The 48,097-nt window shown below is 70.0% G+C and carries 43 protein-coding genes and 2 pseudogenes (1 of these 45 only partly in view); 20 read left to right on the top strand and 25 right to left on the bottom strand.

The genetic code is table 11. The features are described 5' to 3' along the window. From Q0747_RS02660 to Q0747_RS02675, 4 genes are all read right to left on the bottom strand, one after another. Nucleotides 1-2,603 carry the 5' portion of a DUF4011 domain-containing protein gene (locus Q0747_RS02660; RefSeq protein WP_367277644.1) on the bottom strand. The gene continues 1,405 nt to the left of window position 1, outside the view, so only the first 2,603 of its 4,008 coding nucleotides appear in the window; the start codon lies at nucleotides 2,601-2,603; the stop codon falls past the left edge of the window. 144 nt (nucleotides 2,604-2,747) lie between these two features. After that, nucleotides 2,748-4,334, bottom strand: a complete 1,587-nt coding sequence (guaA, locus tag Q0747_RS02665) for a glutamine-hydrolyzing GMP synthase (protein WP_298251696.1) — start codon at nucleotides 4,332-4,334, stop codon at nucleotides 2,748-2,750. A 64-nt stretch (nucleotides 4,335-4,398) separates the two neighbouring features. Continuing rightward, the gene (locus tag Q0747_RS02670) at nucleotides 4,399-4,884 is read right to left on the bottom strand and encodes a DUF3817 domain-containing protein (protein ID WP_298251697.1); all 486 of its coding nucleotides are present in this window, start codon (nucleotides 4,882-4,884) and stop codon (nucleotides 4,399-4,401) included. Next, the gene (locus Q0747_RS02675) at nucleotides 4,881-5,879 is read right to left on the bottom strand and encodes an SURF1 family protein (RefSeq protein WP_298251698.1); all 999 of its coding nucleotides are present in this window, start codon (nucleotides 5,877-5,879) and stop codon (nucleotides 4,881-4,883) included. The genes Q0747_RS02670 and Q0747_RS02675 overlap by 4 nt, the downstream gene beginning before the upstream one ends. 142 nt (nucleotides 5,880-6,021) lie before the next feature. On the opposite strand from Q0747_RS02675, the gene Q0747_RS02680 reads away from it, so the two are divergent. Together Q0747_RS02680 and Q0747_RS02685 are read left to right on the top strand one after the other, a co-directional pair. Further along, a complete protein-coding gene (locus tag Q0747_RS02680; protein WP_298251699.1) occupies nucleotides 6,022-7,749 on the top strand; it encodes an ABC transporter ATP-binding protein in 1,728 nt (575 codons plus the stop codon). Next, entirely contained in the window at nucleotides 7,742-9,487 is a 1,746-nt protein-coding gene (locus Q0747_RS02685; protein WP_298251700.1) for an ABC transporter ATP-binding protein, read from the top strand. The genes Q0747_RS02680 and Q0747_RS02685 overlap by 8 nt, the downstream gene beginning before the upstream one ends. A 30-nt stretch (nucleotides 9,488-9,517) precedes the next feature. Here Q0747_RS02685 and Q0747_RS02690 read toward each other — a convergent pair whose 3' ends face one another. From Q0747_RS02690 to guaB, 4 genes are all read right to left on the bottom strand, one after another. Continuing rightward, nucleotides 9,518-10,009 (bottom strand): PTS sugar transporter subunit IIA, encoded by a 492-nt coding sequence (locus tag Q0747_RS02690; RefSeq protein WP_298251701.1) that lies wholly within the window; start codon nucleotides 10,007-10,009, stop codon nucleotides 9,518-9,520. Between the two features lie 73 nt (nucleotides 10,010-10,082). Then, nucleotides 10,083-11,222, bottom strand: coding sequence for a GuaB3 family IMP dehydrogenase-related protein (locus tag Q0747_RS02695; protein WP_298251702.1), 1,140 nt, complete (start codon nucleotides 11,220-11,222; stop codon nucleotides 10,083-10,085). 46 nt (nucleotides 11,223-11,268) lie between these two features. Continuing rightward, on the bottom strand, nucleotides 11,269-13,098 hold the full coding sequence (locus Q0747_RS02700; RefSeq protein ID WP_298251703.1) for an ABC transporter ATP-binding protein: 1,830 nt from the start codon (nucleotides 13,096-13,098) through the stop codon (nucleotides 11,269-11,271). Between the two features lie 45 nt (nucleotides 13,099-13,143). Beyond that, the gene (guaB, locus tag Q0747_RS02705; RefSeq protein WP_298251704.1) at nucleotides 13,144-14,670 is read right to left on the bottom strand and encodes an IMP dehydrogenase; all 1,527 of its coding nucleotides are present in this window, start codon (nucleotides 14,668-14,670) and stop codon (nucleotides 13,144-13,146) included. Nucleotides 14,671-15,075: 405 nt separating this feature from the next. Here guaB and Q0747_RS02710 point away from each other — a divergent pair, with 405 nt between their 5' ends. Next, nucleotides 15,076-16,710 (top strand): ribonuclease J, encoded by a 1,635-nt coding sequence (locus tag Q0747_RS02710; RefSeq protein ID WP_298251764.1) that lies wholly within the window; start codon nucleotides 15,076-15,078, stop codon nucleotides 16,708-16,710. A gap of 117 nt (nucleotides 16,711-16,827) precedes the next feature. Continuing rightward, nucleotides 16,828-17,682 (top strand): VanW family protein, encoded by an 855-nt coding sequence (locus Q0747_RS02715; RefSeq protein WP_298251705.1) that lies wholly within the window; start codon nucleotides 16,828-16,830, stop codon nucleotides 17,680-17,682. A gap of 956 nt (nucleotides 17,683-18,638) precedes the next feature. On the opposite strand, the gene groL is transcribed toward Q0747_RS02715, so the two are convergent. Continuing rightward, on the bottom strand, nucleotides 18,639-20,252 hold the full coding sequence (groL, locus tag Q0747_RS02720) for a chaperonin GroEL (RefSeq protein WP_298251706.1): 1,614 nt from the start codon (nucleotides 20,250-20,252) through the stop codon (nucleotides 18,639-18,641). Nucleotides 20,253-20,324: 72 nt separating this feature from the next. Further along, the gene (groES, locus tag Q0747_RS02725) at nucleotides 20,325-20,621 is read right to left on the bottom strand and encodes a co-chaperone GroES (protein WP_148599261.1); all 297 of its coding nucleotides are present in this window, start codon (nucleotides 20,619-20,621) and stop codon (nucleotides 20,325-20,327) included. Between the two features lie 274 nt (nucleotides 20,622-20,895). Between groES and Q0747_RS02730 the strand changes: the two genes are divergently transcribed. The 4 genes from Q0747_RS02730 to Q0747_RS02745 all read left to right on the top strand — a co-directional run bounded on the left by Q0747_RS02730 (nucleotide 20,896) and on the right by Q0747_RS02745 (nucleotide 23,965). Beyond that, a complete protein-coding gene (locus Q0747_RS02730) occupies nucleotides 20,896-22,110 on the top strand; it encodes a class I SAM-dependent methyltransferase (RefSeq protein ID WP_298251707.1) in 1,215 nt (404 codons plus the stop codon). Nucleotides 22,111-22,215: 105 nt separating this feature from the next. Further along, nucleotides 22,216-22,935, top strand: coding sequence for an HAD family hydrolase (locus Q0747_RS02735; protein WP_298251708.1), 720 nt, complete (start codon nucleotides 22,216-22,218; stop codon nucleotides 22,933-22,935). Between the two features lie 82 nt (nucleotides 22,936-23,017). After that, nucleotides 23,018-23,512 (top strand): Cys-tRNA(Pro) deacylase, encoded by a 495-nt coding sequence (gene ybaK, locus Q0747_RS02740; protein WP_298251709.1) that lies wholly within the window; start codon nucleotides 23,018-23,020, stop codon nucleotides 23,510-23,512. Nucleotides 23,513-23,542: 30 nt separating this feature from the next. Continuing rightward, on the top strand, nucleotides 23,543-23,965 hold the full coding sequence (locus Q0747_RS02745; RefSeq protein ID WP_298251710.1) for a GNAT family N-acetyltransferase: 423 nt from the start codon (nucleotides 23,543-23,545) through the stop codon (nucleotides 23,963-23,965). Nucleotides 23,966-24,093: 128 nt separating this feature from the next. Here the strand turns inward: Q0747_RS02745 and Q0747_RS02750 are convergent, their stop codons facing one another. Then, complete coding sequence (locus tag Q0747_RS02750) at nucleotides 24,094-24,930, bottom strand: PhzF family phenazine biosynthesis protein (RefSeq protein ID WP_298251711.1); 837 nt, start codon at nucleotides 24,928-24,930, stop codon at nucleotides 24,094-24,096. Between the two features lie 18 nt (nucleotides 24,931-24,948). Next, nucleotides 24,949-26,418, bottom strand: a complete 1,470-nt coding sequence (locus tag Q0747_RS02755; protein WP_298251712.1) for an APC family permease — start codon at nucleotides 26,416-26,418, stop codon at nucleotides 24,949-24,951. Between the two features lie 145 nt (nucleotides 26,419-26,563). Between Q0747_RS02755 and Q0747_RS02760 the strand changes: the two are divergent. Continuing rightward, nucleotides 26,564-28,472, top strand: a pseudogene (locus Q0747_RS02760) (alpha-amylase family protein). A gap of 24 nt (nucleotides 28,473-28,496) precedes the next feature. Here the strand turns inward: Q0747_RS02760 and Q0747_RS02765 are convergent. Then, entirely contained in the window at nucleotides 28,497-29,312 is an 816-nt protein-coding gene (locus Q0747_RS02765) for a shikimate 5-dehydrogenase (RefSeq protein ID WP_298251713.1), read from the bottom strand. 175 nt (nucleotides 29,313-29,487) lie between these two features. On the opposite strand from Q0747_RS02765, the gene Q0747_RS02770 reads away from it, so the two are divergent. Continuing rightward, complete coding sequence (locus tag Q0747_RS02770) at nucleotides 29,488-30,627, top strand: glutamate--cysteine ligase (RefSeq protein WP_298251714.1); 1,140 nt, start codon at nucleotides 29,488-29,490, stop codon at nucleotides 30,625-30,627. Between the two features lie 455 nt (nucleotides 30,628-31,082). Here the strand turns inward: Q0747_RS02770 and Q0747_RS02775 are convergent, their stop codons facing one another. From Q0747_RS02775 to Q0747_RS02795, 5 genes are all read right to left on the bottom strand, one after another. Next, a complete protein-coding gene (locus Q0747_RS02775; protein ID WP_298251715.1) occupies nucleotides 31,083-31,493 on the bottom strand; it encodes a VOC family protein in 411 nt (136 codons plus the stop codon). 68 nt (nucleotides 31,494-31,561) lie between these two features. Then, on the bottom strand, nucleotides 31,562-32,011 hold the full coding sequence (locus Q0747_RS02780; protein ID WP_298251716.1) for a BLUF domain-containing protein: 450 nt from the start codon (nucleotides 32,009-32,011) through the stop codon (nucleotides 31,562-31,564). An 85-nt stretch (nucleotides 32,012-32,096) separates the two neighbouring features. Continuing rightward, on the bottom strand, nucleotides 32,097-33,254 hold the full coding sequence (locus Q0747_RS02785) for a mannitol-1-phosphate 5-dehydrogenase (protein ID WP_298251717.1): 1,158 nt from the start codon (nucleotides 33,252-33,254) through the stop codon (nucleotides 32,097-32,099). Next, nucleotides 33,254-35,233, bottom strand: coding sequence for a PTS mannitol transporter subunit IICBA (locus tag Q0747_RS02790; protein ID WP_298251718.1), 1,980 nt, complete (start codon nucleotides 35,231-35,233; stop codon nucleotides 33,254-33,256). Before Q0747_RS02790 ends, Q0747_RS02785 begins: the two co-directional genes overlap by 1 nt. 59 nt (nucleotides 35,234-35,292) lie before the next feature. Beyond that, nucleotides 35,293-36,021 (bottom strand): TetR/AcrR family transcriptional regulator, encoded by a 729-nt coding sequence (locus Q0747_RS02795; protein WP_298251719.1) that lies wholly within the window; start codon nucleotides 36,019-36,021, stop codon nucleotides 35,293-35,295. A gap of 118 nt (nucleotides 36,022-36,139) precedes the next feature. On the opposite strand from Q0747_RS02795, the gene ptsP reads away from it, so the two are divergent. Further along, on the top strand, nucleotides 36,140-37,816 hold the full coding sequence (ptsP, locus tag Q0747_RS02800; RefSeq protein ID WP_298251720.1) for a phosphoenolpyruvate--protein phosphotransferase: 1,677 nt from the start codon (nucleotides 36,140-36,142) through the stop codon (nucleotides 37,814-37,816). A 16-nt stretch (nucleotides 37,817-37,832) separates the two neighbouring features. Here the strand turns inward: ptsP and Q0747_RS02805 are convergent, their stop codons facing one another. Further along, a complete protein-coding gene (locus Q0747_RS02805) occupies nucleotides 37,833-38,429 on the bottom strand; it encodes a maltokinase N-terminal cap-like domain-containing protein (RefSeq protein WP_298251721.1) in 597 nt (198 codons plus the stop codon). A gap of 105 nt (nucleotides 38,430-38,534) precedes the next feature. On the opposite strand from Q0747_RS02805, the gene Q0747_RS02810 reads away from it, so the two are divergent. The 6 genes from Q0747_RS02810 (at nucleotide 38,535) to Q0747_RS02835 (ending at nucleotide 42,171) form a co-directional block, all read left to right on the top strand. Then, the gene (locus Q0747_RS02810; RefSeq protein ID WP_298251722.1) at nucleotides 38,535-38,843 is read left to right on the top strand and encodes a hypothetical protein; all 309 of its coding nucleotides are present in this window, start codon (nucleotides 38,535-38,537) and stop codon (nucleotides 38,841-38,843) included. Nucleotides 38,844-38,932: 89 nt separating this feature from the next. Next, nucleotides 38,933-39,229: a hypothetical protein gene (locus Q0747_RS02815; RefSeq protein WP_298251723.1), complete on the top strand. Its 297-nt coding sequence runs from the start codon at nucleotides 38,933-38,935 to the stop codon at nucleotides 39,227-39,229. 45 nt (nucleotides 39,230-39,274) lie between these two features. Next, nucleotides 39,275-39,676: a nuclear transport factor 2 family protein gene (locus Q0747_RS02820; RefSeq protein ID WP_298251724.1), complete on the top strand. Its 402-nt coding sequence runs from the start codon at nucleotides 39,275-39,277 to the stop codon at nucleotides 39,674-39,676. A gap of 128 nt (nucleotides 39,677-39,804) precedes the next feature. After that, on the top strand, nucleotides 39,805-40,062 hold the full coding sequence (locus Q0747_RS02825; protein ID WP_298251725.1) for a BatC protein: 258 nt from the start codon (nucleotides 39,805-39,807) through the stop codon (nucleotides 40,060-40,062). Further along, nucleotides 40,059-41,264: a cupin domain-containing protein gene (locus Q0747_RS02830; protein WP_298251726.1), complete on the top strand. Its 1,206-nt coding sequence runs from the start codon at nucleotides 40,059-40,061 to the stop codon at nucleotides 41,262-41,264. Before Q0747_RS02825 ends, Q0747_RS02830 begins: the two co-directional genes overlap by 4 nt. Before the next feature lie 10 nt (nucleotides 41,265-41,274). Continuing rightward, nucleotides 41,275-42,171, top strand: coding sequence for a sucrase ferredoxin (locus tag Q0747_RS02835; protein WP_298251727.1), 897 nt, complete (start codon nucleotides 41,275-41,277; stop codon nucleotides 42,169-42,171). 4 nt (nucleotides 42,172-42,175) lie between these two features. Here the strand turns inward: Q0747_RS02835 and tsaD are convergent, their stop codons facing one another. The 5 genes from tsaD to alr are packed head-to-tail and all read right to left on the bottom strand — an operon-like array spanning nucleotide 42,176 to nucleotide 46,116. Continuing rightward, nucleotides 42,176-43,261: a tRNA (adenosine(37)-N6)-threonylcarbamoyltransferase complex transferase subunit TsaD gene (gene tsaD, locus Q0747_RS02840; RefSeq protein WP_298251728.1), complete on the bottom strand. Its 1,086-nt coding sequence runs from the start codon at nucleotides 43,259-43,261 to the stop codon at nucleotides 42,176-42,178. Further along, the gene (gene rimI / locus Q0747_RS02845; RefSeq protein ID WP_298251729.1) at nucleotides 43,258-43,722 is read right to left on the bottom strand and encodes a ribosomal protein S18-alanine N-acetyltransferase; all 465 of its coding nucleotides are present in this window, start codon (nucleotides 43,720-43,722) and stop codon (nucleotides 43,258-43,260) included. Before rimI ends, tsaD begins: the two co-directional genes overlap by 4 nt. Then, complete coding sequence (gene tsaB, locus Q0747_RS02850; protein WP_298251730.1) at nucleotides 43,719-44,399, bottom strand: tRNA (adenosine(37)-N6)-threonylcarbamoyltransferase complex dimerization subunit type 1 TsaB; 681 nt, start codon at nucleotides 44,397-44,399, stop codon at nucleotides 43,719-43,721. Before tsaB ends, rimI begins: the two co-directional genes overlap by 4 nt. A gap of 9 nt (nucleotides 44,400-44,408) precedes the next feature. Beyond that, the gene (gene tsaE, locus Q0747_RS02855) at nucleotides 44,409-44,960 is read right to left on the bottom strand and encodes a tRNA (adenosine(37)-N6)-threonylcarbamoyltransferase complex ATPase subunit type 1 TsaE (protein WP_298251731.1); all 552 of its coding nucleotides are present in this window, start codon (nucleotides 44,958-44,960) and stop codon (nucleotides 44,409-44,411) included. Continuing rightward, a complete protein-coding gene (alr, locus tag Q0747_RS02860) occupies nucleotides 44,944-46,116 on the bottom strand; it encodes an alanine racemase (RefSeq protein WP_298251732.1) in 1,173 nt (390 codons plus the stop codon). Before alr ends, tsaE begins: the two co-directional genes overlap by 17 nt. Nucleotides 46,117-46,182: 66 nt before the next feature. On the opposite strand from alr, the gene Q0747_RS02865 reads away from it, so the two are divergent. Together Q0747_RS02865 and Q0747_RS02870 are read left to right on the top strand one after the other, a co-directional pair. Then, on the top strand, nucleotides 46,183-46,761 hold the full coding sequence (locus tag Q0747_RS02865) for a GIY-YIG nuclease family protein (RefSeq protein WP_367277645.1): 579 nt from the start codon (nucleotides 46,183-46,185) through the stop codon (nucleotides 46,759-46,761). 61 nt (nucleotides 46,762-46,822) lie between these two features. Further along, entirely contained in the window at nucleotides 46,823-47,155 is a 333-nt protein-coding gene (locus Q0747_RS02870) for a cupin domain-containing protein (protein WP_298251733.1), read from the top strand. Between the two features lie 44 nt (nucleotides 47,156-47,199). On the opposite strand, the pseudogene Q0747_RS02875 reads toward Q0747_RS02870, so the two are convergent. Continuing rightward, nucleotides 47,200-47,934 (bottom strand): annotated as a pseudogene (locus Q0747_RS02875) (aldo/keto reductase); the annotation flags it as partial. 23 nt (nucleotides 47,935-47,957) lie between these two features. Between Q0747_RS02875 and Q0747_RS02880 the strand changes: the two are divergent. After that, a partial coding sequence (locus Q0747_RS02880; RefSeq protein WP_298251766.1) for a transposase occupies nucleotides 47,958-48,097 on the top strand: 140 nt, incomplete at its 3' end.

Raw genomic sequence — 48,097 nt, forward strand, 5'->3', positions numbered from 1 at the left:
ACCGCGCTCTGCACGGACATCGATTCACCGTCGAGGAGGACGGCGATGTCGAACGAGAAACCCTCCGGCGCCGCTCCCCTGATGCTCAGGGGACTCGTGGTCCACACCGGGAGCAGGGCCGTGACCAGGTCACGGTGCAGGGAGACCAGGATCTCGAGCGTCAGGGTTCCGTCCTTGAGCTCCTGGCGCAGCCGCCCGGCATCCTGAGCGTGATCCTGGACGGCGGTGCGCCAGCGCTCGGCGAGCACCCACCGGAGGCGGGCCGGGCCGGAGGCGATGTGGGCGTTGTCCGCCGCACGGTACTCCGCCTCGAGCCGGCGCAGGCTGTCGCCGTCGGACATGGCGAGGTAGTCGTCGCCGGTGATCATGGCCTCGAGGGCCGACTGCCACCAGGCGAGTTCCAGTTCCGCACCCACCTGCTCGGCCGGCACCTCGCGGGAGGCCAGATCGGCGATCAGCTCGCCGAGACCCTGCTCGCGCATCTCGTCGAGCAGCAGGGTCCGCTCGGGCAGCGTCTCCAGGGCCGGCCGGTCCGCCGCGAGGTCCCGGAGCAGTGCCTCCAGCTCGTCCAGGTCCAGCGCTGCCAGATCGGGGTGCTTCCCGGTGGGCCGGAGGATCGCGGTGAGCTCCTCCAGCCGCTCCTCGACCGCGCGGTACCGGGCGTGGAGCTCGGCGAGACCGCCGGGCACCGAGGGCTGGCGTTCCGACAGCGCGTGGCGCGTCCAGAGCGTGCGCTGCTGCTGCACCTCGAGCAGCGCGGCATGGAGGTCCGCGACGTGGACCCCGGGCCGGATGTACTCCTTGGCCACGCGACGCAGCCGCGACCTGGTCATGGAGCTCATCTCGATCTCGCGTTCCTTCCGCCACGAGGACGGGGCGGTGGCCGAGATGAGGTCGGTGACCGGACGATCGAAGAGATCGGGGGTGAATCTCTCCAGGCTCTCCTGCACGGCCAGGACGAGGTCCAGCTGATCCCCCCACTCACGGACGTTCCCGCCCAGGAGGAGCTGCGTGTGCTCGGCGACGCGGCGCACGGCGGCGCGGAGTTCGGGGACCTCCTCGCTGAGCTGCTCCGCGAGAGCGTGCGCGTGCTCCGTCTCCTTGCGGTTCAGCAGGGGCGCGCCGTACCAGGGGCTCTCGGTGGAGGCCCTGCTGAAGCTGCCCAGCTCCGCGGCACGCTCGAGGCGCTCGGTGAGCTCCCCGCGGTCGGCGATGGCGTCGAGCACGCTGCGCTTGAGGCGCACGGTGGTGGACGGCGCGGGGTCGAGGGCGGTCAGCCGGGCGAGGGACTGCATCGCCTGGTACGGGGAGCACGCCCACCGGCTCCGGACGTCGTGCAGGCTGCTCACATGCTCGATGAGCTGGTGGCGATGCCCGGTCAGCGTCGTGTGGAGTGCCTCCAGCTCGGGTTCCGCGGCCTTCTCGTTGCGCACGATCGCGCGGACGACGGCCTCGCGGAGCTGCTCCGGCCCGGTGCGAGCGCCCAGCTGGAGCACCAGGGATCCGAGCGCGAACCCCTCGAGGTCCTGGACGAACTCGTTGAGCGTGCCCCGGCGCTCGGCGGCCACGAGCAGCATCGACCCGGCCTCGACCGAGCGGGCTGCGATGTTGAGGGCCGTCTGGGTCTGGCCCGTGCCCGGAGGGGAGGCCACCGCCAGGCTGATCCCGGAGGCCACCAGATCCAGCACGTCCTGCTGCGCGGGGTCGGCGTCCAGGACCAGCATCTCGTCCTCCGGGTCCCGCGCGTCCGACGGCGGGAAGTGCAGACCGTCGGCGGCGCCGAGGAGGTCCGGGGCTGCCGGCGCATCGGCCCCGGCGGAGCGTGCGAGCGCCGAGAGGACCGGATGATCCGATCGCAGTGCAGGGTCTCCCTTGATCCCGGTGAGATCCGCGAACGTCGAGACCAGGAGCCGGTGCTCCACCGAGATCCCGCGGACGTCGGCGGTCAGGAGCCGCATGTGTTCGAGCACGGGGTGGGGATCGAAGCGCGCGGTGCCGTAGGCGAGGCGCGCCACCCGGGCAGGGTCCAGGCGCAGACCCTGCTTGGTCCTCAGATGGCGCACGAGCGCCGGGTTCATCCGCGCCTGCTCGGTGAGCTGCAGCTCGTAGTCGTCCTGCGAGGCATGCACGGTCAGCGATACCGCCGTCAGGAGGACCGGGGCGTTCAGGGTCTCGGAGCGTCCCGCGTCGTCGGTGGCCCGCCAGGACGCCGTGCCGGCGGCCAGATGGCCGACGTCGATGCCGCGCTCAGTCCCGAGCTCGAAGATCTTGGCCCGCAGGGCGTGCGCGGCACTCTTCGCCTCGCCGTACTGCGCCGGGTCCCGCAGGAGGGTGGACAGGCGCGTGCGGCGACCGGCGAGCAGCTGCGCAAGGCCCGACGGGTGGGCATGCGTGAGATCGATGCTCGTACCGGCCGAGGGCCTGAAGTGCAGCAGGGTGTCCCCTGCCGACTGCGCTCCGAGGCCGTCGAGCCAGGGCTGCAGCGTCCCCTGCTCCGCGGGCTCCTCGCTGCGCCGGCGCTCGTCGCCGGGAGCCTGCGTCCCGGTTCCCTGGACTGCGTCGGTGGGACGCGCTGCCGCGTCGCTCTGGTCCTGCTCCGGCACGACCGCCTTCTTTCCTGCATTGTCACGGGCTGATCTCGACCAGATGGGCATGGTCTCCAAACTATCCGAAAAGCGTCGTGGTCCCGCGGATAGCAACGCGACCGCGGGCCTCGGGGGCCCCTTCGTCCCCGAGACCGCCCACGCCTACTCCCACTCGATGGTGCCCGGCGGCTTGCTCGTCACATCGAGCACCACGCGGTTCACTCCGTCCACCTCGTTCGTGATGCGGTTCGAGATCCGGGCCAGCAGATCGTAGGGCAGGCGCGACCAGTCGGCGGTCATCGCATCCTCGCTCGACACCGGGCGGAGGACGATCGGGTGGCCGTAGGTGCGACCGTCGCCCTGCACCCCGACGCTGCGCACATCGGCCAGGAGCACCACCGGCATCTGCCACACGTCGTTGTCCAGACCGGCCGCGGTGAGTTCGGCGCGGGCGATCGCATCGGCCCTGCGCAGGAGCTCGAGGCGGTCCCGGGTGACCTCGCCGACGATCCTGATGCCGAGTCCCGGGCCGGGGAACGGCTGGCGGCCCACGATCTCCGCGGGGAGACCGAGCTGGGCGCCCACGGTACGGACCTCGTCCTTGAAGAGGGTCCGCAGGGGCTCCACGAGCTCGAACCGCAGGTCCTCGGGCAGGCCGCCCACATTGTGGTGGCTCTTGATGTTCGCCGCCCCCTCACCGCCGCCGGATTCGACGACGTCGGGGTAGAGGGTGCCCTGGACGAGGAAGCGGATGGGTTCGCCCTCGGCCTCCGCCTCCTTCATGATGGCGCGCTCGGCCTCCTCGAAGGCCCGGATGAACTCGCGGCCGATGATCTTGCGCTTGTCCTCCGGATCGGAGACCCCCGCGAGCGCGTCGAGGAAGCGCTCCTGCTCCTCTGCCACGTGGAGCCTGACCCCGGTGGCGGCGACGAAGTCCCGCTCCACCTGCTCCGCCTCGCCCTCGCGGAGCAGGCCGTGGTCCACGAAGACGCACGTCAGCTGGTCGCCGACCGCGCGCTGCACGAGGGCGGCGGCGACGGCGGAGTCGACGCCGCCGGAGAGCCCGCAGATCACCCGGGCGTCCCCGATCTGCTCGCGGATACGCTGCACCTGCTCCTCGAGGATGTTCCCCGTGGTCCAGTTCGGCGTCAGCCGGGCACCGCGGAGCAGGAAGTTCTCGAGCACCGTCTGACCGTGTTCGGAGTGCTTGACCTCGGGGTGCCACTGCACCCCGTAGAGGCCCTTCTCCTCGTCGGCGAAGGCGGCAACGGGCGCGCCGGCGCTGCGGGCGAGGACGTCGAAGCCCTCGGGCGCGGCCTGGACGCTGTCGCCGTGGCTCATCCAGCTGGCCTGGTGGTCCGGGGTGCCGCTGAGGATCGACCGCGACCCGCCCTCCGAACGGATCTCGGTGGAGCCGTACTCCCGCAGACCGGTGTGGGCCACCGTGCCCCCGAGCGCCTGGGCCATGGCCTGGAACCCGTAGCAGATGCCGAGGACCGGGACGCCGGCGTCGAAGAGCTCGGCGTCGACCGAGGGAGCTCCCTCGGCGTAGACGCTGGAGGGACCTCCGGACAGGATGATGGCCGCCGGGTTCCTCGCCAGGATCTCCTGCGTGCTCAGCGTGTGCGGGACGATCTCGGAGTAGATGTCCGCCTCACGGACGCGGCGGGCGATCAGCTGCGCATACTGTGCGCCGTAGTCCACGACGAGGACAGGGCGGTGTTCGGAGCCGTTCTCGGGGGTAGTCACGCGTCAATGATAGTCGCAGCCCGTCGCCCCGCCCCGCCCTGCGTCGCCGCGGACCCGGGGTCGCTCAGTAGCGCTGCAGCGCCTCCGGATGCGCCCGCAGATCCTCTTCCGCCTGCCGGTGGATGCGCCGCTCCACCACGAAGGACAGCAGGGGGACCACACCGCCGAGTGCGATGAGGACGAACCGGCTGAAGGGCCAGCGCATGAACTGCCAGAGGCGGAAGTCCGCGATGAGGTACAGCACGTAGAGCCAGCCGTGGACGATCAGCACGGCCGTCGAGAGGTTGAAACCGCCGGCGGTGTCCGCGACCACTTCCGGCAGGAACTGGATGACCGCCCCGCCCCCGGCCACGATCTCGGAGTCGAAGCCGTACTTGGCCACCATCTCGACGACCACCAGCAGCAGCATGACGCCGGTGAGATACGCCAGGACACGGTAGAAGGACAGGGCGGAGCGGATCTGTGCGTGCGTGCCGCCGAACCGCCGCTTGGGCGTGCCTGCGGGGGGTGTGCGGCGCCGACCGGCGGGATCGAGTGCTGGCTCTGTCACGGGAAGGTACCGCTTTCGGTGTCGGGGGGCCCTGGAGCGGGAGTGCCGCCGGGCCCCGGGGTGCGCGTGGTGGTGCCCGAGCTGGTGGTACTCGAGCTGGTGGTGCTCGAGCTGGTGGTGCTCGAGCTGGTGGTGCTCGAGGTGAGCCGGGGACCTGAGGGAGCGGCGACCTGCGCTGCGGTGCGTGGCTCGTCAGCGGTGCGCCGGGCCTCCTCGGCGTCGGCGGCGTCCTCGAGGGACCGGCGGTGGTCGTCGGCGACGAGGCGCCACCAGAGGAAGAACGCGAAGCCGGCGAACACCACCCACTCGATGGCATAGAAGATGTTCAGCCAGTTGACGGGCGTCTCCTGGGGCTGGGGTCCCACCACCACCTCCTCGAGGCCTGCCGCGAAGGACACGGGCGCACCGTCGCGGGTCACCTCCGAGGCCACCACGAAGGCGGCGTAGACCGGCTGGTCCCAGATGTTGGACAGCGCGGCCGTGGACAGGGTGGGGAGCTGCCCCTCGACCGGTCGCGCGAGCTCGGGGGCCTCGGGTGGCAGGAGGCGTCCGACCACGGTCGATGCGCCGGTCTGCTCGGGCACGGTCGCCGCGTCCTCCACCGAGGGGACCCAGCCCAGCACCACCGGGATGAGCGCCTGCGCAGCGTCGGCCGTCGTGCCGTCGTCGCCCGTCGGGTCCTCCACGGCGAAGCCCTCGACGACCCACAGTCCCTCGTCGCCGTCCAGCAGCCTGTCCTGGACCAGCATGCGCGCCCCGGGCACGAAGGCGCCGTCGAAGGAGACCATCTGGTCCGCGCCCGTCGCATACAGCGGTGAGAGCGGATCGAGCACGTCGGTGAGGGGGCGGACGGTCTCGGTGGTGGTCGGGGCGGGCGGGGCGGTCTCGCTCGACGAACTGAACTGCCACCGGCTCAGGAGGACGAAGACGGAAGCGATCGCCATCGCGAGGATCAGCATGAGGATCCATCGGGGCTTGATCGCGGTCTTCAGCACCCCTCCACGGTACTTCGTGCGGCTGTAGAACAGCGAATGCCGCAGGCACCCCGACCCGGTCCCGGAGGGGCCGATGGACGACCGGCACAGTGATTGGTTTGTCCCTATCACTTCGGTGCACCGCGGTCTAGGATTGTCCCTCGTGCGCTCCTTTCCCTATCCCCTGGCCGGCTCGCCGGACCTGCGCTCGCCGGCGCGTTATCTGCTCTGGCTCGCCGCCAGGCAGAAGGCCACCCTCGCCGCGGGAATAGCGCTCGGCTCCGTCTGGATGGCCTCGCAGGCCGTGATGCCCTTCGTGCTCGGCCGGGCCATCGACGACGGCGTGATCGGCCAGGACGGCCGGGCCCTCCTGGGCTGGACCCTCGCCCTGCTCGGGCTCATGGTGGTGCAGGCCGCCTCCGACACCGCCACGCACCGGGCCGGGGTCAGCAGCTGGATGCAGGCCGCGTTCCGTTCCGTCCGGCTCGTGGGGCACAAGATCAGCCGCACCGGCGACGCGCTGCCCACAGCGCTGTCCACGGGCGAGGTCGTCTCGACGGCGGCGTCCGATGCCTTCAGGCTCGGGGAGGTCTACGAGGTCCTGACGCGACTCGCCGGGGCGGCTGCCGCCTGGGTCGTGGTGACGGTCCTCATCTGGCGGACCTCGCCCGTCCTCGGCGTCGTGGTCCTGCTCGGCGTGCCCGTCTGCTGCGCGCTGCTGCTCTTCGTGGTGCGGCCCATGCAGGCGCGTCAGCGCGAGCAGCGCGAGGCCGCCGGGAGGATGACGGCGGTCGGCGCGGACACCGTGGCGGGCCTGCGCGTGCTCCGCGGCATCGGCGGGGAGCACATCTTCGTGGACCGCTACCGCGTGAAGTCGGCCGCCACGCGCGACTCCGGGATCCGCGTCGCCCGGTCCCTGGCGGATCTCGAGGCCTCCCAGGTGTTCATCGCGGGGACCTTCAGCGTGGTCTTCACCTGGGTGGGCGCCTCGCTGGTCCTCGACGGCGACATCGCCCCCGGAGAGCTCGTGGCCCTGTACGGGTTCTCCATCTTCCTCGTGACGCCCATCCGGGCGGCCGCTGATTCCGTGGCCCGCTTCATCCGCGCCCATGTCGGCGCCCGCAAGATCATCGCCGTCCTCTCCGTCGATGCGAACGTGTCCGAGAGCACCACCCCGGTCCCTGCGCCGCGCGCCGGTTCGGTCCTGGTCGACGAACGCTCCGGCATCGTCGTCGGCCCCGGGCTCCTCACCGCCGTCGTCTCCCGGGAGCCCGCTGAGTCCACGGAGGCCCTCACGCGCCTCGGCCGCTTCGACGACCGACCCGGCGGACCCGGAGCACCGATCGTGCGCTGGGGGTCCGCTGACCTGCGCCGGGTGCCGCTCGCGGACATCCGCAGACGCATCGTGGTCAGCGAGGCCGCTCCCCAGCTCTTCAGCGGTCCCCTGCGCCGCCAGCTCGATCCGCACGGCCGGCACGACGACGCCGCCGTCCTGGCCGCGCTCGAGGCGGCCAGCGCCCTGGACATCCTCGACGGACTCGACGGCGGCCTCGCCCACGAGGTCACCGAACGCGGCAGGGGTTTCTCCGGCGGGCAACGCCAGCGCCTGGTCCTGGCCCGCGCCTATCTGACGGAGGCGGAGACCCTGGTCCTGGTGGAGCCCACGAGCGCCGTGGACGCGCACACCGAGCAGCGCATCGCCTCCCGCCTGGCGGGCGTGCGGGCGCGGGACGGGCTGACCACGGTCATCGTCACGGCGAGCCCCCTCATGCTCCGGACCATGGACCGCGTGGTGTTCCTCGAGGACGGCCGGGTCAGCGCCCAGGGCAGCCACCGGGACCTCATGGCCGACAGCGCGGCGTACCGGGACGTGGTGATCCGCAGTGAGTAGCACCACCAGGCTCCCCGTCGCGGGAGCCACCGCGGTGCGCGGCGAGGCCTCCAGGCTGATCCGCCACCACCGGCGCGGGCTCGGACTGGTCATCGCGCTGTACATCGGCTCCGCCGTGGCCGGGCTCGCCGGCCCGCTGTTGCTCGGCGAGCTCGTCGACGCGCTGGCCGCGGGTACCACCCGGGGCTTCGTGGCCCTCGTCTCGCTGGGCATGCTCGGCTTCCTGATCGTGCAGTCAGTGCTGCGCCGGTACGCGGTCCGCTCGGGCATGGTCTTCGGTGAGCGGGTCTTCGCCGAGCTGCGCGAGGACTTCATGCAGGACATGACGGCGCTGCCGCTGTCCACGGTGGAGAAGGCCGGGACGGGTGATCTCGTGGCGCGCACCACGAACGACATCGAGGCCGTCTCCCACACCGTGCGCTTCGGCGTCCCGCAGGTCGTCGTGTCGCTCGTGACCATCGTCCTCACCCTCGGTGTCGCGGTCGTCACCTCCCCCGTCCTGTCCCTCGCACTGCTCGTGGGCCTTCCCCTGCTGTGGACCGTGACCCGCTGGTACCTCAGGCGCAGCGCCCGGGGCTACATGCGGGAGCGCGAGACCTACGCCGTCGTCAACGGGACCATCACCGAGACCATCGAGGGCGCGCGGACAGTCGACGCCCTCGGTCTCGGCGCGCTGCGGCGCGAGGAGCTCGACAGCGCCCTCACGGCGAGCTTCAGGGCGGAGCGCTACACCCTGTGGCTGCGCTCGGTCCTCTTCCCGGCCGCGGACATCGCCTTCTGGCTCCCGGCGGCCGCGGTGCTGCTCTGGGGAGGCTGGCTCGCCGGGCAGGGCGTCGTCACGCCGGGCGCGGTGGCCACGGTGGCCCTGTTCGCCGTCCGCCTGATCGACCCGGTGGACCTGCTCATCATGTGGACCGACGAGATCCAGGTGGGCGCGGCGTCGCTGGCGCGGATCGTCGGCATCAAGGACGTGGAGCCCGACCGCACGGCGACCACGGCGGAGCCCGCCAACGAGGACATCGTCGTCGCCGGCGCCAGCTACGCCTACCGTGAAGGGCACACCGTCCTCCACGACGTCGATCTCACCCTCGTGCGCGGCGAACGCCTCGCCGTCGTCGGGCCCTCCGGCGCCGGGAAGTCCACCCTGGGTCGCCTGATCGCCGGGATCCACCCTCCGACGGCGGGCTCCGTGACGGTGGGCGGCGTACCCCTCGTGGACCGCCCGCTCGACGACCTGCGCCGCGAGGTGGCACTCGTGACACAGGAGCACCACGTGTTCGTCGGGTCGGTCTCGGACAACGTGCGTCTGGGGCGTGCGGACGCGCCCGACGCCGAGATCGAGGACGCGCTGCGCAGCGTCGGCGCGCTGGACTGGGTCAGGCAGCTTCCCGAGGGCATGGGGACGGAGGTCGGCTCCGGGGCCCACGAGCTGACCCCGGCCCAGGCGCAGGAGCTCGCCCTGGCACGGCTGATCCTGGCCGACCCGCACACCCTGGTGCTCGACGAGGCAACGTCCCTGATCGATCCGCAGGCCGCCCGGGATCTCGAGCGCTCGCTGAACGCCGTGCTGGCGGGCCGGACCGTCATCGCCATCGCGCACCGCCTGCACACCGCGCACGACGCCGACCGCGTGGCCGTCGTCGAGGAGGGACGCATCATCGAACTCGGCTCGCACGAGGAGCTCATCACCCTGGACGGCGCCTACGCGTCGCTGTGGAACTCGTGGCAGAGCGAGTGAACCTCCCGGGACGCCTGGTGCACCGCAGGACTAGTGGTCGAAGAACACCAGCGAGGAGTTGACCAGTTCGGCGATCACCTCGGCGTCGTGAGCGCGGCGCAGCGACTCGCGGAAGTTCTCCTTGAACAGGCTCCGGGCGGTGGTGGCCAGCACCTCCAGATGCTCCGAGAAGGACTGCGCCGGTGTGGCCATGAGCAGCACGAGGGTGGCCGGTCCGTCCACGGCGCCGAAGTCGATGCTGTAGCCGAAGCGGGTCACGCCGACGGCGATCGACGTCTGCGTCACGTACTCGCTGCGGGCGTGCGGCAGGCCCACCCCGCCGGGCAGCCCCGTGGCCAGCTGGTGCTCGCGGGCGTTGACCTGGCGGAGGAACCCGTCGAGGTCGGAGATGCGCCCCGCACGGTGCAGGCGCCCCGCCAGCTGGGCGGCGGCGTCCTCCTTCGAGGTCGCCTCCATCTCCAGGATCACCAGCTCGGCGGTGGTGAGCTCGGCGTCGTACAGATCGGGGAACAGCTCGTTCACGGTGTGCCTTTCGATGATCACGACGGCTCCAGTGCCACCACCCTAGCGGGGGTGCGTGAACGTTCCCACGGGCTCAGTCGACGGAGGCGTAGGGCGAGAGGACCACTTCCACCCGCTGGAACTCCTTGAGGTCCGAGTACCCGGTGGTGGCCATGGCGCGCCGGAGGGCGCCGATCAGGTTCGAGGTGCCGTCGGTGTGGTGGGACGGACCCCACAGGACCTCCCGGAGCGGCCCCACGGTGCCGATATCCACGCGGTCGCCGCGCGGCAGTTCGCCGTGGTGGGCCTCCTGGCCCCAGTGCCAGCCCCTGCCGGGCGCCTCGTCGGCGCGTGCCAGCGCGGACCCGAGCATCACGGCGTCGGCGCCCATGGCGATGGCCTTGACGATGTCGCCGCTGACGCCCATCCCGCCGTCGGCGATGACGTGGACGTAGCGGCCGCCGGACTCGTCCATGTAGTCCCGGCGGGCACCGGCGACGTCGGCGATGGCCGAGGCCAGCGGCGAGTGGATGCCGAGCGCACGCCGGGTGGTCGTCGTCGCCCCTCCCCCGAATCCGACGAGCACACCGGCGGCACCGGTGCGCATCAGATGCAGAGCGGGCGTGTAGCCCGCCGCTCCCCCGACGATCACGGGGACGTCGAGTTCGTAGATGAACTTCTTCAGGTCCAGCGGCTCCTCGTTCTTGGAGACGTGCTCAGCGGACACCGTGGTGCCGCGGATCACGAAGATGTCCACGCCGGCGGCGAGGACCGTCCTGTAGAACTGCTGGGTGCGCTGCGGGGTGAGTGAGCCCGCCACCGTCACCCCGGCCTCGCGGATCTCGGCGAGCCTGCTCGTGATGAGATCGGCGCGGATGGGGGCCTCGTAGATCTCCTGCAGGCGTCGCGTGGCGGCGGGGCTGAAGTTCTCGGTGCTCAGCCCGGCGATCTCGTCGAGCACGGACTGCGGGTCATCGTAGCGGGTCCACAGACCCTCGAGATTCAGCACGCCCAGACCCCCGAGCCGGCCCATGGCGATCGCCGTGGCGGGGGACATCACCGAGTCCATGGGCGCCGCGATCACGGGCATCTCGAACTGGTAGGCATCGATCTGCCAGGACACGGACACGTCGAGCGGATCACGGGTCCGTCGGGAAGGGACCACCGCCACGTCGTCCAGCGAATATGCCCTGCGTCCACGCTTGGCCCGGCCGATCTCGATCTCGTAAGTCACTGCTCCAGATTAGCCCAGCGTGGGTCGCCGGTCGGGCGGGGCGGGTTCAGGCCTCCGGCAGCTGGCTCTCGAACATGCGGTAGTACCGGCCCCGCAGCGCCACGAGCTCGCGGTGGGTGCCGGACTCGACGATCCGGCCGTCCTCGAGCATGTACACGACGTCGGCCTTCTCGATGGTGGCGAGCCGGTGGCTGATGGCGATGATGGTCCGGGAACGGTCGGCGAAGAGCTGCGAGAAGATGCGGTGCTCGGCGAGCGCGTCGATCGCCGAGGTGGGTTCGTCCATGACGATGAAGGGCGCGTCCCGGTAGAAGTTGCGGGCCATCGCGAGCCGCTGCCACTGCCCGCCGGAGAGTCCGCTGCCCTTCCGCCCCCGGGGATCCTCCATCCAGTTGCTGACGTAGTTCTCGAACCCGTCGGGCAGCTTCGCGATGAAGTCGCCTGCCTCGGCGTCCTCGGCGGCACGGCGGACGCGCTCGTCGTCGCGCGGGCCGTGCACGTCACCGAAGTAGATGTTGTTCGCCGCGGTGGCGAACTCGTAGCGCAGGAAGTCCTGGGACATCACGGCGAGATGCTCGTGCCAGTCGTCGATGCGGATGCCGCGCAGATCGCGCCCGTCGAGCAGGACCGCCCCCTCGCTCGGCTGGTAGAGCCCGGCGAGGACCCTCACGAGCGTCGACTTGCCCGCACCGTTCTCGCCCACGATCGCCACGTGCGTGCCCCGCTCGAACGACATGGAGATGCCCCTGAGGACCTCCGCCTCCGAGCCGGTGTAGGTGAAGTGGATGTCGCGGAGTTCGACGGCGGACGGCGCACCGTCCAGCCGTCCGGTGGCCGTGGTGGACAGCGGGAACTCCATGAACTGCTCGTAGTCCTTCAGGTTCGCCAGATCCTCGTCGATGGAGCTCAGCGACGAGACGAGGCTGTTCGCCGTGGTCAGCGCGCGGCTGACGATCTGCTGGACGTAGAGGAACTGGCCCACGGGTTGGGCCCGCGCGATGATCTGGACCACCACCCACACGAGGGCCAGCAGCTGGGCGCCGTACTGCAGCGCGTCGGCCACGAGCTGTTTGGGGATGTAGCGCTTCTGGAAGTCGAGCCGCCGCTTCTCGTCCACGTCGCGCAGGGTGGAGCGCAGGCCCATCAGGTAGCGGACGATCCCGTAGAGGCGCATTTCCGCGATGTTCTGCGGCTTCATGAGATTCGTCTCGATCATGCGCCGCTGCCGCCGGGAGTCGATCTGCGTGTTCCAGTGCGCGATCTGCTCGCGCGAGAGTCTGAACTGCAGGTAGACGCTGGGGATGATCGCCACGAGGACGATGAGCGCGATCCACCAGCTGACCAGGAGCAGCGCGCCGATCGCGAGGACCACGGACACCAGCTGCGTGAAGATCGCGGCGATCCGGTCCAGGACGCGGGCGTAGGAGTCGGAGAAGCGCCGCGCACGGTCGTAGAGATCGACCGTCTCCTTGTCGTCGTAGCGCCAGAACTCCAGCGCCAGGAAACGCTCGTACATGCGGTCGCCCACGATCGCCCCGACACGGAAGCTCAGGACCTGCTGGATGTAGCGGTCCACGCTCGTGAACGCTCCCCACAGGAGCCCGAGGACCACCGTGATGACCACGTAGACGAGGGCCGACCGACCGGCGTCGGCCTCACCCGCGTAGGCGTCGGCGAGCGCCGTCGTCGTGAGGGCCGCGAAGTAGGTGGTCACGAGCGGCAGCACCGCGGAGATGAGGGAGCCGCCGATCTTCATGGCGACGGCACCCGGCGACGCCTTGGCGCTCACCGCGAGGACCTGCCCGACGGCGCGCGCGTACGGACGGACGCGGATCCTGCGGCGGGCGGTGGCCTCGGGCTGCGGGAGTCCGCTCACGGGGCACCTCCCGCGCCGGGAGGGGCGTACGGGGGCCGGGAGTGGCTAGTTGGAGCCGTAGTTGGGTGCCTCAACTGTCATCTGGATGTCGTGCGGGTGGGATTCCTTCAGCCCGGCCGAGGTGATGCGGACGAACTTGCCCTTGGCCTTGAGCTCGGCGATGGTGCGCGCGCCGGTGTAGAACATGGTCTGGCGTAGGCCCCCGACCAGCTGGTGGGCCACCGAGGCCAGCGGGCCCCGGTAGGCCACGCGGCCCTCGATCCCCTCGGGGATCAGCTTGTCGTCGCCGGCGACGTCGGCCTGGAAGTAGCGGTCCTTCGAGTACGAGGTGTTCTTGCCGCGGGTCTGCATGGCGCCCAGGGAGCCCATGCCCCGGTAGGTCTTGAACTGCTTCCCGTTGACGAAGACCAGCTCCCCGGGGGACTCGGCGGAACCGGCCAGGAGCGAACCGAGCATCACGGTGTCGGCGCCGGCGACGAGCGCCTTGCCGATGTCGCCGGAGTACTGCAGACCGCCGTCGGCGATCACCGGGACCCCGGCGGGGATGGCGGCCTTCGCGGACTCGTAGATCGCCGTCACCTGCGGTACGCCGACGCCCGCGACGACGCGCGTGGTGCAGATGGAGCCCGGCCCTACACCCACCTTGATGCCGTCGGCTCCGGCGTCGATCAGGGCCTGCGCTCCCTCGCGGGTGGCTGCCTGCCCGCCGACGATGTCGACGTGGGCCGCGGAGGTCTCGGCCTTGAGCCGCGCGATCATCTCGAGGACGCCGGCACTGTGGCCGTTGGCCGTGTCGACGAAGAGGGCGTCGACACCGGCGTCGACCAGCGCCATGGCCCGCTCCCAGCCGTCACCGAAGAAGCCGATGGCGGCCCCGACGCGGAGGCGTCCGTCGTCGTCCTTCGTGGAGAGCGGGTACTGCTCGGCCTTCGTGAAGTCCTTGACCGTGATGAGGCCGCGGAGCACGCCCTCGCCGTCGACCAGGGGAAGTTTCTCGATCTTGTTGGTCGCGAGGAGGTCGATCGCGTCGTCGCCGCTGATGCCCACGCGCCCGGTCACCAGCGGCATCTTGGTCATCACGGTGTGCACGAGCGTGCGGGGGAAGTCGCGTTCGAGCACGAAGCGCGTGTCGCGGTTGGTCACGATGCCGAGGAGGCGGCCGGCGTCGTCGACCACGGGCAGACCGGAGACGCGGTAGTGCCCGCACAGGGCATCGAGTTCCTGGAGCGTGGCGTCGGGCCCGATGGTCAGCGGATTCGAGATCATGCCCGACTCGCTGCGCTTCACCCGGTCCACCTGGTCGGCCTGGTCCTGGATGGAGAGATTGCGGTGGATGACGCCGAGGCCGCCCTGCCGTGCCATGGCGACGGCCATACGGGACTCGGTCACGGTGTCCATGGCGGAGGAGAGCAGGGGGGTCCTGACCGTGATGCGCCGGGAGATGCGCGACGACGTATCGGCCTCCGACGGAATGACGTCGGTGTGGCCGGGGAGCAGGAGCACGTCGTCGTACGTCAGGCCGATGAATCCGAAAGGGTCGTGGGTCTCGTTCTGGCCGGACTGCTGGCTCACTGATACGCCTCTTTCGGTGTTGCCCGATCTGGGTGGGTGGGGCCTGCGGCGGGCTACGCCTGCGGCCGTACCAGTCTAGAACGCTCGGCGGAGCCGCCCTATTTCCGGCCGGTCGCCGCCCCGCTTTCCGGCCGGTCCCCGCCCCGCGCGTCGCTCCTCCTGTCCGGTCCGTTCCCGCTGTCGGCCGCCGATCCGCCGGTTCACGGCGGGAGCACGTACTCTTGATAGGAGTATCTCCCGGCGGATACCCGGGACCATCTGAGTCCGATCGCCGGGTCTGCCGGCCTCGACGACACAACGTCGATGAGCCCCCTGACCCGCTTCGGCTCATCAACGAGAGAATGCTGATCTGTGAATAAACGACCTGCTGCACTGAAAGCACCACGGGAACTGGCCAAGGGAGCCATGCGCATCGTCGCACTCGGTGGGATCGGTGAGATCGGCAGAAACATGACCGTCTTCGAGTTCGACGGCAAACTGCTGATCGTCGACTGCGGCGTCCTGTTCCCCGAGGACCACCAGCCGGGGATCAACGTCATCCTCCCCGACTTCTCCTACATCCGCGAGCGTCTCGACGACGTCGTCGCGGTGGTCCTCACCCACGGGCACGAGGACCACATCGGCGGTATCCCCTACCTGCTGAAGGAACGCGCGGACATCCCCCTGATCGGTTCGCGGCTGACGCTCGCGTTCATCGAGGCCAAGCTCAAGGAACACCGCATCACCCCGAAGACCGTCCAGGTCAAGGAGGGCGACCGGCGCACCATCGAGGGCTTCGATCTCGAGTTCGTCGCCGTCAACCACTCCATCCCCGACAGCCTCGCCGTCGCCATCCGCACCGCGGCCGGCATGGTGCTGCACACGGGCGACTTCAAGATGGACCAGTTCCCCCTGGACCGGCGCATCACGGACCTCGGAGCCTTCGCCCGCCTGGGCGCGGAGGGCGTGGACCTGTTCCTCACGGACTCCACGAACGCCGATGTGCCGGGCTTCACCACGTCCGAGAAGGACCTGGCGCCGGCCATCGACGCGGTGTTCCGCACCGCGCCACGCCGCATCATCGTCTCCAGCTTCGCGAGCCACATCCACCGCATCCAGCAGATCATCGACACCGCGCACCGGCACAAGCGCAAGGTGGCCTTCGTGGGCCGCTCGATGGTGCGCAACATGACCATCGCGGCAGACCTCGGGTACCTGAACATTCCGCAGGGCCTGCTCGTCGACTTCAGGAAGCTCGAGCGCAGCGACGACCACAAGGTGGTGCTGATCTGCACCGGCTCGCAGGGTGAGCCGATGGCGGCCCTGTCCCGCATGGCGAACAAGGACCACGCCATCCGCATCAGCGAGGGCGACACGGTGCTGCTGGCCAGCTCGCTGATCCCCGGCAACGAGAACGCCATCTACGGCATCATCAACGCGCTCACCGAGATCGGCGCGAATGTGGTGCACAAGGGCAACGCGAAGGTGCACGTCTCCGGGCACGCCAGCGCGGGCGAGCTCGCCTACTGCTACAACATCGTCAAGCCGCGCAATGTCATGCCCGTGCACGGCGAGTGGCGTCACCTCCGCGCCAACTCGGAGATCGCCGTCTCCACCGGCGTCGATCCCCGCAACGTGGTCATCGCCCAGGACGGCGTCACCGTGGATCTCGCCCGCGGGCGTGCCACGCTCTCGGGCAAGGTGGACGCCGGCCTCGTGTTCGTGGACGGCGACAGCGTGGGCGGCATCACCGAGGAGGACCTGCGCGAGCGCCGCCGCCTGGCGGAGGAGGGCGTGGTCACCGTCCTGGCGATCATCGATCCGGACAACGGCGACATGGTCGAGGCCCCCGAGTTCTTCACCAAGGGCTTCTCCTGCTCCAACGAGGACCTGGACAAGGCCGGCGCCGCCGTCGAGAAGGCACTGCGCGACGCCGCGTCGAACCGTCAGGGTGGACGCAAGCAGGATCCGGAGGAGATCATCGAGCGGGCCACGTCCAACTGGATGCGCCGCTTCTACAACCGGCAGCCCGTGGTGACGGCGATCGTCGTCGACGCCTGATCCCCGGCGCGTCCGCAGGACCCCGGTACCCTTCGTCGAGGGGTACCGGGGTAGCCCGATGATCCATGCGCGTTCCGTCGCCGGCGCCGATCGATCAGCTTGTGAAGGTGGTATTCCATGGCTCGACGCCTCTTCGGTGAACTCTCGCCGCTGACCTACCGGATCGCGATGGAACGCATGATCCTGCTGCGGCACCTGAAGAATTTCGGGGGCCGGAAGCGGTTTGCCAGGCGCCGCACGACCGAGTCACTTCCTGTCACGGTATACCGGCACACGTCGCTGATCCGCCGTCGCCTCGGGAATGTGGACACCGAGCTGCAGGACAACAAGGCCGTCAGTCTGGGACTGACGGCACCGAAGATCGACGGAATAGTGATAGCTCCCGGAGAACGGTTCTCCTTCTGGCACCTCGCCGGTCGGTGCTCCGCCAAGGAGGGCTACCGCGAGGGCATGACGATCAGCAACGGCAAGCCCTCCCGCGGGATGGGCGGTGGCATGTGCCAGTTCACCAACCTGTTGCACTGGATGGTGCTCCACAGCCCGCTCACCGTGGTGGAGCATCACCACCACAACGGACTCGATCTCTTCCCGGACCACAATCGACAGATTCCCTGGGGTACCGGGACCTCCATAGCCTTCAACTATCTCGATTACCAGGTGGAGAACCGGACGCCGTACACCTTCCAGTTCCGGACCTGGACCACGGAGGAGCACCTCCGCGGGGAGCTGCGAGCGGACACCGAGCTGCCGATGAAGTTCCATATCCGCGAGCGTGACGCCTACTTCTATGAGAAGGATGGCGACGTGTTGCGCCATAACAGGGTGTACCGGATCGAACGCGACAAGCGCACGGGCGAGCAGGTGGCGGAGACGATGATCCTGGAGAACGAGGGGCGGATCGCCTACGACCGGGCCCTGGTCCGCGCTGACATCCTCCCGGCGCGACCGGAGCATCCTCGGCCCTCACCCTGACATGGGCACGAGTGTGACCGACCGCCGCTGATCAAGGGACCTGATGCGTCGGGCCGTCGTCCTCGATCCCTCCGGGCCAGCTTCGGCAGTGGGCGGAACCGTTCGTTCCCGCCCCTTGATCGCCGCCCGGGGGAGCGACGAGCACACCCCCACGCACAGGCCCCGCCTCCCTCTCTCGATTCGGAGGTCAGCAGCGCGAACGACGGCGAATCCCTGCCCTGAGCGGCCTCGCTCCCACTCTCCACCTGTGGCCAGTGAGAACGAGCGCGAACCCCTGCCCTGCCCGCGCTCCCTCCCACCGTCCACCTGCGACCAATGGGAACGACCGGCGCTGCCCACCATTCAGGGCCGAACAGTGGGAACGACGACGAACCCCCACCCTGAGCGCGCTCCCTCCCACCGTTCAGGGCCGAACAGTGGGAACGACGACGAACCCCCACCCTGAGCGCGCTCCCTCCCACCGTCCAGCGCCGAACAGTGGGAACGACGACGAAACCCCACCCTGTCCGGGCTCCCTCCCACTCTCCACCCGCGACCAGTGGGAACGACCGGCGCTGCCCACCGTTCAGGACCGATCAGTGGGAACGACGACGAACCCTTACCGCGCACGCGCTCCCACCCCACCGTCCACCTGCGAACAATGGGAACGACGACGAACCCCCACCCCTGCACGCTCCCTCCCACTCTCCACCCGCGACCAATGGGAACGACCGGCGCTGCCCACCATCCAGCGCCGAACGATGGGGACGACGACGAAACCTCACCCTGTCCGGGCTCCCTCCCCACTGTCCACCCGCGACCAGTGGTAACGACCAGCGCTGCCCACCATCCAGCGCCGAACGATGGGATGGACGACGAAACCCCCGCACTCCCCCGCACCCCGAACGCAGCAGCACCCCGGCTCCGAGGAACCGGGGTGCTGCTGGATCTGGTGACGCGGGACGAGCCCGGGTGTCCTAGTGCGAGTGGCCGTGGCCCTCGTCGTCGGACTCCTCGGGCTTCTCCACCACGAGGGTCTCCGTGGTGAGCACCAGTGCCGCGATGGAAGCCGCGTTGCGCAGGGCCGAGCGGGTCACCTTCACCGGGTCGATGATGCCGGACTCCACGAGGTCCTCGTACTCGCCGGTCGCGGCGTTGAAGCCGTGGCCCACCTCGAGGTCGGAGACGCGGGAGACGACGACGTAGCCCTCATGCCCGGCGTTCTCGGCGATCCAGCGCAGGGGCTGGGCGAGCGCACGACGCACGAGACCGATGGCCGTCGCGGCGTCGCCCTCGAGTGCGAGGACGTCCGAGTCGGTGTCCAGTGCCTTGCCGGCGTGGACCAGCGCGGAGCCGCCACCGGCGACGATGCCCTCTTCGAGAGCTGCACGCGTCGACGACACGGCGTCCTCGATGCGGTGCTTCTTCTCCTTGAGCTCCACCTCGGTGGCGGCGCCGACCTTGATGACGCCGATACCGCCGGCGAGCTTCGCCAGGCGCTCCTGGAGCTTCTCGCGGTCCCAGTCGGAGTCGGTGCGCTCCACCTCGGCGCGGATCTGCGCCACGCGGTCGGCGACGTCGGACTCGCTGCCCGTGCCGTCCACGATGGTGGTGGCGTCCTTGGTGACGGTGATGCGGCGAGCCGACCCCAGCACCTCGAGGCCCACCTGGTCCAGCTTCAGACCGAGATCGGGCGAGACGACCTGCGCGCCCGTGAGCGTGGCGATGTCCTGCATCATGGCCTTGCGGCGGTCACCGAAGCCCGGTGCCTTGACGGCGACGACGTTCAGGGTGCCGCGGATCTTGTTCACCACGAGGGTGGACAGTGCCTCACCCTCGATGTCCTCGGCGATGATGAACAGCGGCTTGCCGGCCTGCAGGGCCTTCTCGAGCAGCGGCAAGAACTCCTGCAGCGAGGAGATCTTGCCGGAGTTGATGAGGATGAGCGCGTCCTCGAGGACGGCTTCCTGACGCTCGGCGTCGGTCACGAAGTACGGCGAGAGGTAGCCCTTGTCGAACTGCATGCCCTCCGTGAGGACCAGTTCGGTCTGCGTGGTGGAGGACTCCTCGATGGTGATCACACCATCCTTGCCCACCTTCTCGAAGGCCTCCGCGAGGAGGTCTCCCACCTCGGTGCTCTGGGCGGAGATCGACGCGACGTTGGCGGTCTGCTGACCGACGACCTCGCGGGCGTTCTCCAGCAGGCGCTTGGCGACGGCCTCGACCGACACCTCGATACCGTGCTTGAGCTGTCCGGGTGCAGCGCCGGCGGCCACGTTGCGCAGGCCCTCCTTGACGAGTGCCTGCGCCAGGACGGTGGCCGTGGTGGTGCCGTCACCGGCGACGTCGTTCGTCTTGGTGGCAACTTCCTTGGCCAGCTGTGCGCCGAGGTTCTCGTACGGGTCGTCGAGCTCGACCTCGCGGGCGATCGTGACGCCGTCGTTCGTGATGGTGGGGGCGCCCCACTTCTTGTCGAGCACCACATTGCGTCCACGCGGGCCCAGCGTCACCTTGACGGTGTCGGCGAGCTTGTCCACGCCGGCCTCGAGGGCACGGCGGGCGGCGTCGTTGAATTCCAACTGCTTTGCCATTGTTGATTCCTTTCAGGCTTGTGCAGCAAGAAAAACCCCGGCCAGTGCGACCGGGGCTCTTCTCAGGGGCTACTACTTGACGACGATGGCGAGGACGTCGCGGGCGGAGAGCACGAGGTACTCCTGGCCGCCGTTCTTGACCTCGGTTCCGCCGTACTTCGAGTAGATGACGACGTCGCCCTCGGACACGTCGATGGGAACGCGGTTGCCGTTGTCGTCGATGCGACCCGGTCCGACGGCTACGACCTCGCCCTCCTGGGGCTTCTCCTTGGCCGTGTCCGGGATGACGAGGCCGGAAGCAGTGGTCTGCTCGGCTTCGAGGGGGCGGACCACAATGCGATCCTCAAGGGGCTTGATAGAGACCGACACTCGGGCTCTCCTTTGCGTTCGATTCCAATGGAGTAAAGGCCTTCGGGCTGGGCGTGTACCGTCGTCGCGGTGCCGGTGAACGCTGCCCTCGCAGGCTGGCACCCGCGGGGAGCGAGTGCCAACTCCGACTGTATGCAACGGCTGGCACTCGGTCAAGGTGAGTGCCAGCCAGTGGGCAATGGTGAGCGACGGAAGGCGACGACCGCGGGCGGCTAGGAGGGCGATGAGGGCGCGCGGACGCCGGGCGCGACGGAGCGTCCTCTAGGCTGACCGGATGGCAACGGAGAACCTCGCGCACATCCTCTCCCCCGAGGGGTGGGAGCTGCTAAACTCGCTCGGGCCGTACGACGAAGCGCACAGCATGCGGCTCACCGACCGACTCCGCAGGGCCGGGCATGCGCCCGAGGTCGTGGCCGCAGCCCTCACCCAGTCGCGGCTCCGGGCGCGTGCCACGGCCAAGTTCGGCCCGTTCGCGGAGCGCATGGTGTTCACGGAGGCGGGCCTGGAGCAGGCCACCCGCCTCGTCGTCGCCGCGCGCCACGCCCGCCGTTTCGCCGACGCCGGTCTGGTACGGATCGCGGATCTGGGGTGCGGGCTCGGCGCGGACAGCATGGCCCTGGCCACGCTCGACCGCGAGGTCACCGCCGTCGAACTGGACGAGACGACCGCGGCCGCCGCGACCATGAATCTGCTGCCCTTCCCCAACGCGCGCGTGGTCAACACCGACGCCGGTCTCGTGGACACCACGGAGTACGACGGCGTGTGGCTGGATCCGGCGCGGCGGACCACGACGACGTCGGGCACCTCCCGCCTCTTCGACCCTGAGGCCTTCTCGCCGCCCCTGTCCTTCGTGCAGGACCTCGCGGCGACGGGCACGCCCGTGGGCGTGAAGATGGGACCGGGCATGCCGCACGACGCGATCCCCGCGGACTGCGAGGCGCAGTGGGTCTCCGTGGACGGCGCCGTCACGGAGGTGGCGCTGTGGTTCAACGCCCTCCGGCGGGACGGCGTCCGCCGGGCAGCCCTGGTCCTCGGGGCGCGGAACGCGGCGGAGCTGACGTCGGCGGCGGACTTCGGAGCCGGTCCGACGGCGGCGATCGGAGCACCGGAGGGCTATCTCTACGAACCCGACGGCGCCGTCATCCGAGCCGAGCTCGTCGCCGATCTCGCGGCGCAGCTCGGTGGGCACCTGCTCGATCCGATGATCGCGTACATCTGCGCGCCCTCGCACATCGACACCCCGTTCGCCCGCGCCTACCGGATCCTCGAGGTCCGCCCCTTCAATGTGAAGGCCCTGAAGGCGTGGGTACGCGCGGAGGGGATCGGGGTCCTCGACATCAAGAAGCGCGGCATCTCCGTCACTCCGGAGGAGGTGCGGGAGAAGCTCCTGGCGGGAGCGGGGAAGGGCCGCAGGAAGGCGACGCTCGTGCTGACCCGGGTGGGCGACGAACGCCTCGCACTCGTGGTGGAGCCCGTCCTCACCGGGTGAGCGGGGCATACGGTCGCCGAACCCGCAACCCGGGCGGCGCGTGTGCACCCGGTGCGCAGGGGTTCCTAGACTGGGAGGTCATCCCACCCTACGGAAGGCAGGTCCATGACGGACGACACGGAAAGCAGTGAGGTGCGCCGCGGCGTCCTCTTCGACGTCGACGGCACGCTCGTCGATTCCAACTATCTCCACACCATCGCGTGGTGGCAGTCCTTCCGCCGCTTCGGACACGACGTCCCCATGTCCGGGATCCACCGGGCCATCGGCATGGGCGGGGACAAGCTCGTCGCCCACCTGCTCGGCGAGGGTCGCGATGCCGGCCAGGACACCGCGATCGACTCCACGCACGGCGCCATCTTCTCCTCGTTCTGGCCCTCCCTGCGCGCCTTCGACGGAGCTGCCGAGCTGGTGCGCCGCTGCGCGGACGACGGCCTGGTGGTCGTCCTCGCCTCCTCGGCCTCGCAGGACGACGTCGATGCGAACCGTGCCGTCATCGACGCCGACGACGCCATCACCGCGGCGACCACCACCGACGACGCCGGCAACAGCAAGCCCTCCCCCGACATCCTGCAGGCAGCGCTCGACGCCGGCGGGCTGGAGGCCGCGAACGTCGTCTTCGTGGGCGATGCGGTCTGGGACGTCATCGCCGCCACCGAACTGGGGATCCCCACGATCGCCCTCGCCTCCGGCGGAACCAGCGAGTCCGAACTCCGGGACGCCGGCGCCGCCCTGGTATACAGGGACATCCGGGCGCTGCTCGACGCGTTCGACGCGTTCGACGACGGCCCCCTCCACGCCCTGATGGCGTCGGGCGAAGCGTCGTGACCTGCTGCCACCCCTACTGACGACGGAAACCGGAGGACGGAGGACATAGGACGGAGGACGGAGGACATAGGACGGAGGACGGATGGGCGGGAAACAGCCGGGACCGGGCGGTACGCCGGCCCTCCGCGCGCTGACGGCAGCGCAGGTCCCGTTCACCGTCCGGCCGTACACGCACCAGGACGGGGCGCCGTCGTACGGGCTCGAGGCCGCCGCGGCGCTCGGCGTCGTACCGGCCCGTGTCCTCAAGACGCTGATGACCAGTGTGGACGGTCTCCTCGTGTGCGCCGTCGTCCCCGTCAGCGGCTCACTCGATCTGAAGGCCCTCGCCGCGACGCTCGGCGGTAGGAGGGCGTCGATGGCCGACCCCGAGGTGGCGCGGCGCTGGACGGGCTACGTGCTCGGAGGGATCTCACCGCTCGGGCAGCGCCGGCACTCCCCCGTCGTCGTCGACGGGACCGCGCTGGCCCACCCCACGGTCTTCGTCTCGGGTGGGCGGCGCGGCCTGGACATCGAGCTCGCACCGACGGATCTCATCGCCGTCACCGATGCGCGGGTCGCGGCGATCGCCGGTCCCTAGCGCTCAGGACCCCGCGATAGGGTGACGCACGTGGAACTCACCGAAGGCGCCCTCCCACCGCCGGCCGAAGCGCTCGCACTCTACGACGCCGTCGGCTGGACCGCCTACACACGCGACCCGGACCGCCTGCAGCGCAGCCTGGCCGGATCGCACCTGCTGCTGACGGTGCGCGACGACGACGGCACGCTCCTCGGACTGGCCCGGACCGTCTCCGACGACGAGTCCATCTGCTACCTCCAGGACATCCTCGTGCACCCCGACGCGCGGCGGCGCGGTGTGGGCCGCGCGCTGGTGCTCCACGTACAGCAGCGCTACCGCCACTGCATGTTCATCGCGCTGAGCACCGATGCCGGGACCACGCCCGACGCCGCCCTGTCCCACCCGTTCTACCGGTCCCTGGGTTTCAGTCCCCACCCGGAGCTGGGACTGGCCGCCTTCGGCTACCGACCCTGACCGTTCCCGCGGACGCCGCGCGCCGACCGCCCGGGAACATCGAGGCCCCGGGGCAGCCGGGGACCGGGGCCATCCGGGCCCCAGGGCCATCCGGGCCATCCGGGCCCCAGTGGCAGCCAGGGACCGGGTCAGGCGTCGATCCGCACGGCTCCGCCCGAGACGGTCAGCCCACCGGCTCCGGGGATCGCCACGGTGATCACGGAGGGGCGCCCGACGTCGGATCCCTGATGCACCGTCAGGACGGTGGGCGGTGTGAGCTCACCGCGTTCCCGGAGATACGCGCCGAGTGCGGCCGCAGCGGAACCGGTCGCCGGGTCCTCGCGCACGCCTCCGGGCGGGAACGGATTGCGCGCCTCGAAGACGTCGGGCGCCAGCCGGTGGACGACGGCGATGGTCGCGCCCCAGCCCTGCTCGGCCATGAAGGTCTTCAGCCCGCCGTAGTCGTAGTCGAGGGCGTGGAGCACGGCGGAGCTCCGCACGGGCACGATCGGATGGACATTGCCGGCGAAGGCCAGCATCACCGGCAGCTCGGTGGAGAGATCGGCCTCGTCCAGCCGCAGGTGCCGGAGCAGGTCGGCGCGGACGGCGTCGTCGATCTCCCCGGCCCACGGCTCGACCGTGACGAGCGAGGCGACCAGACCGTCCCCGATCCGCTCCGTCGTGAGCTCGAGTTCTCCCACGGGTGTGGACAGGACCAGGCGTCCGGGCCCCTCGCGCTCGGCGAGCGCGACGCCGGTGGCGATGGTCGCGTGCCCGCAGAACGGGATCTCGGCCTCGGGCGCGAAGTAGCGGACCGTCGCGTGGCCGGGACTCCGCGCCGTGATGAACGCACTCTCCGCGTAGCCGACGTCGGCGGCGATGGCCTGCATCCGGTCCGCCGTGAGCCGGCCGGCATCGAGGACGATGCCGGCGGGATTACCGCCGTCGGGCCTGTCGGTGAACGCGGCGTAGCGGAGGATCTCCATGCCGTGATGCTATCGGCGTCAGTCGTCCGGCCCGGAGCTCTCCACCAGCGCCGGATCTCCGGGGCGGGTGTCGGTGCTCCGGTTGATGAGCCAGGTGATAACCCAGAGCACCACGCCGATGACCATGAGCCCCCCGGCGATCTGGTACTGGATGACGTCGCGTCCCACCCAGGGCCCGGCGAGGAAAGCACACAGGACCGCGGCGACGATCGGCATCGGTCCGGGCGAGGTGAAGAACACCTTCCTGTTCGGGTCACGCTTTCCCCGCAGCACCACGCAGGCGATGTTCACCACCGTGAAGACGCACAGCAGCAGGAACGCAGTGGTGCCCGAGAGATTGGCCACGATGTTGCTGTCCGGATCGCTCGTGACGTAGACGATCAGACCGAGCGCGAGGACGGTGGAGAAGGCGATGCCGGCCCAGGGGGTCAGGCGCACCGGCAGGACTCCGCCGAGCGGTCGGGGCAGGATGCCCTGGCGCGCCATCCCGTAGATCAGCCGGCTCGCCATGAGCATGTTGATCAGGGCCGTGTTGGCCACGGCGAAGACCGCCAGGAACGGGAAGATCCGCTCGATCGGGAAACCCGGGGAGCCCTTCTGCACCACCTCGAGCAGGGCCGCGCCCTCGGCTTCACGGATGCCGTCCAGCTCGGTGGGGCTCAGCACCGTGACCACGGAGATCGCGACCAGCATGTAGAAGACGACGGCGATCCCGAGGCCCGTCAGCATGGTGCGCGGGAAGATCCGCTCCGGTTCCTTCGTCTCCTCCACCATGTTCACGGAGTCCTCGAACCCGACCATCGCGAAGAAGGCGATCGAGGTCGCCGCGGTCACCGCGAGGAACAGGCCCTTGTCCTGCTGATCCGAGAACACGAAGATCTCGCCGATGTTGCCGTTGCCCTGCGCCATCGCGTAGAAACCGACGCCGATCACGATGCACAGCGCCGTCATCTCCACCAGGGTCAGCACCACGTTGAACTTGACGCTCTCCCCGACGCCACGCAGATTGACGACGGCGAGCAGCAGCATGAAGCCCAGCGCCACGGCCGTGATCACGCCCTGCCCGGGCACCTCCATCCAGCCGTTGACCTCGAGCCCGCCGAAGAAGTTCTGGGCGAGGACGTTCGCCGAGGTGGAGGCGCTGGTGATCCCCGAGCAGACCACGGCGAACGCCACGAGGAACGTGACGAAGTGAATACCGAAGGCCTTGTGCGTGTACAGCGCAGCACCGGCGGCCTGGGGGTACTGCGTGACGAGTTCCAGATAGGACAGCGCCGTCATGGTCGCCACGAGGAAGGCGAGCAGGAACGGGAGCCAGACGATTCCCCCGACCGTGCCGGCCATGGTCCCGGTGACCGCGTAGACCCCTGCTCCGAGGATGTCACCCACGATGAACAGCAGTAGCAGCTTCGGTCCGAGGACCCGTCTGAGCTCCGGCTGGCCGGTGGCGGTCTGCGCGTCGGACGCCCGTTCGGCGGAAGTGCTCATGGTGTCCCTCCCTGGCTTTCCACCACACTGTGGACCTGTTCGGCGCGCATGGCAAGGTTCCCGTGCGCGGCCCGCCCGGCGGTCGCGCACCGTCGTGCGTGGTCCCACACCGTCTCCGGGCGCTGCGCTGCCCTAGGCTTGCCGCATGAGTGCCATACCCCTGACCGGCGATCGGCTCCGATCGGAACTGGGCTCCGCACGGCGGGCGGCCACCTCGGACGGGGACTGGGAGTCCTTCGAGGCACGCGTCGAGGCGGAGTTCCCGCGCCTGCAGCGGCTCTTCCACACCCTGTACGGCCCGGGGGCCGACGACGAGCTCCTGCAGGTGGTCCTCGACACGGCGGCCTCCTGGCAGGACCGGGCCGCGGACCTCAAGAACCTCGACACCGTGCGGGTCATGGCTCCGGACTGGTTTCAGTCGAACCGGATGCTCGGCGGAGTCTGCTACGTGGACCTGTATGCCGGGGACCTCGCCGGTCTGCGCGAGCGCATCCCCTACTTCCGCGAGCTCGGCCTGACCTACCTGCACCTCATGCCGCTGTTCCGGGCCCCCGAGGAGAACTCCGACGGCGGGTACGCGGTCTCCAGCTACCGCGCCGTGGACCCACGGCTGGGCACCATGGACGACCTCGCCGACGTCGCACGGGAACTGCGCGCGAACGGGATCGCCCTGGTGGTCGACTTCGTCTTCAACCACACCTCGAACGAGCACGAGTGGGCCCGGCGTGCTCTGGCGAAGGACCCGGAGTACGCGGACTTCTACTGGATCTACCCGGACCGCTCCATGCCCGATGCGTTCGAGCGGACCGTGCGGGAGATCTTCCCGGACGACCATCCCGGCTCCTTCGTGCCCCTGGAGGACGGGCGGTGGGTGTGGGCCACCTTCCACTCGTTCCAGTGGGACCTCGACTACCGGAATCCCCGGGTCTTCCGTGCGATGGCCGGCGAGCTGCTGTTCCTCGCGAATCTCGGGGTCGAGGTGGCGCATGGACGCCGTCGCCTTCATCTGGAAGCGGCTCGGCACCGCCTGTGAGTCCCTCCCGGAGGCCCATCTCCTGCTGCAGGCCTTCAACGCCGTGTGCCGGCTCGCCGCGCCGTCCCTGCTGTTCAAGTCCGAGGCCATCGTCCACCCGGACGAGGTGGTGCAGTACATCGACCCGGGTGAGTGCCGGCTCAGCTACAACCCGCTGCAGATGGCCCTGATCTGGAACTCGCTCGCCACCCGTGATGTCTCCCTGCTGGCCCAGGCCCTCGAGCGCCGGCACGGGATCCCGGAGGGCACGGCGTGGGTCAACTACGTGCGCAGCCACGACGACATCGGGTGGACGTTCTCCGACCAGGACGCCGCCGAGCTCGGGATCGACGGCCACGACCACCGCCGGTTCCTCAACGCCTTCTACGTGAACCGTTTCCCCGGCAGCTTCGCCCGCGGGGTCCCGTTCCAGGACAACCCGCGCACCGGTGACGCGCGCATCTCGGGCACGACGGCGTCCCTGGCGGGACTCGAGTCCGCTGCCGACGCCGGAGCCGACGGCACCGGGGTGGCCCGGGTCCTGCTGGCCCACGCGATCATCCTCAGCACCGGTGGGATCCCGCTGCTATACCTCGGCGACGAGGTGGGCCAGCTCAACGACCACACCTATCTCGAGGATCCCGCCAAAGCAGTGGACAGCCGCTGGGTGGGCCGCCCCGCGTATCCGGAGGACCGCTATGCGGCCAGGACGGATCCCACCACGGAGGCCGGTGCCATCTTCCGCGGCCTCATGGACCTCATCGAGATCCGCAAGCAGACCCCCGAGTTCGCCGGAGGACGCCTCCTGCCGTTCCACACGGACAACCCGCACGTCCTCGGCTACCAGCGGCCCGGGCTGCTCGACGGCGAGGACTCCACCGTGGTGGCCTTCGTCAATGTCGCGGACACCGCACAGCACCTCGGAGCGGAGACCCTCTCCGGCCTGCCGGAGACGGCGTGGGAGCTCATCGGTGGAGAGCGGGTGTTCCTGCGGACGGGCCTGAGGCTCGAGCCGTTGGGTGTCCGCTGGCTCAGGATCTGATCCCGGCGCAGGGAAGGCACCCGGTCACTGCCTGCGCGAGAACTCCCCTGCGGCCCGGACCTGCTCCGGGGTGGGCCGGAGACCCGTGTAGAGCACGAACTGCTCCTCGGCCTGCAGGGCCACCACGTCCGCACCCGTGATGACCGGTGTGCCCCTGTGCCGTGCGGCGAGGACGAGCGGGGTCTCCGACGGGGAGGCGACGACGTCGAACACCACGCGGGCCGCCTCGATGGCGTGCTGCGGGAAGGCGACGACGTCTGCCTCGTCACCCTCCATGCCGAGCGGCGTGACGTTCACGAGCAGATCCGCCGTCGACTCCCCCACCTCCGCCTGCCAGTCGAAGCCGTAGAGACCGGCGAGTGCCCGGCCGGTGTGCTCGTTGCGGGCCACGAGCACCACATCGTCGAACCCGGAGTCGCGCAGCGCCGCGACGACGGCCTTGGCCATGCCGCCGGAGCCGCGCACGAGCACCGAGTGCGTTCTCGGGACGGCATGCTCACGCAGCAGTCGCGCCACGGCCAGGTAGTCGGTGTTGTAGGCGGTGAGGACGCCGTCGTCGTTGACGACGGTGTTGACGGAGTCGATGGCCCGCGCGGAGGGATCGAGGTGGTCCACCAGGGCGATCACGTCCTCCTTGAACGGCATGGAGATGGCGCAGCCGCGGATGCCCAGCCCGCGCACACCCGCGATGGCCGCCGCCAGATCCGTGGTGGTGAACGCCTTGTAGACGTAGTTCAGCCCCAGTTCCTCGTAGAGGTAGTTGTGGAACCGTGTACCGATGTTGCTGGGCCGCGCGGCCAGCGAGATGCACAGGGTCATGTCTTTGTTCAGGATGGGCACGCCCCCATTCTGCCCTGCTGCAGCGGTCCCGTGGCCGGTCGGGCGACGACATCCGACCGCGGCAGCGCGCCGGGGACACCGCGGTCTCATTACACTTGAGCTCGGTCCTCCCGCGACGGCGCACTCCATAGGCCTGATCCCCGACCACCGCACACCTCGTCCCAGGAGCCGCTCCGTGACTATCGATTTCGCGCAGTCCGCGCAATCCACGCTCGGTGTCGAGTGGGAACTGGCCCTGGTGGACCGCTCCACCGGCGAGCTGGTCTCGGTGGCCGATCAGGTGCTCCGCGGCGTCAGCGCCAACCACCCCGAGCTGCAGGAGGACGAGGAGCACCCGCACATCAAGCAGGAGCTCCTGCTGAACACCGTGGAACTCGTCACGGGCGTGTGCACCACGGTGGGCGAGGCGAAGGACGATCTGGCCCGCTCGCTCGGCGCCGTCCGCGAAGTCACCGATCCCATGGGGGTCGACGTCTTCTGCGCGGGCTCGCACCCCTTCAGCTCGCCGAGGGATCAGCAGGTCACCGACCGGGAGCGGTACGCGAAACTGATCGACCGCACCCGGTGGTGGGGACAGCAGATGGTGATCTACGGGGTGCACGTCCACGTGGGACTCGATCGCCGGGACAAGGCGCTGCCGGTGGTGGACGGCCTGATGAACTACGTGCCGCACTTCCAGGCGCTCTCGGCGTCGTCGCCGTTCTGGGGTGGCGAGGACACCGGCTACGCCTCGCAGCGAGCCCTCATGTTCCAGCAGCTGCCCACGGCGGGTCTTCCCTTCCACTTCGACGACTGGGCCGGCTACGAGTCCTACGTGCAGGACATGTTCACCACGGGAGTGATCGACTCCATCAGCGAGATCCGCTGGGACATCCGTCCGGTCCCCAATCTCGGAACGGTCGAGATGCGTGTGTGCGACGGGCTGTCCACCCTGCAGGACGTGGGCGCCGTCGCAGCCCTGACCCAGTGTCTCGTCCAGGAGTTCTCCGACACGCTCGATGCCGGAGGGACCATCCCCACCATGCAGCCGTGGCACATCCAGGAGAACAAGTGGCGTGCGGCGCGGTACGGTCTGGACGCCATCATCATCCTCGACGCCGCCGGCAACGAACGGCTCGTCACCGATCACCTCGCCGAGGTGCTCACCCGGCTGGAACCCGTCGCGCGAAGGCTCGGCTGCAGCAGTGAACTCGCCGACGTGGCCGCGATCATGCAGCGTGGCGCCGGGTACCAGCGTCAGCGGCGCGTCGCGGAGGAGAACGACGGCGATCTCCGCGCGGTCGTCCTCGACATGGTGGAGCAGCTGCGCGGGTAGGGATCGGCGGTCGGTTCACGCCGTCGCACTTTCCCCTCTGCCGAGGGCACGTGCCTGCGGTGCAGCCATGAGGAGGAACCCGACAACGCCGAAGCTCATGACCATCAACAGCGCGTACTTCCGCCCGAGAGCCTGCTCGATCCTGCCGACGTGGTGAAAAGGACAGCCAGGGCCGGCCGGCCGATGTCGATGGATGCGAGAAGCCCGCCGGTGAGCATGGCGATACCGGCACCGCTGATCGCGAAGGAGACAGCGAACCCGACGAACGAGCGTCGCCGGGGGCGCGAGGGCACGGTTCCCCCAGACGTTTCGCCGGGCGGACGTCGTGGAACTCGTCGATCGACCTCGTTGTCGGAGTGGATCTGGCCGGCGAAGTGCCTGGCCGGTGAAGGATTCGGCCGGTGAAGGATCGGGGCTAGTGAAAGATCCGGGCTCGGGGCCGACGCCTCATCACTTTAGCCGACGAAGATGCAGAACGGGTGACCGGCCGGATCGGCGTAGACGTAGAGCGGTTCGTCGGGGTCGTCCGTCCGGTCGAGCAGGACTTCGGCCCCCAGCGCCAGCGCCCTGGAGTGGTGGTGCTCGAGGGCTTCCCGATCGGAGACCGTGAAGTCCACGTGGAGTTGCATCGGCACCCCGCCCGAAGGCCAGGTTGTCCGCGCAAGGTCCTTTACCTGCTGGAATGCGAGAACGGATCGTCCCTGCGAGTCGATCAGGACGAGCCATTGGGCGTCGTCTGCGCGCTCCGTCGGAGGTTCGTCACCCGGCCGGTACGTCAATCCGAGAAGCCTGCGATAGAACTCCGCCAACCCTCGCACGTCGGTGCCGTCGAGGACCGTGTGGAGTAGCTCGGGGTATGCCGACATCGACCAAGAGTAACCAGCAGCAGAATGCCTGCGCCAGCACCGGCCGGAGGGGCGACGTTCGGTCGGGGTCAGCCGCGCTGCGCAGCCCGGTCCTGGAACCAGTGCATCAGCTCCCGCAGGGTCGCGAGGGATCGCTGCGGATCCTCCTCGTCCTCGATGTCGGAGAACGACGTGCGGTAGCCGGGGATCTCCTCCAGCCGCAGGTCGGTCGCCGGCTCGAAGGCCATGGTCCACTCGGGGAACTGGCGTTGGTCGATCGTCTCCTGGAACAGGACACGGACGTCCAGATGGCGGGGATCCGCGGCGATGATGGACATGCGCTCCCGCAGGACATCGCTGGGACCCTCGATGACCTGCAGGAAATGCCCGCCACCGTAGATGAGCATGCCGGTCAGCCGGGAATCGGCATTGTTCCTCCGGCTGAGCTCCAGCAGGGCAGCGAGTTCCTCGTCGCCGAACGGATAGGCGGCACTGCTCGCATACACGATGGACAGCAGGTCATGGGGAAAGGTACTCACACCCCCAATTTACCGGCCATCGGCCGCACCACCCCGACGTCGTCCCCTCGATACCCTCCCGGGCGCTCATCCGGAGCGTCGGAACCTACGACCCGTGCCGGCCGGGGCCGTGGCGTGCCACGAGATCGCGGACCGCCCCGAAAAGCGGATGCCCGGCATTGAGGCCCGTGATCGACGTCGTGGCCTCCGCCGGATCCTGGGTCGCCAGGATCTCCGCCAGCGCAGCGACCTCCGGATCATCCGGAGCCGAGAAGGACAGGGCGGCCTCCATGGCGGCGAGAAGAGCCTCGGGGTGGATTCCCCGCTCCGCGAGTTCCGCCGCCGGAGCGACGAACCGCTCGCTGCGTCCGAGCTTGCGCAGCGGAGCCCTGCCCACACGCACCACGGTGTCGGGCAGGTGCCGGTTGCTGAAACGGTGCAGGATCTTCTGCACGTACGCTTCCTGCTCCGCCGCGTCGAAGCCGTGTCTGGCCACGAGGAGTTGCTTGGTCTCCCCGAGCACCGCCCGGACCCGGGATGCGACGGACTCGTCCGCCATCGCATCGGCGATCTTCTCGGCGCCGGCCGTGTAACCGAAGTAGGCGGCCGCCGCGTGCCCCGTATTGACGGTGAAGAGCTTGCGTTCGATGTAGGGGCCGAGGTCGTCCACCCAGGTGACTCCCGGGATGTCGGGGGTACGGCCGCTGAACGGCGTCCGGTCGATCACCCATTCGAAGAAGGTCTCCACCGTCACGTCGAGACCCTGGCCCTCGGCCTGGTTCGGGACGATCCGGTCCACCGCGGTATTGGCGAACACCGCCCGGGCCGCGAGATCCAGGGCCGCGCCGTCGTACGTCTGCTCGACCTCGCGGTGCAGGAGGTCCGTGGCATTGATGGCGTTCTCGCAGGCCATGACCTGTAGGGGTTCGAGCTCCCTGTCCCGGCGGGCGATCGCGCGGGCGATGACCGGCGCCAGGAACTTCAGGACGCTCGGACCCACGGCGGTGGTCACGATGTCGGCCGTCGCGATCTCCGCGACGACCTCCTCCTCCTGCGAGCGCGAGTTCAGGGCGCGGTAGTTGTCGACGGTCCTCGTGGTCGGCTCCTCACCGACCTCGTGGACCACATAGCTGGGCGTCGAGGCCAGTTGACCGATCAGAGCGTCCGCGACGTCGGCGAAGACCACCTCGTACCCTGCCTCGTGGAGCAGGAGCCCCACGAAGCCGCGGCCGATGTTCCCGGCACCGAAGTGCACGGCCTTCATCAGGCGTTCACCTTCCCGAAGAGGGCCAGGACCTCGTCCGCCGTCGTCGCCTCGTCGAGCCTCGCGACCTGCTCCTTGTCGGAGAACACGCGGGCGATCGCGGACAGGATGGACAGGTGCTCGTTGTTGACGCCGGCGACGCCGACCACGAACTTGACCTGCTTGCCGTTCCAGTCGATGCCCTCGGGGTAGCGGATGATCGACACCGCCGAGCGCTTGATCAGATCCTTCGCGGCATTGGTGCCGTGGGGGATCGCGAGGAAGTTGCCCATGTACGTGGGGACGGACAGTTCGCGCTCGTGCATGGCCGCGACGTAGCTGGAATCGACGGCACCGCGGTCCACCAGCAGTTTGCCGGCTTCGTCGATCGCGTCCTTCTGCGTGGTCGCCCGTCCGCTGAGGATCACGCTCTCCTCGGCGAGGACCTCCCGGCCGGCTCCACTCTCGCCGTCGGCATCCGCGTCGGCGGCCACTGCGGCCGCCGTGGGATTCTTCGGGTCGATCCCGCCGTCGGCCGCGGCGCTCGCCCGGACCAGCTCCACGATCTCCTCGTAGCGGGGGCTGTTCATGAAGTTGTCGACGGCGACGTGCGTGGCACTCTGCGTCAGCGGTTCGGCGCGTGCGGCGAGATCCTGGTGCGTCACCACGACGTCGTAGTCGTCCTTCAGGTTGGCGATGGCCAGGTTGGTGACCTTGACGTCCGGGAACCCGGCCGCCTTGATCTTGTTGCGGAGCACCGAAGCGCCCATCGCCGAGGAGCCCATGCCGGCGTCGCAGGCGAACACGATGTTGCGGATGGGGCCCTCCGTCGCGGAGGAGGTCTGGAAGGTTCCGGCGACGGAGCTCTTCTTGCCCTTGAGACCTTCCATCCTGGTCGCAGCGGCGGCGAGGTCGCCGTCGTCCTGGTTCCTGCCGGTCTTCAGGATGACCGATGCGACGAGGAAGGACACGGCCGTGGCGAGCACGACCGACAGCACGACGCCCACGTAGCTGTCGCGGGAGGTCTGCGCGAGGACGGCGATGATGGACCCCGGAGCGGCGGGGGCGACGAGCCCGGCGTTCGTGATGCTGAGCGTCGCGATACCGGTCATGCCGCCTGCGATCGCGGCCAGGATCAGCAGCGGGCGCATGAGCACGTAGGGGAAGTAGATCTCGTGGATACCGCCGACGAAATGGATGATGGCGGCACCGGACGCGGACGCCTTGGCGGCACCGCGACCGAAGAACATGTACGCGAGCAGGATGCCGAGGCCGGGACCGGGGTTCGCCTCGAGCAGGAAGAGGATGGACTTGCCCTCCTCCAGCGACTGCTGCACACCCAGCGGCGTCAGGACACCGTGGTTGATGGCGTTGTTGAGGAACAGGACCTTGGCGGGCTCGATGAAGATGCTGGTCAGCGGCAGCAGCCCGTTGTTGACGAGGAACTGGACCACGTTGCCCGCGCCGGTGCTGAAGGCCTCGACCAGCGGGGAGACCCCGAAGAAGCCGATGAGGGCGAGGACCGCACCCCAGATCCCTGCGGAGAAGTTGTTGACGAGCATCTCGAAGCCGGGGCGGATCTTGCCGTCCCAGATCCCGTCGATCTTCTTCATGGTCCAGCCGCCGAGCGGGCCCATGATCATGGCGCCGATGAACATGGGGATACCTGCTCCGACGATCACACCCATCGTCGCGATGGATCCCACCACGCCACCGCGGACGTCGTAGACCATGCGGCCGCCGGTGTAGGCGATCAGGAGTGGCAGCAGATAGGTGATCATCGGCCCTACGAGACCGATGTTCGCCACGCCGTCGGTCTCTCCGAATCCGCCGAGCTGCGGAACCGGGAGCCAGCCGGCCTCGATGAAGAGCGCGGTGACGATGCCCCAGGCGATGAAGGCACCGATGTTCGGCATGATCATGCCGGAGAGGAACGTCCCGAATCTCTGTACGCGGACCCGGACGCTGGATCCGGTCTTCGCTTCTACTTGTGTTGCCACGTTCTTTCCTTACCGTTGTCCCCGCACCTGTGCGGGGAGGGATGGATGAGCGGGATGGGTCAGCTCGCGGACCTGCTGGAGATCCGGTGGAGCCATTCGAGGAACAGCTTGAGCTCCGGACCGGAGAGCTGATCGGGGTGGGAGGACTGCAGTGCCGCGTTCAGTGCGATGGCTGCCACCACCACGGCCGGTGTCCCCTCGGTGTCGATCACGGGATCGGCCTCCGAATCCGTGGCCACTGCCGAGAGCACGGCCTCGCGGGTCATGACGGAGAGTTCCAGGCTCCGCTTCTCGGCCGTGTCCGAGATGAGCATGAGCGTGACGCCGATGTTCGCGGCGAGGATGCTGCGCGCCGCCTCGCGCGGCGTGACCACCAGCCGGGACGCTGCAGCAGCACGGCGGAGCACCTCCTCGAGGAAGGCCTCCGCCGTGGCCACCGTCGAGGGCCTGCGTTCGGGACGGATGTTGCCGAACATCACGAGGTAGAGCTGAGGATGGTCGAGCCCGAACTGCACGTGGTTGTCCCAGTGCCGCCGGAGATCCTCGATCGGTTGTCCGGACGCAGGGATGCTCCGCTCGGCGTCGAGGTACTCGGCGAAGCCCTCCGCGACGACGGCGTCGAACAGGCCCTCCTTGTCGCCGAAGTGGTGGTAGAGGGTGGGTGCGGTCACCTTGGCAGCCTCGGTGATCTGTCGGGTGGAGACGGGCGCGCCGTCGGATTCGGCCAGCAGTGCCGCCGCTGCCCTCAGCAGCCGAAGTTTCGGCGCCGGGTCGCCTGTGGATTTCATGGCTGTTACGGTAGCACCTATAACGCCGCTATATGAACTGGATCACACACATTCCTGTGGCACAGGGCACAATGATCATGGACCGCGATCACCACCGGCAGGGAAACGAGGACATTCGATGAGCAATTTCGCAGGTGTGGGAGTCAGTCCCGGACGCGTGATCGGGCCGGTGCGCCATATGGCGGAGGCCGTCGGCGAACCGCCGGCCGACGAACGCAACGATTCCCCCGAGGCAGCGTCCGCGTCCCTCGCGGCGGCCTCGAAGGCGGTCCAGGAGGAGCTCAAGCGCCGGGCGGAGGCCGCGACCGGCGACGCGCGGGCGGTCCTCCAAGCCACCTCCCTCATGGCGGCTGATCCGATGCTGCTGAAGTCGGCGAAGAAACTCATCGCCAAGGGCGTCTCCGCGGAACGAGCGGTCTGGGAGGCAGGCGCATCCGTCGCGGAGATGCTGCACAACCTCGGCGGGTACATGGCGGAGCGCACCGCCGATGTCCTCGACGTCCGCTCCCGTCTCGTCGCCGAGCTCCGCGGGCTCCCTGCCCCCGGCATCCCCTCCTCCACCACGCCCTTCGTCCTCGTCGCCGAGGACCTGGCACCGGCCGACACCGCCACCCTCGATCCGGCCATGGTCCTCGCCCTCGTCACCTCGGGCGGCGGACCGCAGTCCCACACGGCGATCATCGCCCGCGCCCTGGGCCTCCCGGCCGTCGTCGCGGCGTCGGGGGTGGAGGGTATCGAGGAGGATGCGTCCGTCTTCGTCGACGGCGCCGCCGGCACCATCGCCCTCGATCCCGGGGCCGCCGAGGAAGCCGCTGCGGCGGAGTACCGGGCTGCCGCCGAGGCACTCACCGTGTTCGACGGCGTCGGCATCACCGCGGACGGGCACGAGGTCCCGCTCCTGGCCAACGTGGGTGGAGCGAAGGACGCCGTGACGGCTGCGGAGGCCGGGGCGCAGGGCGTGGGTCTGCTGCGGACGGAGTTCTGCTTCCTGGGACGCGACACCGAACCCACCGCGGAGGAACAGGTGGAGGCCTACCGCGGGGTGTTCGACGCCTTCCCGGGCAAGAAGGTGGTGGTGCGGACCCTGGATGCGGGTGCGGACAAGCCCCTGCCGTTCCTCACCGACACCACCGAGCCGAATCCCGCCCTCGGCGTGCGGGGCTATCGCACCGATCTCACGTCCCCGGGCGTGCTCGCGCGTCAGCTCACGGCCATCGCGGATGCGGCGGCGCAGGCCACCGCCGATGTCTGGGTCATGGCACCCATGATCTCCACCGCCGAGGAGGCAGCGGATTTCGCCGCCCTCTGCGCGACGGCGGGCCTGCGGACGCCGGGGGTCATGGTGGAGGTCCCCTCGGCGGCCCTCACGGCGGAGGCCATCCTCACCGAGGTGTCCTTCGCGAGCCTGGGGACCAACGATCTGACGCAGTACACCATGGCGGCGGACCGTCAGCTCGGCTCCCTGGCCGCCCTCAACAACTCGTGGCAGCCGGCGCTCCTGCGCATGGTGCGGCTCACGGTGGAGGGGTCGCTGGCCGAGGGGCATGCCAAACCGGTCGGTATCTGCGGTGAGGCCGCTGCGGATCCCGCGCTCGCCGTCGTGCTCGTGGGGCTGGGTGTCTCGACGCTGTCCATGACGCCGCGCGCCCTGGCCGGGGTGGGCGCCGTCCTGAACAGTGTGACGCGCGCCGACGCGGAGCGGATCGCCGGCGTGGCGCTCGCGGCACCGACCGCCGCCGAGGCCCGGGCCCGCACGCGGGCGGAACTGCCGGTCCTCGAGCAGCTCGGCCTGTAGCGGCGGGGCCCGCGGGCTACCCGGCAGCGGCCAGCTGCACCCTGAGGTCGTCGACGACGGCGAGCAGTGCGTCCCGGCCCAGCACAGTCGCTCCGGGATCCAGCCGCCGGAAGAGCAGGACGGGCTCCCGGGGCGTGGCGAGTTCGACGACGTCGGGCCCGGCCACGGCGGGGGCGCGCCCGTGGTCCCCGCCGCTCCACTCGAGTGCGAGTGTCGGTTCGATCCGGACGATCTCCTCGTCCACCTCGTGGAACTGCTCGGCCTGTGCCGCACCGGCCAGGACCGCGTCCCCGAGGGCCGCCAGGTACACCGGATCGCCGACGGCGTCGTAGACCCACCGCTGACCGAGGACGGGGTGATCGATGGTCCCGATCAGGTACTCCTCCAGCTCGGCGACCGGCGCACCGCGATAGGCCAGCGGCACCTGCACCAGGGTCTCGCCGTCCCTGAGCAGCAGGGTCTCCACGCCCACCTCGCCCGCGGGATCGTCGAAGCGGTACGCCGCGAGCTGCTCCGGGTCGCCGATACCTCCGGCCCAGGGCTGACGGGGCAGCCACGGCAGCAGCACGTCGACCTTGGAGGGATGCAGGGGTACGTCGTAGATGAAAGCCATGCGCCCAGCCTAGGCGCACAGCCGGAGCGGCACCCCGCGGGGCGATCCCGGCGGGGCGATCCCGGCGGGGGCCAGGATGTCGGACCGCCCCCATACTCTCGTCGCATGGCTCAACGACCAGGGTGGCACGGCATCCCGCCGAGCGTCGACCGATACGTGGCCCCGCTGCAGCTCGACACCCCGGCACACCGCATCACCCTGCCGCTGCGCTCGCCCGCCCTGTGGGTGGACCTCCGCTACCCGGACGGCTCCAACCGCACCATGAAGGGCTTCGCCATGGCCTGGACCAGCACCGCCGTCCTGGCCCAGTGGATCGAGTACTCCCGGGCGCGCGAGGCATGGGTGTCCGCCGCGTGCTGCCGACGTCGTAGCCTCGCGCCCCGGTCGGGCCCGCCCGCCCCGGGCAGGGCGTGAGAGTCGGCCTCCGACGGACCGTGGTCCCCACCCGCCCTCGTGCAGTAGCGGCATGGACGATGCGATCATGTGCGCGGATGCGGGTGCGCGTGCCTGAGGCGGCCGGGTGGCACGGGCTGCCGCCGACCACCCACGAGTTCACCCCGCCCCTCCAGCTCCGGGCCCCGACCGAGGGCGTCACGGAGTCCGTCGCACCCTCCCCTGCCCTGTGGGTCGAGCTCGAGTACCCGAACGGGTCCCGGCAGAGAGTGCGCGGCTTCGCCATGGCGTGGACCAGCACCGCGGTACTGGCGCAGTGGATCGAGTTCTCCATCGCCCGGGAAGCCTGGGTCCGCGCCGATCAGTGCACACGCCGCGACATCCGCCGGTCTGCGCCGGAGACCTGACCGGCGCCCTGCACGGCGCCCTGCCCGCGCCGGTAGCATCGGCCCATGGAAGCACGTACTCAAGCAGTCGAAGTGGTCCGGCAGTACTGGTCGTCGGTATGGAGCAGGGACTGGGACGGCGTGGGGCGCACGCTCGCCGACGACGTCGAGGTCTTCTGGCCCGTGACCCGGGAGATCATCCGCGGACGCGACAACATGGTCGCCGTGAACTCCGAGTACCCGAACGGGTGGAGCATCGACGTCCTGAACGTCTACGACGCCGGTGAGGTGGTGGTGTCCGAGGTCCAGGTGCCGCAGGAGGACGTGGGGATCTTCCGCGTCGTGTCCATCTGGACGGTGATCGACGGCGTCATCACCTCGGGGCGCGAGTACTGGACCCTGTACGGCGGCGAGGAAGGGCACGACTGGCGGCGCCGGTACGTCCACGTCGGAGATCTGCCCTCCTGAGCCGCAGCTGTGCACCTGTTCCCACGCTCGACGCTCTTCGCTAGGGTGGCGGGAGGCGAGCAGGAATGCCGAACCGGGACAGGGCCGCAACGGCGCCCTGCACAGTCAGTCGATTCTCAGGAGGAACTATGGCGGACGACCAGGATCTCAGTAACACAGAAGGCCCCGCGGACGGCGGCGCAGCAGGCGTACCCGGCGAACACGACGGCGGCGCCGACGGATCAGCCGAAGGCCCCGCGGACGGCGGCGCAGCAGGCGTACCCGGCGAACACGACGGCGGCGCCGACGGATCGGCCGAAGGCCCCGCGGACGGCGGCGCAGCAGGCGTACCCGGCGAACACGACGGCGGCGCCGACGGATCGGCCGACGAGGGCAACCGCTCTTGAACCCTGCGCGTCCAGAGCTCCAGGACGCCGGTACCGTCACCGGTGCCGGCGTCCTGGAGACCCGCCTCCTCGACATGGACCGCGAGACGTTCGCCGGTGAGGTGTGGGGGCGCGCAGCCCTGCTGACCCGCTCGACCGGCGACTTCTCCGATCTGCTCTCCGCCGACGCCGTGGACGAGCTCGTCTCACGGCGGGGACTGCGCGCACCGTTCCTCCGCGTCGCCAAGGACGGCACCACGCTTCCGGACTCGGCCTTCACCTCCGGTGCGGGGATCGGCGCAACCATCTCCGACCAACTCGACGACACGGCGCTCTGGCGCCGCTTCGCGGACGGAGCCACCCTCGTGCTCCAGGCGCTGCACCGGACCTGGGAACCGATCGCCGAGTTCAGCGCGCGGCTGGGCGGCGAACTCGGCCACCCGGTCCAGGCGAACGCCTACGTCACGCCGCCCCAGAACCGCGGCTTCGACGACCACTACGACGTCCACGACGTCTTCGTGCTGCAGATCGAGGGCACGAAGCGCTGGATCATCCACGAGCCCGTGCACACCGACCCACTGCGGGACCAGCCGTGGACCGACCGCCGCTCCACGGTGGCGGAGGCCGCCAAGGGCGAGGCGTTCATCGACACGATCCTCGGACCCGGCGACGTGCTGTACCTGCCCCGGGGGTGGCTGCACGCCGCGCAGGCCCAGGGCGAGGTGTCGATCCATCTCACACTCGGCATCCACAGCTGGACCCGCTACGCCCTGGCGGAGCAGCTCGCGCAGGCCGCGCTCGCAGAGCTCCGCGACGACCCGGAGATGCGGGCCACGCTGCCGCTCGGCGTCGACGGTCCCGCTGCTGACCTGGACCTGGTCCGCGAGCGGCTCCGCGCCGCCGTGTCCACGGCGGATTCCGCTCCCCTGTTCCACCGGACCCGGCGCGGTCAGGCCCGGCCCGCGCCGCTGGGTCCCCTGGCGCAGCTCCGCTCCGTCAGGCAGCTGGGGTCCGCGAGCCTCGTGCGGCTCCGTGACTCGCTGGAGGCACGGCTGGAGGGCCCACGCCTGACCACCCGCGTGGGCTGGCTGGAGTTCGGCGAGGCGGAACTGCCGTCGGTGCAGCGCCTGCTCGACGGCGAGGTGCACACCGCGGGAGATCTCGGCGTGGAGCTCGTGGACCGACTGATGCGTGCCGGGGTGCTGATTCCTGCTGACCGGTGATGGTGGGGCGGTGCCCGGCGCAGTCCGCTTCTTCTGCTCGAACGCCGCCCGCGAACGGGCCGACCCGATCGCGGGCACGGCACCGCGCGGCCTGGTCTGGATCCTGATCGAGTATCGCGGAGGATGGCCCCCCAACGGCTTCGACGGCCTCGATCTGGAACCGGGGACGAAGGCGCGGGTGTTCTCGGCTGCGCAGGCCCAGCGGGCACGGATCCTCCTCATGAGGCGTCCCGGTCGTCGAACGCACGGAGGACCGGGACGCTGGGCCGTCCTGCGTCATGACAGCGCCGGCGCGTACCGCCAGCAGTGGGGTACGTGGGACCGCGACGAGGATCTGGCCGGTATCGCCGGCGCACTGGAGCGGCCGGGTGAGCTCGGGCACCCGCCGGTCGTCCTGGTCTGCACGCACGGTCAGCACGACGTCTGCTGCTCGGTGCGGGGCCGGCCGGTGGCTCGCGCCCTCGGCGAGCGCTGGCCCGAACTGGTGTGGGAGTGCGCGCACGTGGGCGGCGACAGGTTCGCTGCCACCGTGGTGGTGGCGCCCGACGGCGTCTACTACGGCAATCTCGACGAGGAGGCCGCCGTCGGCGTGGTCGAGGGCCATCTCGCCGACCGCATCGGGGCCGACCACCTCCGCGGCTACACCGATCTTCCGTCAGCACACCAGGCGGCGATCTGCGGAGCGCTCGGGCACGTCGGTCCGGCCGGCCGCAACGACTACATCGTCGCCGGATCCACGCGCGACGGCGATACCTGGCGCGTCCGGTTGACGGGACGGCCGGCTCAGCTGGCCGACATCGAGGTCGAGGTGCAGGCACACCGGACCCCGCCGCGTCAGCTGACGTGCCGCGGTGCGCAGCCGAGCCCGGCCATCGACTACGAACTGGTGTCGGTCCGGCAGGTGTGAACCCTCAGACCTTCGGCAGGACCACCGTGGTGACCGGCAGTGACGAGTTCGTCCCGAAGGCGATCCCGCTCGGGCTCCGACCGCTCATCACGAGCTGCGCGCCGAGCGCCGCGACCATGGCGCCGTTGTCGGTGCACAGCGGGATGGGCGGCACGGTGAGCGTGATCCCCGCCGCCTCGCAGCGTTCCTGCGTCAGCTCGCGCAGGCGCCGGTTCGCGGCGACCCCACCGCCGAGCAGCAGCTCGGTGATGCCGTGCTCGGTGCAGGCCAGCACGGCCTTGGACGTGATGATGTCGACCACCGCTTCCTGGAACGACGCCGCGATGTCGGCGACCGGCACGTCGAGGCCCGCCGCCTCGTACTGCTCCACGGAGCGGGCCACCGCCGTCTTGAGCCCGCTGAAGGACCAGTCGTAGCGGTGCGGACCCGGCACCTCCGCCGTGCCCATGTACTTGGGCTGCGAGAGCCCGCGCGGGAAGCGGATGGCCTTCGGGTCGCCCTGGGCCGCGAGCCGGTCGATCGCCGGACCACCGGGGTAGCCGAGGCCGAGGATGCGCGCCGTCTTGTCGTAGGCCTCACCGGCGGCGTCGTCGATGGTGGACCCCAGCAGCTCGACGTCGCCCGCGATGTCCACCACGCGCAGGATCTCGGTGTGTCCGCCGGAGACGAGCAGTGCGCCGAGCGCCGGAGGGAGACCGTCGGCCGGCGTCCGTCCGATCAGCCCCACGCCCACGTGCGCCACGAGATGATTGATGGCGAACAGGGGTTTCCCGGTCGCGACGGCGAGCGCCTTCGCGGCGGCGACGCCCACCATGAGCGCACCCGAGAGTCCGGGCCCGGCGGTGACGGCGATGGCGTCGATCTCCTCGAGCGAGACGCCGGCGTCCGCCAGCGCGGCCCGCAGCGTCGGCACGAAGGCCTCGAGGTGCGCGCGCGAGGCGATCTCGGGGATGACGCCGCCGAAGCGCACGTGCTCGTCCATCGACGAGGACACGGTGTTGGTCAGGAGCTGCGTGCCCCGCACGATGCCGATACCGGTCTCGTCGCACGAGGACTCGACACCCAGGATCAGGGGCTCTGCCGTGGTCACGATGACCCTCCCTCCTCCGCCAGCACGAGTTGCATGACCCAGGCGTCGACGCCGTCGCGGTAGTACTTCTTCCTCAGGTGGATCTTCCGGAAACCGTAGCGGGCGTAGAGGTCCTGCGCACGGGGGTTGTCGGCGCGCACCTCGAGCATCACGGTCGTGGCCCCCCTGCGACGCGCCTCGCCGAGCAGCTCGGTGAGCATGGCGCGGCCCATCCCCTGCCCCTCGAAGCGCGGCAGCACCCCGATGGTCTGGATGTCCGCGGTCGTGTCGATGACCATGAGACCGGCGTAGCCCACCACCTCGCCGTCCACCTCCACCACGATGTAGCGCCGCGTGTCCGGTTGGAAGAACTCGGAGTAGAACAGTTCGAGCGGCCAGGCGTCGGCGGGGAACAGCTCGTTCTCCAGCCTCCCGATGGTCTCGATTTCCTCGTACGCGAGGTCCCGCAGCACGAAGCTCACGCCGTCGCCCGCTTCCGCGGTCCGGGCACCCGGGCATCCGATTCCCGCAGGTACAGCGGCGAGGTGTCGAGCAGTAACCGGCCCGCGAGGAGCCGGGCGTGGGCGACGCGCCCCAGGGACGCGGCATCGGGGTCCGCCGTCGTGAAGCCGGGCACTCCGTCGAGATCCTCCGGGTACAGACCGGCGGCGCGTCCGATGACCGGTCGGCTCCCCGGCAGTCCCGCGGCCGGGCCGACGTGCGGTCCGTCCACCAGCTCCGGCAGCACGGCGCCCTGCGCGGGGGCACGGTACGCGGCCCAGTAGACCTCGCCACGGCGCGCGTCCGTTCCCACGAGGAACTCCGTGTCCGGCGTGGTGGCGTTGCCGGCCACCGCGTCGAAGGCCAGGGCATCCAGGCTCATGACGCCGTGCAGTGCCACGTCCCAGGCGAAGCCGAGCGTCCGCGCGGTCACGAGCCCGGCGCGCAGGCCCGTGAAGGGGCCGGGGCCCACCCCTGCGATGATCGCGTCGAGCTCGGTGCCCGCCACGCCGGCGTCGGCGAGGACCCCCCGCACGGCCGGAGCGAGGACCTCGGCGTGCGAGCGCGTGTCGGCACTGGCGAACCGGCCGACGACGACGTCGTCGCGCACGAGCGCGACGGTGGCCGCGGCGGAGGTGTCGAGGGCGAGGAGAAGCACCCGGCAATCCTAGTCGAGGGACACCGCCGGCGGCCCTCCGCGCCAGCGCTCGCCGAACCCCGCGAGGGTGATGCTGCGCATCTCGTCCTCGCCGTCGTCGTCGAACGCCGTGACCGGCGCCCCTGCACCTCCGGGCCCCGCGCCGTCCGTGCCCCGCGGGCGGGTGATCTCGATGTGCAGCCTGCTGCTGCTGAGGTGCTCCACGCGGTCCGTGCCCCACTCCACCACCGTGACGTTGCCGGGCATGGTGGCCTCGAGATCCAGGTCGTCGACGGCTGCGGCGCTCCCCAGGCGGTACGCGTCCACGTGGATGAGCCCCGGTCCGTCTCCTGTGGAGGGATGCTGGCGGACGAGGACGAACGTGGGCGAGATGATGCGGTCCAGCACACCCAGACCGACGCCCAGGCCCTGCGTGAAGGTGGTCTTGCCCGCGCCGAGTCCTCCTCCGAGGACCACGAGATCACCGCGCCGCAGCGCCGGTGCCAGGCGCCCGGCGAAGGCCTGCAGCTGCGCTGCCGAGGCGATCTCGTGCACCCGGGTCCACTCAGGCGGGACCGTCATCGTCCGCTCCTGCCTCGGCGTGGAGGTGGACGCGCTCCACGCGGTCGCTGATCCGCGTGACGATCTCGTAGTTGATGGTCTGGGCGGCGGCGGCCCAGTCCTCCACGGCCGGGGCGTCACCGCCGCCGAACAACACGGCGCGCCGCCCCACGGGACTGTCGGGCGTGTCCACGAGCCCGTCGGTCCCGAAGTCGATCACGAGCTGGTCCATGGCGATCCGTCCGACCACCGGATAGATCCGTCCACCCACCTGCACGGGTGCCCCGGTCGCGATGCGCGGCACACCGTCCCCGTACCCCACGGGGACGAGGCCGAGGGTCGTGGCCTGGTGTGTGCGGTAGGCATGGCCGTAGGACACGCCCTGCCCCTTCGGGACCTCCTTGCAGGTGGAGACCGTGGTGCTGAAGGTCATCACGGGCCGCAGGCCGAGATCGGCGGAGTCCTGATCGGCGAAGGGCGAGAGGCCGTAGATGCCCAGGCCCACACGCACGAGGTCGAAGTGGCAGTCGGGCCGGGAGAACGTGGCCGGCGTATTGGCCAGGTGCCGCACCTCGACGGCGATCCCCGCACGTTCGGCGGCCGCGACGGCCTCGCGGAACAACTGGACCTGCCGGTCCGTCTCGGGACGGGCCGGTTCGTCCGCGGTGGCGAGGTGGGAGAAGATCCCGACGACGCGGAGCACGCCCTCGTCCTGGTACCCGACGGCCCGGTGGAGCAGCTCGTCCCACTTCTCGGGCGGGCAGCCGTTGCGGCCCAGTCCCGTGTCGATCTTGAGATGCACGATCGCGGGTCGTTCGAGCTCACGCGCGGCGGCGACGACGTGCTCGAGCTCCCACCCGGAGATCCCGAGGTCCAGGCCGTGCTCCACCCCGGCCACGAAATCCGATCGCGGTGTGTGGAGCCAGGCGAGGACCGGCGCCTCGATCCCCGCCCGGCGCAGGTCCACACCCTCGCTGATGTGGGCGACGCCGAGCCAGGCCGCTCCGGCCTCGAGAGCGGCCCGGGCCACGGGAACCGCGCCGTGCCCGTAGGCGTCGGCCTTCACCACGGCCATGACACGCGCCGGGTCGGCGATGTCGCGGAGGTGCCGGACGTTGTGCCGCAGGGCATCGAGGTCGATCTCCACAGCGCGCTCGGGAAAGGTCACCCGCCCCATTCTGCCAGCTTGCCGGGGGCCGTGACGGGCTTGCACCTGCGAGCGCCGGCCGCGAGGATCGAAGACGTGTTCGATCCGACGCTCCCCGGCCCGAGGTGTGTCCTGCCCGGTGACGACGGCATGCCCTGCGACAGCCCGGTGGGGGACGGCCCCTTCGGCCTCTGCGCCGGGCACATCGCGATCGTGGCGGAGTGGGCCGATACACAGTGGGGGACGACGGATCTGCTGCCGGGCGCGTGCCGTGCCTGCGGCTCCCGGCTCGGGGTCCGCTATCCCAGCGGGTGGGTCTGCGCGGCCTGTGAATGGCGCGTGGGCGACGTGCTCGACGACGGCCTCCCTCCCCCGCGCATCGACGTGGTCTACTACCTCGGCTTCCGGGACCGGATCAAGATCGGCACGACGGCGAACCCGCGCCGGCGGCTGGGCCGCATCCGGTACGACGAGCTCCTCGCGTTCGAGCGCGGCGACCGGCTCGTCGAACGTCGTCGTCACGGGCAGTTCGCCTCCTGCCGGCGCGGCACCTCCGAATGGTTCGACGCCTCGCCGGAACTCTCGGAGCACGTGCGCCGACTCTCCGCGGGCGTCGACGATCCCTGGGCGCTGTACCTGCGCTGGCTCGGTGAGGCCGCGGCCCTGCGCGGCTGATCCCTCGGAGCGCGTGCGCTACTGTCGGACATCAGCGACCCCCGAGGAAGAGAGCCGTGCCATGCAGAAGATGTCCCTCACCGCCCTCGCGCGGAACCAGCTCGACGCGGCACGCACGGGTACCAGCGGCCGCAGTGCCAGCACCGTGTACGGCGGGCACGAGCGCGTTCTCCGCCAGACCGTGATCGCCCTGCGCGGCGGCTCCGCGCTGGGCGAGCACGGGAACCCCGGCGAGGCCACCGTGTACGTCCTGAGCGGGCGGGTGCGACTCGTCGCGGCACCGGACGAGTGGGAGGGTTCGGCCGGGGACCTCCTGATCGTGCCCGAGCGCCGTCATTCCCTGGAGGCCGACGAGGATTCTGTGGTCCTGCTGTCGGTGGCCAAGCGAGCCTGACACCCCGACGGCCGGGAGTCCCGGCCGTCAGCGGCGCGGCAGGCTCAGGCCTTCAGGGCAGCGGCCCAGAGATTGATGTCGGACTCGACGGCGAACTCGTCGATGGCCCGCAGTTCCTCCTCGGTGAAGTCGAGCTGCCGTGCCGCGGTCAGACTGTCCTCGAGCTGACGGACACTCGAGGCGCCGATCAGCGCCGAGGTCACGGGCGTCCCCTTCGTCTGCTCGCGCAGGACCCAGGCGATGGCCAGCTGCGCCAGACTCTGGCCGCGGTTCTCCGCGATACCGTTCAGCCCGCGGACGCGGTCGAGATTGTCCTGGGACAGGTGGTCCTCGGAGAGGGACGTGCCGGCGGCGGCACGCGAGTCCTCCGGGACGCCGTGCAGGTACTTGTCGGTCAGCAGGCCCTGCGCCAGCGGCGAGAAGGCGATCGATCCGGCGCCGACCCGCTCGAGTGCCTCGAACAGATTCGGCTCACCGTTCTCCGTCCAGCGGTTGAGCATCGAGTAGGAGGGCTGGTGGATCAGCAGCGGTGTGCCGAGATCCGCGAGGATCGCCGCTGCCTCCAGGGTGCGCTCCGGTGAGTAGGAGGAGATGCCCGCGTACAGGGCACGCCCGGACCGCACCGCCGTGTCCAGGGCCCCCATCGTCTCCTCCAGCGGAGTGCCGGGATCGGGCCGGTGGCTGTAGAAGATGTCGACGTAGGGCGTGTCTCCTAACCTTTTGGTGGGATGAACGAGATGATTGTGGAATGTCGCGTACTCGTAGTCTTTCGGATGTCGCGTGGGGCCGTTTGGAGCCGTTGATGCCGGTTGCTGCCCGGGCCGGGGGTCGTCCGTTCCAGGATCATCGGCGGGTGCTCGAGGGAATCATCTGGCGGTTTCGGACCGGGTCGCCGTGGCGTGATCTTCCGGCGGAGTTCGGGCCCTGGCAGACCGCGTGGAA

Source organism: uncultured Arthrobacter sp. (genome assembly GCF_947493765.1).
In the GTDB taxonomy this organism is placed as follows: domain Bacteria; phylum Actinomycetota; class Actinomycetes; order Actinomycetales; family Micrococcaceae; genus Arthrobacter_D.

Excerpts from the sequence above, each read along its gene's own strand:
- Q0747_RS02795 (WP_298251719.1), bottom strand. The coding sequence starts at position 36,021 with ATGAAATCCACAGGCGACCCGGCGCCGAAACTTCGGCTGCTGAGGGCA.
- Q0747_RS02805 (WP_298251721.1), bottom strand. The coding sequence starts at position 38,429 with ATGGCTTTCATCTACGACGTACCCCTGCATCCCTCCAAGGTCGACGTG.
- Q0747_RS02810 (WP_298251722.1), top strand. The coding sequence starts at position 38,535 with ATGGCTCAACGACCAGGGTGGCACGGCATCCCGCCGAGCGTCGACCGA.
- Q0747_RS02820 (WP_298251724.1), top strand. The coding sequence starts at position 39,275 with ATGGAAGCACGTACTCAAGCAGTCGAAGTGGTCCGGCAGTACTGGTCG.
- alr (WP_298251732.1), bottom strand. The coding sequence starts at position 46,116 with ATGGGGCGGGTGACCTTTCCCGAGCGCGCTGTGGAGATCGACCTCGAT.
- Q0747_RS02825 (WP_298251725.1), top strand. The coding sequence starts at position 39,805 with ATGGCGGACGACCAGGATCTCAGTAACACAGAAGGCCCCGCGGACGGC.
- Q0747_RS02735 (WP_298251708.1), top strand. The coding sequence starts at position 22,216 with ATGACGGACGACACGGAAAGCAGTGAGGTGCGCCGCGGCGTCCTCTTC.
- Q0747_RS02710 (WP_298251764.1), top strand. The coding sequence starts at position 15,076 with ATGCGCATCGTCGCACTCGGTGGGATCGGTGAGATCGGCAGAAACATG.
- Q0747_RS02750 (WP_298251711.1), bottom strand. The coding sequence starts at position 24,930 with ATGGAGATCCTCCGCTACGCCGCGTTCACCGACAGGCCCGACGGCGGT.
- ybaK (WP_298251709.1), top strand. The coding sequence starts at position 23,018 with ATGGGCGGGAAACAGCCGGGACCGGGCGGTACGCCGGCCCTCCGCGCG.
- Q0747_RS02730 (WP_298251707.1), top strand. The coding sequence starts at position 20,896 with ATGGCAACGGAGAACCTCGCGCACATCCTCTCCCCCGAGGGGTGGGAG.
- Q0747_RS02715 (WP_298251705.1), top strand. The coding sequence starts at position 16,828 with ATGGCTCGACGCCTCTTCGGTGAACTCTCGCCGCTGACCTACCGGATC.
- groL (WP_298251706.1), bottom strand. The coding sequence starts at position 20,252 with ATGGCAAAGCAGTTGGAATTCAACGACGCCGCCCGCCGTGCCCTCGAG.
- Q0747_RS02775 (WP_298251715.1), bottom strand. The coding sequence starts at position 31,493 with ATGTCGGCATACCCCGAGCTACTCCACACGGTCCTCGACGGCACCGAC.
- ptsP (WP_298251720.1), top strand. The coding sequence starts at position 36,140 with ATGAGCAATTTCGCAGGTGTGGGAGTCAGTCCCGGACGCGTGATCGGG.
- Q0747_RS02785 (WP_298251717.1), bottom strand. The coding sequence starts at position 33,254 with ATGAAGGCCGTGCACTTCGGTGCCGGGAACATCGGCCGCGGCTTCGTG.
- Q0747_RS02870 (WP_298251733.1), top strand. The coding sequence starts at position 46,823 with ATGCAGAAGATGTCCCTCACCGCCCTCGCGCGGAACCAGCTCGACGCG.
- Q0747_RS02755 (WP_298251712.1), bottom strand. The coding sequence starts at position 26,418 with ATGAGCACTTCCGCCGAACGGGCGTCCGACGCGCAGACCGCCACCGGC.
- tsaE (WP_298251731.1), bottom strand. The coding sequence starts at position 44,960 with ATGACGGTCCCGCCTGAGTGGACCCGGGTGCACGAGATCGCCTCGGCA.